53 protein-coding genes, 3 tRNA genes and 2 riboswitches (1 of these 58 running past the window's edge) are annotated in these 57,671 nt (G+C 46.9%); of the genes, 35 read left to right on the top strand and 21 right to left on the bottom strand.

Going from position 1 to position 57,671, the window contains the following annotated elements:
* Positions 1-222 carry the 3' portion of an esterase/lipase family protein gene (locus B0681_RS04495; RefSeq protein WP_078317564.1) on the top strand. It extends 435 nt beyond the left edge of the window, so the window shows 222 of its 657 coding nt (coding positions 436-657); the start codon falls outside the window, past its left edge; it ends in the stop codon at positions 220-222.
* Positions 223-344: 122 nt separating this feature from the next.
* Here B0681_RS04495 and B0681_RS04490 read toward each other — a convergent pair whose 3' ends face one another.
* The gene (locus B0681_RS04490) at positions 345-1,361 is read right to left on the bottom strand and encodes a porin (RefSeq protein WP_078317563.1); all 1,017 of its coding nucleotides are present in this window, start codon (positions 1,359-1,361) and stop codon (positions 345-347) included.
* Between the two features lie 668 nt (positions 1,362-2,029).
* Here B0681_RS04490 and miaE point away from each other — a divergent pair.
* Entirely contained in the window at positions 2,030-2,731 is a 702-nt protein-coding gene (miaE, locus tag B0681_RS04480; RefSeq protein WP_078317561.1) for a tRNA-(ms[2]io[6]A)-hydroxylase, read from the top strand.
* 32 nt (positions 2,732-2,763) lie between these two features.
* The gene (locus tag B0681_RS04475) at positions 2,764-4,215 is read left to right on the top strand and encodes an NAD(P)H-hydrate dehydratase (protein ID WP_228143859.1); all 1,452 of its coding nucleotides are present in this window, start codon (positions 2,764-2,766) and stop codon (positions 4,213-4,215) included.
* Positions 4,216-4,321: 106 nt separating this feature from the next.
* Here B0681_RS04475 and metH read toward each other — a convergent pair whose 3' ends face one another.
* Positions 4,322-8,083: a methionine synthase gene (metH, locus tag B0681_RS04470; protein WP_078317559.1), complete on the bottom strand. Its 3,762-nt coding sequence runs from the start codon at positions 8,081-8,083 to the stop codon at positions 4,322-4,324.
* A 164-nt stretch (positions 8,084-8,247) separates the two neighbouring features.
* Between metH and B0681_RS04465 the strand changes: the two genes are divergently transcribed.
* The 4 genes from B0681_RS04465 to B0681_RS04450 are packed head-to-tail and all read left to right on the top strand — an operon-like array spanning position 8,248 to position 11,537.
* Entirely contained in the window at positions 8,248-9,318 is a 1,071-nt protein-coding gene (locus B0681_RS04465; protein ID WP_228143858.1) for a tetratricopeptide repeat protein, read from the top strand.
* 16 nt (positions 9,319-9,334) lie between these two features.
* Positions 9,335-9,901, top strand: a complete 567-nt coding sequence (locus B0681_RS04460; protein WP_078317558.1) for a DUF1543 domain-containing protein — start codon at positions 9,335-9,337, stop codon at positions 9,899-9,901.
* A 36-nt stretch (positions 9,902-9,937) separates the two neighbouring features.
* Positions 9,938-11,020: a tRNA pseudouridine(13) synthase TruD gene (gene truD / locus B0681_RS04455; protein WP_228143857.1), complete on the top strand. Its 1,083-nt coding sequence runs from the start codon at positions 9,938-9,940 to the stop codon at positions 11,018-11,020.
* Positions 11,021-11,057: 37 nt separating this feature from the next.
* Entirely contained in the window at positions 11,058-11,537 is a 480-nt protein-coding gene (locus tag B0681_RS04450; protein ID WP_078317556.1) for a low molecular weight protein-tyrosine-phosphatase, read from the top strand.
* Positions 11,538-11,613: 76 nt separating this feature from the next.
* On the opposite strand, the gene B0681_RS04445 is transcribed toward B0681_RS04450, so the two are convergent.
* The 3 genes from B0681_RS04445 to dcd all read right to left on the bottom strand — a co-directional run bounded on the left by B0681_RS04445 (position 11,614) and on the right by dcd (position 13,254).
* Positions 11,614-12,183 carry a DUF4126 domain-containing protein gene (locus B0681_RS04445; protein WP_078317555.1) on the bottom strand — a complete coding sequence of 190 codons (570 nt, stop codon included), beginning with the start codon at positions 12,181-12,183 and terminating at the stop codon, positions 11,614-11,616.
* Positions 12,184-12,210: 27 nt separating this feature from the next.
* On the bottom strand, positions 12,211-12,501 hold the full coding sequence (locus B0681_RS04440) for a polyhydroxyalkanoic acid system family protein (protein WP_078317554.1): 291 nt from the start codon (positions 12,499-12,501) through the stop codon (positions 12,211-12,213).
* A gap of 177 nt (positions 12,502-12,678) precedes the next feature.
* Positions 12,679-13,254 (bottom strand): dCTP deaminase, encoded by a 576-nt coding sequence (gene dcd / locus B0681_RS04435; protein WP_078317553.1) that lies wholly within the window; start codon positions 13,252-13,254, stop codon positions 12,679-12,681.
* 198 nt (positions 13,255-13,452) lie between these two features.
* Between dcd and B0681_RS04430 the strand changes: the two genes are divergently transcribed.
* On the top strand, positions 13,453-15,267 hold the full coding sequence (locus tag B0681_RS04430; RefSeq protein WP_078317552.1) for a DUF294 nucleotidyltransferase-like domain-containing protein: 1,815 nt from the start codon (positions 13,453-13,455) through the stop codon (positions 15,265-15,267).
* A 9-nt stretch (positions 15,268-15,276) separates the two neighbouring features.
* Positions 15,277-15,885 (top strand): 3'-5' exonuclease, encoded by a 609-nt coding sequence (locus B0681_RS04425; RefSeq protein WP_078317551.1) that lies wholly within the window; start codon positions 15,277-15,279, stop codon positions 15,883-15,885.
* 20 nt (positions 15,886-15,905) lie between these two features.
* Here the strand turns inward: B0681_RS04425 and B0681_RS04420 are convergent, their stop codons facing one another.
* The 4 genes from B0681_RS04420 to B0681_RS04405 all read right to left on the bottom strand — a co-directional run bounded on the left by B0681_RS04420 (position 15,906) and on the right by B0681_RS04405 (position 20,007).
* Positions 15,906-17,471, bottom strand: a complete 1,566-nt coding sequence (locus B0681_RS04420) for a Na/Pi cotransporter family protein (RefSeq protein WP_078317550.1) — start codon at positions 17,469-17,471, stop codon at positions 15,906-15,908.
* Positions 17,472-17,614: 143 nt separating this feature from the next.
* Positions 17,615-18,337, bottom strand: a complete 723-nt coding sequence (locus tag B0681_RS04415) for an LrgB family protein (protein ID WP_228143856.1) — start codon at positions 18,335-18,337, stop codon at positions 17,615-17,617.
* Entirely contained in the window at positions 18,334-18,711 is a 378-nt protein-coding gene (locus B0681_RS04410) for a CidA/LrgA family protein (protein ID WP_078317549.1), read from the bottom strand. Before B0681_RS04410 ends, B0681_RS04415 begins: the two co-directional genes overlap by 4 nt.
* A 42-nt stretch (positions 18,712-18,753) precedes the next feature.
* A complete protein-coding gene (locus B0681_RS04405; RefSeq protein ID WP_078317548.1) occupies positions 18,754-20,007 on the bottom strand; it encodes an FAD-dependent monooxygenase in 1,254 nt (417 codons plus the stop codon).
* Between the two features lie 266 nt (positions 20,008-20,273).
* Between B0681_RS04405 and B0681_RS04395 the strand changes: the two genes are divergently transcribed.
* Complete coding sequence (locus B0681_RS04395; protein ID WP_078317546.1) at positions 20,274-21,437, top strand: MFS transporter; 1,164 nt, start codon at positions 20,274-20,276, stop codon at positions 21,435-21,437.
* A 63-nt stretch (positions 21,438-21,500) separates the two neighbouring features.
* On the opposite strand, the gene B0681_RS04390 is transcribed toward B0681_RS04395, so the two are convergent.
* Positions 21,501-23,543 (bottom strand): UvrD-helicase domain-containing protein, encoded by a 2,043-nt coding sequence (locus B0681_RS04390; protein WP_078317545.1) that lies wholly within the window; start codon positions 23,541-23,543, stop codon positions 21,501-21,503.
* 280 nt (positions 23,544-23,823) lie between these two features.
* Here B0681_RS04390 and rsgA point away from each other — a divergent pair, with 280 nt between their 5' ends.
* From rsgA to argB, 6 genes are all read left to right on the top strand, one after another.
* Entirely contained in the window at positions 23,824-24,906 is a 1,083-nt protein-coding gene (rsgA, locus tag B0681_RS04385) for a ribosome small subunit-dependent GTPase A (RefSeq protein WP_078317544.1), read from the top strand.
* Between the two features lie 84 nt (positions 24,907-24,990).
* Entirely contained in the window at positions 24,991-25,404 is a 414-nt protein-coding gene (locus tag B0681_RS04380) for a rhodanese-like domain-containing protein (protein ID WP_078317543.1), read from the top strand.
* Positions 25,405-25,471: 67 nt separating this feature from the next.
* Positions 25,472-25,729 carry a glutaredoxin 3 gene (gene grxC, locus B0681_RS04375; protein WP_078317542.1) on the top strand — a complete coding sequence of 86 codons (258 nt, stop codon included), beginning with the start codon at positions 25,472-25,474 and terminating at the stop codon, positions 25,727-25,729.
* 84 nt (positions 25,730-25,813) lie between these two features.
* Positions 25,814-26,263: a protein-export chaperone SecB gene (gene secB / locus B0681_RS04370; protein ID WP_078317541.1), complete on the top strand. Its 450-nt coding sequence runs from the start codon at positions 25,814-25,816 to the stop codon at positions 26,261-26,263.
* 136 nt (positions 26,264-26,399) lie between these two features.
* Complete coding sequence (gene dut, locus B0681_RS04365; RefSeq protein WP_078317540.1) at positions 26,400-26,864, top strand: dUTP diphosphatase; 465 nt, start codon at positions 26,400-26,402, stop codon at positions 26,862-26,864.
* Between the two features lie 39 nt (positions 26,865-26,903).
* Entirely contained in the window at positions 26,904-27,800 is an 897-nt protein-coding gene (argB, locus tag B0681_RS04360; RefSeq protein WP_078317539.1) for an acetylglutamate kinase, read from the top strand.
* Positions 27,801-27,879: 79 nt separating this feature from the next.
* Here the strand turns inward: argB and B0681_RS04355 are convergent, their stop codons facing one another.
* From B0681_RS04355 to B0681_RS04315, 9 genes are all read right to left on the bottom strand, one after another.
* Positions 27,880-28,590, bottom strand: a complete 711-nt coding sequence (locus B0681_RS04355) for a rhomboid family intramembrane serine protease (RefSeq protein WP_078317538.1) — start codon at positions 28,588-28,590, stop codon at positions 27,880-27,882.
* Between the two features lie 72 nt (positions 28,591-28,662).
* On the bottom strand, positions 28,663-29,490 hold the full coding sequence (locus B0681_RS04350; RefSeq protein ID WP_078317537.1) for an ion transporter: 828 nt from the start codon (positions 29,488-29,490) through the stop codon (positions 28,663-28,665).
* 142 nt (positions 29,491-29,632) lie between these two features.
* A complete protein-coding gene (locus tag B0681_RS04345; protein ID WP_078317536.1) occupies positions 29,633-30,178 on the bottom strand; it encodes an NADPH-dependent FMN reductase in 546 nt (181 codons plus the stop codon).
* 357 nt (positions 30,179-30,535) lie between these two features.
* Positions 30,536-31,471: a DUF4377 domain-containing protein gene (locus tag B0681_RS04340; protein ID WP_078317535.1), complete on the bottom strand. Its 936-nt coding sequence runs from the start codon at positions 31,469-31,471 to the stop codon at positions 30,536-30,538.
* Positions 31,472-31,879: 408 nt separating this feature from the next.
* Complete coding sequence (gene rplI / locus B0681_RS04335) at positions 31,880-32,356, bottom strand: 50S ribosomal protein L9 (protein WP_078317534.1); 477 nt, start codon at positions 32,354-32,356, stop codon at positions 31,880-31,882.
* A gap of 16 nt (positions 32,357-32,372) precedes the next feature.
* Positions 32,373-32,600, bottom strand: coding sequence for a 30S ribosomal protein S18 (gene rpsR / locus B0681_RS04330; protein WP_078317533.1), 228 nt, complete (start codon positions 32,598-32,600; stop codon positions 32,373-32,375).
* A gap of 16 nt (positions 32,601-32,616) precedes the next feature.
* Complete coding sequence (gene rpsF, locus B0681_RS04325) at positions 32,617-33,018, bottom strand: 30S ribosomal protein S6 (RefSeq protein WP_078317532.1); 402 nt, start codon at positions 33,016-33,018, stop codon at positions 32,617-32,619.
* A gap of 165 nt (positions 33,019-33,183) precedes the next feature.
* The gene (locus B0681_RS04320) at positions 33,184-33,702 is read right to left on the bottom strand and encodes a hypothetical protein (protein WP_078317531.1); all 519 of its coding nucleotides are present in this window, start codon (positions 33,700-33,702) and stop codon (positions 33,184-33,186) included.
* A 134-nt stretch (positions 33,703-33,836) separates the two neighbouring features.
* Positions 33,837-34,157: a YcgL domain-containing protein gene (locus tag B0681_RS04315; protein WP_078317728.1), complete on the bottom strand. Its 321-nt coding sequence runs from the start codon at positions 34,155-34,157 to the stop codon at positions 33,837-33,839.
* A 129-nt stretch (positions 34,158-34,286) separates the two neighbouring features.
* Positions 34,287-34,440, top strand: a riboswitch (glycine riboswitch).
* A 22-nt stretch (positions 34,441-34,462) separates the two neighbouring features.
* Positions 34,463-34,586, top strand: a riboswitch (glycine riboswitch).
* A 93-nt stretch (positions 34,587-34,679) separates the two neighbouring features.
* Here B0681_RS04315 and gcvT point away from each other — a divergent pair.
* The 8 genes from gcvT (at position 34,680) to B0681_RS04275 (ending at position 44,698) form a co-directional block, all read left to right on the top strand.
* A complete protein-coding gene (gcvT, locus tag B0681_RS04310; protein ID WP_078317530.1) occupies positions 34,680-35,783 on the top strand; it encodes a glycine cleavage system aminomethyltransferase GcvT in 1,104 nt (367 codons plus the stop codon).
* A gap of 64 nt (positions 35,784-35,847) precedes the next feature.
* Complete coding sequence (locus tag B0681_RS04305; protein WP_143821220.1) at positions 35,848-36,309, top strand: hypothetical protein; 462 nt, start codon at positions 35,848-35,850, stop codon at positions 36,307-36,309.
* Between the two features lie 105 nt (positions 36,310-36,414).
* Entirely contained in the window at positions 36,415-36,795 is a 381-nt protein-coding gene (gene gcvH, locus B0681_RS04300) for a glycine cleavage system protein GcvH (protein WP_078317528.1), read from the top strand.
* 174 nt (positions 36,796-36,969) lie between these two features.
* The gene (gene gcvP, locus B0681_RS04295) at positions 36,970-39,825 is read left to right on the top strand and encodes an aminomethyl-transferring glycine dehydrogenase (RefSeq protein ID WP_078317527.1); all 2,856 of its coding nucleotides are present in this window, start codon (positions 36,970-36,972) and stop codon (positions 39,823-39,825) included.
* A 256-nt stretch (positions 39,826-40,081) separates the two neighbouring features.
* Entirely contained in the window at positions 40,082-41,689 is a 1,608-nt protein-coding gene (locus B0681_RS04290) for a carbon starvation CstA family protein (protein WP_078317526.1), read from the top strand.
* A gap of 326 nt (positions 41,690-42,015) precedes the next feature.
* Positions 42,016-42,282 (top strand): DUF4212 domain-containing protein, encoded by a 267-nt coding sequence (locus B0681_RS04285; RefSeq protein WP_078317525.1) that lies wholly within the window; start codon positions 42,016-42,018, stop codon positions 42,280-42,282.
* Between the two features lie 3 nt (positions 42,283-42,285).
* Positions 42,286-44,058: a sodium:solute symporter family protein gene (locus B0681_RS04280; protein ID WP_078317524.1), complete on the top strand. Its 1,773-nt coding sequence runs from the start codon at positions 42,286-42,288 to the stop codon at positions 44,056-44,058.
* 178 nt (positions 44,059-44,236) lie between these two features.
* Positions 44,237-44,698, top strand: coding sequence for a hypothetical protein (locus B0681_RS04275; protein WP_078317523.1), 462 nt, complete (start codon positions 44,237-44,239; stop codon positions 44,696-44,698).
* An 80-nt stretch (positions 44,699-44,778) separates the two neighbouring features.
* On the opposite strand, the gene B0681_RS04270 is transcribed toward B0681_RS04275, so the two are convergent.
* Complete coding sequence (locus B0681_RS04270) at positions 44,779-46,005, bottom strand: Mrp/NBP35 family ATP-binding protein (RefSeq protein ID WP_078317522.1); 1,227 nt, start codon at positions 46,003-46,005, stop codon at positions 44,779-44,781.
* A 175-nt stretch (positions 46,006-46,180) separates the two neighbouring features.
* Between B0681_RS04270 and queA the strand changes: the two genes are divergently transcribed.
* Together queA and tgt are read left to right on the top strand one after the other, a co-directional pair.
* Entirely contained in the window at positions 46,181-47,254 is a 1,074-nt protein-coding gene (queA, locus tag B0681_RS04265; protein WP_078317521.1) for a tRNA preQ1(34) S-adenosylmethionine ribosyltransferase-isomerase QueA, read from the top strand.
* 89 nt (positions 47,255-47,343) lie between these two features.
* Complete coding sequence (gene tgt, locus B0681_RS04260) at positions 47,344-48,507, top strand: tRNA guanosine(34) transglycosylase Tgt (protein ID WP_078317520.1); 1,164 nt, start codon at positions 47,344-47,346, stop codon at positions 48,505-48,507.
* Between the two features lie 57 nt (positions 48,508-48,564).
* On the opposite strand, the gene B0681_RS04255 is transcribed toward tgt, so the two are convergent.
* Positions 48,565-48,942 (bottom strand): ArsC/Spx/MgsR family protein, encoded by a 378-nt coding sequence (locus tag B0681_RS04255; protein ID WP_078317519.1) that lies wholly within the window; start codon positions 48,940-48,942, stop codon positions 48,565-48,567.
* A 120-nt stretch (positions 48,943-49,062) separates the two neighbouring features.
* Here B0681_RS04255 and leuS point away from each other — a divergent pair, with 120 nt between their 5' ends.
* The 9 genes from leuS (at position 49,063) to B0681_RS04210 (ending at position 57,627) form a co-directional block, all read left to right on the top strand.
* On the top strand, positions 49,063-51,693 hold the full coding sequence (gene leuS / locus B0681_RS04250; protein ID WP_078317518.1) for a leucine--tRNA ligase: 2,631 nt from the start codon (positions 49,063-49,065) through the stop codon (positions 51,691-51,693).
* A complete protein-coding gene (locus B0681_RS04245; protein WP_078317517.1) occupies positions 51,693-52,196 on the top strand; it encodes an LPS-assembly lipoprotein LptE in 504 nt (167 codons plus the stop codon). Before leuS ends, B0681_RS04245 begins: the two co-directional genes overlap by 1 nt.
* Entirely contained in the window at positions 52,196-53,227 is a 1,032-nt protein-coding gene (holA, locus tag B0681_RS04240) for a DNA polymerase III subunit delta (protein ID WP_078317516.1), read from the top strand. Before B0681_RS04245 ends, holA begins: the two co-directional genes overlap by 1 nt.
* Entirely contained in the window at positions 53,224-53,667 is a 444-nt protein-coding gene (locus B0681_RS04235) for a hypothetical protein (protein ID WP_078317515.1), read from the top strand. Before holA ends, B0681_RS04235 begins: the two co-directional genes overlap by 4 nt.
* A gap of 160 nt (positions 53,668-53,827) precedes the next feature.
* Positions 53,828-55,159 carry an efflux RND transporter periplasmic adaptor subunit gene (locus tag B0681_RS04230; protein WP_078317514.1) on the top strand — a complete coding sequence of 444 codons (1,332 nt, stop codon included), beginning with the start codon at positions 53,828-53,830 and terminating at the stop codon, positions 55,157-55,159.
* A 10-nt stretch (positions 55,160-55,169) separates the two neighbouring features.
* Positions 55,170-57,167 (top strand): MacB family efflux pump subunit, encoded by a 1,998-nt coding sequence (locus B0681_RS04225; protein WP_169835677.1) that lies wholly within the window; start codon positions 55,170-55,172, stop codon positions 57,165-57,167.
* A gap of 208 nt (positions 57,168-57,375) precedes the next feature.
* A tRNA-Lys gene (locus tag B0681_RS04220) sits at positions 57,376-57,451 on the top strand.
* Between the two features lie 20 nt (positions 57,452-57,471).
* Positions 57,472-57,547, top strand: a tRNA-Lys gene (locus B0681_RS04215).
* A gap of 4 nt (positions 57,548-57,551) precedes the next feature.
* A tRNA-Asn gene (locus tag B0681_RS04210) sits at positions 57,552-57,627 on the top strand.
* The last annotated feature ends 44 nt before the right edge of the window (positions 57,628-57,671 follow it).

Genomic DNA, 57,671 nt, shown 5'->3' with positions numbered 1-57,671 from the left:
CCGATCGGTTTGGGACTGCCATTTTTGGCGCTGCACAGCCATCGGCATAAGCTGGATACTGACGCGCGTCAGCATGATGGCACTGTCTATCTATCCGAGGCCCTGTTGCCTGAGGCGGAGGATTATCTGATATTGCCAGTTAGTCATACTGGGCTTTTGACCGATCAGACAGTGGCGGCACAGACGCTGCATTTTTTGCAGCATGGTTGTTTTTTGCATTGATATAGCGTCTAGAATCACAGCAGCTGATGTGGTTTTGGTTTATATGACAGCTACATACATTAATTTGATGCACAAAAAAAGCCCATCATACGATGAGCTTTTTTTGACTGAGTCAGCTAGGATTAGAATTTGTATTCTAGACCTGCACCAAGACCGAAGCCAGAAGTTTCAGTTACAGTTGTAGTAGTTGCAGTTCTTACAGTATCTTCACCGTTCAAATAAGCACCATAGATGTGACCAGTGGTTGCACGGTTAAATGCATATTGACCGCCAACTACCAAACGCTGAGTTTCTGCATCAGCACGGCCACCGCGATTGTCAACTAGGTCAACTTGACCGTATGCAGTCCATGGGGTTTGTGCTACTTTATGAGAAGCACTTAGAGTGAATGCATTTTCGTTGTCGCTTGAATCATAATCAGTGTTTTGATATAGCGCACCAATGGTGGTTGCTGGGCTTAGATCATAAGCACCAGAGATACGAGCAGCTTTAAAATCACCTGCTTGGATATAAGAGACACCTGCACGATATGGTGCATTTGGCTCATATTGAGCAGCTAGACCGAATGCATCACGACCTAGGCTGTCAGATGAGTTGTTCTCATCCAACACATACATAGCTGATACAGTTACATCGTTATAAGTCGGTGCAACATAAGCAAGAGCATTGTTAGCGCGTGGGCTGTCGAATGATGCTAGAACATTGTCACCGCCTAGTACGCCACCTTGAGCAACATTGGCATAGTCAACACGACCATCGATCGCAGATAGACGGCCTGCTAGCAGCGTACCGTATTGCTTGTTAGATAGACCTAGGTAAGTGTCACGAGATTCGAAGTTACGGCCATCTTTAGCATCAACATCTACGCGGTATTCAAGTTGATAAACCACATCAGTATTGTCAGTTAGCGGCTCAGAACCACGAAGACCGATACGAGAAGCGTTAGAATTAAGTTGGCTACGAGAGTTCCAATCTTCAGAAACTGTAGGAGCAGTAACATTACCGCGCGTTACGGTAACATCAGTATCACCCTCATTTAGATCAAGAGTAAGGAATGCCTTACCGTAAACGGTAGGTGCAGCTTGAGCGGCTGTTACCGATAGAGCAGCGACTGCGGTAGCTAGAACTAGTTTTTTCATGGGTTTTCTCCACTTTAAAAATCGGACATCGTTGCCCGGTACAAGATTACTTGCTTATTAAGATACACTGGCGAGGTGCTGATGTATCAATTTATGATGGCTTAGCATCGCAGCAAAGAGTAACATAAAATTACACACTGTAGCAATACAGGCAGCCAATCTTCATACTGTGACTATAGAATACCAAGTTTGAAATATTTTGCAATACCTTTGGCATGAAAAAATTTGTAACATTTACATATTATTTTATAAATCTTTGAAATTTATCATTTTTTTAAAGTTATTTATTTGGATTATTTTTCATTTTTATGATAAAAACGATCAGTTTATGGCCAAAATAAGGCGAATTTTTGGCAAAAAAATGCGTGCGTATTTCAAATTTTGTTACAAATATTCGTCTGATAAATCAGATCAAATCTTGACATTTAAAACATTTGTACGCTGAAATTTGGATGTGTAGCATATTAATGTTACGACACTGTGACAAATGTTGTTTGGCTTAAATTTTGTTGTATTTATGGCTGATTACGCTGCTGTATGTTTGATCAAACTCGCCAAGTCAGTCTCACCTTGATGGCTGGCAATATGCTATAATAAAGGCATCATACAGGCATCATAGCTGTCATTGATGGTTTTGGCAGCAGATACACCCACCCATAAGGACTATCATGACACACCCAAACAGCAGCCATGACGATGATCTGGCCATCATCACCACCCGCGCCCGCGCACAGATGGACATCAGCCATATTTATGAATTCTTGGGCTGTCGCACTTCTGATAACTGGCTTAAGCTTGCCAAAGACAATCTACCCCTACTACTCCAAGACCATGCCAACTGCGAGAAAAAAGCAGCAGGCACGGCGATGAACCTGATTTTTCGCTATGAATTTCACCGTGAACTCCAAGAGCGTCTAGCACAGCTGGTGCGTGAAGAGATGCTACACTATGAGCAGGTGCTGTCCTTGATGAAAGATCGTGGTATCGAGTGGCATTATCTGCCTGCAGGTCGCTACGCCAAAGGGCTACTCAAACACAAACGGACGCATGAGCCTGCGGCGATGGTGGATGTACTGATTATTGGGTCGTTTATTGAAGCGCGTTCGTGTGAGCGATTCTCGGCACTCGCTGATGCCATCGATGATGAGAAATTGGCTCGTTATTATAAATATCTACTCAAATCCGAATCACGACATTATGAAGATTATCTGAATCTGGCGCGCTCCATCACGGATGAGAGTATCGATGAGCGCGTGGCATTCTTTCGTGATGTTGAGCGTGAGCTGATCGACTCGCCTGATGATCAGTTGCGTTTTCATAGTGGCGTGCCAAGTGGTGAGTTGATGGCACAGAGTCAAGCGAACGCATAAGCCATTCATTCGTCATTGATAAGGATAAGATGATGACCCTCCCCATCCCTGTATATACCGCACAAGCCGTCAAAGATTGGGAAAATCGCTGGTTCGCCGCTGGCAACTCAAGCTATGGACTGATGCAGCAAGCGGCACTGATGATGGCAAATCATTTGCTAGGGCAATTAGCACCATCACGAGTGTGCATCTGGTGCGGTAGTGGCAATAATGGTGGCGACGGCTATCTGCTCGCCGTCTATCTATCACGCCATCATACAGTGCATATCTATCAAATCGCACCACCTGCCAGTGCTGATGCTCAGCGCGCCTGCCAAGCCGCCATCGATGCAGGTATCAGTATCACGGATGCGCCTGTGGTGGCAGATGTGCATATCGATGCAGTCTTTGGCAATGGTCTGGATCGTCCGCTGACAGATGAGATGCTTGCCATCGTCGATGACTATAATGCACACACAGGCTATAAAATCGCCATCGATATCCCCACAGGGCTACATCCGAACACAGGGATGCCACTGCCTGCGTGCATGCGTGCTGATATGGCGCTGTGCCTGATGGGCTATAAGGTTGGCCTGCTCACCGGCTGTGCCAAAAGCCATGTCGGCAAGCTGGTCTGCCTACCACTCATCCCTGCCGATGATGCACTGATCACAACTGCTCATATCGATAATACCCTACCTACCCTACCCGCTCGTGATGGCTCACGCAGTCATCAGCATAAAGGTGACTACGGCTCGGTCATGGTCATCGGTGGCCATCCCACGATGGGTGGTGCAGTCATCATGAGTGGCGAGGCAGCCATCAGTGTCGGTGCAGGTCGTGTCACCATCGCCACACACCCCAATCATCATCCTGCTATCATCACCCGCAAGCCAAATCTGATGGTGCATGACATCGATCAGATGGATAAAGATAAGCTAGAGCATATGACAGCTATTTGTATTGGCATAGGGCTTGGGCGTGATGCATGGTCAGCACAAGTTTTTGAGCGGTATCTACCAATAATGGCAGGGATGAGTATCCCCGTTGTCATGGATGCAGACGCACTGTGGCACTTGGCAGCTCATTCAGACACACGCCTGCCAGCCAATGCCATCGCCACGCCACATCACGCCGAAGCTGCTCGCTTGCTAGGTATCAGCGCCAATGAAGTCGAAGCTGATCGTATCCATGCCATCAGATCACTACAGGCACGCTACGGTGGGCAATGGGTACTAAAAGGTGCAAACACACTCACCATCGATATGCATGGTGAGATTCGCATCTGTACGCTCGGTAATGCAGCAATGGCGACTGCTGGCATGGGTGATGTACTCTCTGGCATGATGGCAGGGATACTCGCCCAAGCACCAACGACGCCAATTCATCAAATCGTCGCTCTACACGCTCACTGCGGTGATGTGCTCAGTGCTGATGGCATCGTCGTCGATGTCAATCAGATGGGACAGATGGCAAGCCAAACACTAAAAGCCATCGCCAAATAACTCCAGCATTAATTGTCCTTCAGCCACCCCAAGCGACCAAACCTAAAAAAACCGCTTTGAGATTCATCAAAGCGGTTTTGTTGTCCAAACTTAATTTAGCACAAGTTTAGAGATTTGGATTTAGCCACTTTTCAGCAGTCTTAATATCCCAACCCTTACGGCGTGCGTAGTCTTCTAGCTGGTCGGTGCTGATTTTACCGACATTAAAATAAGTGCTATCAGGATGGCTATAATAAAAGCCTGATACACTAGACGGTGGCCACATGGCATAGCTTTCGGTCAAGTATGTACCGATAGCATTGGTGGTATCCAGCCAGTCAAACAGCTTGCCTTTTTCGGTATGTTCAGGGCAGGCAGGATAACCCGGTGCAGGACGGATGCCGACATATTGCTCTTTTATCAGCTCTTCGTTGCTTAGGTTTTCATCAGCTTGATAGCCCCAGTAGTCTTTGCGAACGAGCTCATGCAAATGCTCGGCAAAGCTTTCGGCTAGGCGGTCGCACACTGCCTGCACCATGATGGCGTTGTAGTCGTCGCCTTTTGCCTTATACTCATTGACAAGCTCTTCAGCGCCAAAGATAGATACGGTAAAGCCGCCCAAATAGTCATTACCATTGGGTGAGATAAAGTCAGCTAGGCTGTAGTTTGGCTTACCAGTTACTTTATCGCTTTGCTGGCGTAAATGCTCAAAGTGCTGCACCACTTGACAGTTTTCATCATAGACGGCGACGGTGTCAGGGGCGATACGCTTGGCTTTTTCTAAACGAATGACAGCTTTGGCAGTCACAAGCTTATCCGCCATCAGCTTATCAATCATCGCCATCGCATTGGCGTACAAATCACGGGCTTCAGCACCAACCACTTCATCATCAAAGATTTTTGGATATTTGCCGACCAATCCCCACGAGATAAAAAACGGCGTCCAGTCAATATACGGTAGCAAATTCTCAAGCGGATAATCATCTAGCACCACTTGACCTAGTTTATTTGGTACGGGTGGCGTGTAATTATCCCAGTCGTATTGGAAACCTTCGGCGATGGACTGCTCATAGGTCAGCTTCGCCCCTTTTGGCTTACGATTGGCTAGGCGTTCACGCACTTCGCTATATTCGGCGCGGATTTCATCAATGAACTCGCCACGCTTATCCTTAGACAATAAAGTCGTCGCCACACCCACCGCACGGCTAGCGTCCGCCACATAGACGACGATGTCGTTTTGGTAATTAGGTTCAATCTTGACCGCCGTATGTGCCTTGGATGTCGTCGCACCGCCGATGAGTAGCGGTAAGTTAAAGCCCTGCTCTTGCATTTGCTTGGCGACATAGACCATCTCATCTAGGCTTGGGGTGATGAGTCCTGACAGCCCAATGATATCGACATTTTCACGCTTGGCGGTCTCAAGGATAGTTTCGCACGGCACCATCACGCCTAAGTCAATGATTTCATAGCCATTACAGCCGAGCACCACGCCGACGATATTTTTGCCGATGTCGTGCACATCGCCTTTGACGGTTGCCATAAGAATTTTACCCTTAGACTCGCCTGCGACTTTTTCGGCTTCGATATAAGGATTTAGCCATGCGACGGCTTGTTTCATCACACGAGCCGATTTGACCACCTGTGGCAAAAACATCTTACCTGCACCGAACAAATCCCCCACCACATTCATGCCGTCCATCAAAGGCCCTTCGATGACATCGAGCGGTCGTGGGTATTTTTGGCGAGCTTCTTCGGTGTCCTCATCAATATAAGTAGTGATGCCTTTGACTAGGGCGTATTCAATGCGTTTTTCTACCGTGTCTTCACGCCATGCTAGGTCAGCACCGCCTGATTTGGCTTTGTCGCCTGAATGGTAATTTTCGGCAACTTCAAGCAGCTTTTCGGTCGCTTCGTTATTGTCGTTATTGCGGTTTAAAATCACATCTTCGATGGCATCACGGGCAGATGGCTCAATCTCATCATACAGCTCAAGCATCGCAGGATTGACAATCCCCATCGTCATGCCGTTATTGATGGCGTGGTACAAGAACACCGCATGAATCGCTTCACGAATCGGATTACCACGGAAACTAAACGACACATTGGACACACCGCCCGACACCATCGCATTGGGCAGATTGTCAGTAATCCATTTGGTCGCTTTGATAAAGTCCACGCCGTAGTTATTATGCTCTTCGATACCTGTGGCGACCGCAAAGATGTTCGGGTCAAAGATGATGTCTTCGGATGGGAAACCCACTTCATCGACCAAAATGTCATAACTGCGTTTACAAATCTCAATCTTGCGTGCTTCGGTGTCCGCTTGCCCGACTTCATCAAATGCCATGACAATCACCGCCGCCCCGTATCGCATACATAGGCAAGCCTTGGCGACAAATTCATCATAGCCTTCTTTGAGCGAGATAGAATTGACAATCGCCTTGCCTTGCGTGCATTTGAGACCTGCTTCGATGATGTCCCATTTTGATGAGTCAATCATCAGTGGCACTCGGCTGATGTCAGGCTCGGACGCAATCAAATTGACAAAATGAATCATCGCCTGCTTACTATCAAGCATGGCTTCGTCCATGTTGATGTCCACAACCTGAGCACCACCTTCTACTTGGTCTCGGGCGACATCAAGGGCTTCTGCGTATTCTTCGTTTTTGATCAGTCGTAAGAATTTTTTGGAGCCTGTGACATTGGTACGCTCACCGACATTGACAAATAAGCTATCACGAGTGATGTTAAAGGCTTCTAATCCTGACAAACGGCAAGCAGGCTTGTACTCAGGAATAGCTCGTGGTGCGTGCGGTGATACCATCTCGACAATCGTGCGGATATGTTCAGGTGTCGTGCCACAGCAGCCGCCGACGATATTGACAATCCCTGCTTTGGCAAAGCCCTGCACCATCGTGGCGGTCTCGGTGGCTGTCTCGTCATATTCGCCAAATTCGTTCGGCAAGCCTGCATTGGGGTGTGCTGACACAAAGGTCTCACAGACATCAGATAAGCTTTGGATATGTGGCTTGAGCGCGTCCGCCCCCAAAGCACAGTTAAAGCCGATTGAGATAGGCTTAGCATGACGTACCGAATTATAAAACGCTTCTGCCGTCTGCCCTGACAGCGTCCGCCCTGATGCATCGGTAATCGTACCACTGATCATAATCGGCAGCTCAAAGCCAATCATCTCAAATACGCCCGTCACCGCAAAAATCGCCGCCTTGGCGTTTAGGGTGTCAAACACCGTCTCAATCAAAATAATGTCCGCCCCACCGTCAATCAATGCCAGCGTACTTTCGGTGTAGTTGTCCACGAGCTCATCAAAGGTCACATTGCGAAACGCAGGGTCATTGACATCAGGCGAAATGGAACAAGTACGAGAAGTCGGGCCGATGACACCCGCCACAAAGCGTGGCTTATCAGGCGTTTTGGCGTTATATTCATCACAAGCTAGGCGGGCTAGGCGAGCGGCTTCACGGTTGATCTCATAGGTCAGATGCTCCATGTGATAATCCGCCATAGAAATCTGCGTGCCATTAAAGCTGTTGGTCTCGATGATGTCCGCCCCAGCTTCCAGATAGCTTTTGTGAATCGCACTGATGATGTCAGGCTGTGTCAGGACTAGTAGGTCATTATTACCCTTGACATCGTTAGGTATATCAGCAAAACGAGCGCCCCGATAGTCACTTTCGGTGAGTTTATAATTTTGAATCTCTGTGCCCATCGCCCCATCAAGGAACAAAATCCGCTGTTTGAGTAACTCTGTCAAGCGTGCTTTATTGGTGCTTTGGGTATCTCGATAAGCAAATTCGCCCTGTGGCGTGCGGATAAAATTATCAGGATTATGCGGTTTGTGAGTGGTGTTGTTATTGGCTGATATGCTCATGATTTTTCCAAAATTTGGCAAATAAAATGTGGCTATTATAGCAGTTTTATGGCGTGATGATGGCTAAGTTTTTGTAATTTTTGTCGATGTGGTTTCGTTGGCAAATGGTGGGGAAATTGCTATACTAGATAAATAATAATCAGTCTTTTGATGGAGTGTAAAAGATGAAAAAGCTAGCTACTTTGGCAATGGGACTTCTGCTGTCAATGTCAGTGATGGCGAATACCGCCTATGAGCAGGGCTTGTATTATTACAATCTTGGCACTGATGATGGTTATCGCCAAGCGTTTAGTTATTTTCATCAAGCGGCGGAACAAGGGGATGACAAAGCTCAACTTGTGCTAGGTGCAATGTATGATGAAGGTGTGGGCATACAACAAAATTATCATCAAGCAGTACACTGGTATAAAAAAGCTGCCAATCAAGGTCTTGCTGAGGCTCAATACAATCTTGGGCTGATGTATGAAAAAGGTTATGGCGTGCATCAAGATTATCACCAAGCCTTTAACTGGTTTGCCAAAGCCGCCAATCAAGGATATGCAAGTGCTCAACATAATCTTGGGCTGATGTATGAAAAAGGTTATGGCGTGCGTCAAGATTATCAAAAAGCGGTAGAATGGTACACCAAAGCTGCCAATCAAGGGCTTGCTGAGGCTCAAACCAATCTTGGGCTGATGTATGAAAAAGGTCACGGCGTACGCCAAGATTATCAAAAAGCGGTAGAATGGTACGCCAAAGCCGCCAATCAAGGGCTTGCTGAGGCTCAGGTAAATTTAGGATATATGTACGGTCATGGCTATGGTGTCCGCCAAGATTATAAACAAGCCTTTAACTGGTTTGCCAAAGCCGCTGCCCAAAACAATGCCGTGGCTCAATACAATCTTGGCGTGATGTATCGCCAAGGTCAAGGCGTACGCCAAGATTATCATCAAGCAGTACAATGGTACACCAAAGCCGCCAATCAAGGGCATGCAGGCGCTCAGGTAAATTTAGGCAATATGTACAGACACGGCTATGGTGTCCGTCAAGATTATAAACAAGCCTTTAACTGGTATGCCAAAGCCACCGCCCAAAACAATGCCATGGCTCAATACAATATAGCCACCCTTTATTATAATGGCTGGGGTGTCCGCCAAAGCTACTCACTCGCCAAACAATGGCTTGGTAAAGCCTGCGATAACGGCTATCAAGACGGCTGTGATGCATATCGTGAGCTAAACCAACAAGGTTATTAAAATATAAAGGCAAATCATGTATCTGTATATGCTAAAAATCGGTGCTACGCCAAAGGGTCGGCTGATCGAACAGCATGATATTTTCTTTGGCATCGCCGATGATGTGCGTGAGCTGATACCGCATTTTGAATCGGCTTGGCCAGAAATCAAAGATATTTGGCATCTGGACGCCTATCGCAAAATTACTGCTGTTGATGGCTATCTTATTGAGATTATCAATAAAGACGATCATCCCAATAACCCACCCAACGTCAAACATTTATATTTTGTCAATCTTGGTGGCTACAAGCCCAATCATTTTGAAGAATATCATCACAAATTATTGATTATCGCTGATGATATCCATCAAGCGACCGCCATCGCCAAACAGAGTGAGTTTTATCAAGCATTTGACATCGCAGGTACTCGAGCGACATCGCATATCGATGATAAGTATGGCGTGGATATTGATGAGATTCACAATGTCAGTGATGTGCTGCCCCAAGCGTTCAAAGACCGCTACCGTCTGCGTATCACTGCAGATAGCACGGCTACCCCTGATGAGATGGTGATTGGCTATCTGCCGAAGAAGATGTTTGTGTGATACAATGGTGGCAAAGATATTTTAATGAGCGACGCCATGACCCGCCCTATTCGCCACGCTATTTATAAAGCCACGCCTGCTGACTTTATCGTCACCGAACAGCTTGCCATCGAGCACACCCACGATGGCGAACATCTGTGGTTATACATCACCAAAATCAATCTGAACACCGCCTATGTCGCACGGCTACTGGCTGACTGGGCAGGTGTGCCTACAGCAGATGTCGGCTATTCGGGGCTAAAAGACCGCCATGCCATCACCCATCAGTGGTTCAGTATTCGCCTGCCGACCAAGGCGGTGCCGAGTGTGTCATTTACCGACTTTATCAAGCCGCATCTGCACGATGACGAGTCCGTCCACATCAGCGAGCAAGTGTGGCACGGTCGCAAGCTAGGTCGTGGTACGCACAAATCCAATCACTTCACCATCACCCTACACGCCATCACAGGCGATCAAACCACCATCGATGATAGGCTAAATCAAATCAAAACCAATGGCGTGCCAAACTATTTTGGCGAACAGCGGTTTGGCAATGACCAAGGCAATATCCAGAAGGCTCAGGGATTTTTTGAAAAAATCCTAGCCATGCCCAAGCCCTACCGCTCTAATAAAAAAACCGCTCATCGTAACAGCCTACTGATCTCGACCGCTCGCAGTGTGCTGTTTAATGCCATGCTGGATGCTCGTGTGGCAGATGACAGCTGGCAGACGGCGATCGATGGTGATGTATTTAATCTAGATGGCACAGGCTCAATTTTTGTCGCTGATATCGATGATGACATCCGCACTCGCCTGAGGACTTGTGATATCCACCCAACCGCTCCACTGTTTGGCACAGGTACGCCCAAGCATACCGCTGATGCAGCCGCACTGTATGATGGCGTGCTTGGTCGGGATGAATTTACGGTATTTTGCCAAGGACTACTGAAGATTGATGCCAAAATGAGCTATCGCCCCTTACGCCTATTGGTGCGGGCATTGACTTGGCACTGGGCAGATGATGTGTCATTGGTGCTGAATTTTGAACTACCTAAGGGGGCATTTGCCACAGTGGTACTATCGGCTTTGGTGGATGAGCTGGTAATGGGATCATCATCACCAGACACATCAGATGCGTAACAAGCACAAGATTTCACATTGATGATTGAGAAGATTTATGACTTATCCTAGCAGTATTTTATTTGTTTGTCTTGGCAATATCTGCCGATCGCCTGCTGCCGAAGCGGTGATGGCGACCAAAATTGCCAATGCTCACCTACCCATTCGCCTAGACTCAGCAGGCACCGCCAATTATCACACAGGCAATCCGCCTGACGCTCGCAGTATCAAAGTTGGTCGGTCTCTAGGCTATGATTTATCAAGCTTAAGAGCCAGACAGATCAGCGTGACAGACTTTTATGAATTTGAGCTCATCTTTGCGATGGATGAGAGCAATTTGGCAAATTTAAGCAAACTACGCACCCAAGCCGAACAGCTTGCAGATGCTCGCACGGTGGCACGCTTGCAGTTATTTGATCCAACTGGCAAAGCCGTTGCCGATCCTTATTATGGGGATGAGTCTGATTTTGTGGCGATGTATGCGCATTTAGAATCGGTGGCTGATCAGCACTTGATCGCATGGCAAGCGGATCAATAAAATCGTGATTATCCATACACCAAAGCTCGGCATATACCGAGCTTTTGATTGCTTTATCATTTAAGGATGTTTGAGATCATTTGGCAAATTGACGCTTTAGACGCACCGCAAGCCAAATCAGCACCACGATGCCGATGACAGCAATGAACATCCCAACCACAGGAAACAGAATCGACACTGCCGACAGCCCGATCGCCGCGCCCGTTTCTGCCATGCCGATGGCAGGATTGGCTGTGCCTGCTGTGGTCACTGTCGATACCGCCCTTGTCGCTGCCGATGTGGTCTTGATGGTCGCAGCTGCCCCACCACCTGCGACGATGGCAAGCGCCCAAGTCATCGCAGGACTCATGTCTGTCAAGGTACTCGCCATCACGAGCGTCCCTGCCACGCCTGCCAATGGCACAGCGATGGTGTCTAGTAGGTTATCCACCACAGGCACCAGATAGCTGATCGATTCAACCACACTGGCAACACCTAAGATAATCAAGGCTGACAAGCTACCCACCCACGCCCAAGTGTCATTGAGCGGTATGATGCCAAAATACGATGCCAATGACAATCCAAATAATGGCACAAATACCCGAAAGCCTGTACTTGCTGCCAGACCAATCCCCAAACAAATGCTAATAATCATCTCAACAGTCATAACTCCACCCTTTATCCTAAGCCAAAATCATACTTCAAAATACTTCTGCAAACCCTCATTAATCCCATCATGAATCATCCCTTTTAATGGCTTGGCGAAAAATCCAAGCGATGCTTCAAAGGTGATTTTTTGGGCATCAAGCACTGCTTTGGCATCCACGCCTGCCTTGCTGATACTGGCAGTATCCATCGACTCGTCTTCGGCATAACTGGCTTTTAATCCAAACTGCTGCTCTGCCTCACCCAGCCACTGTTTGGCTCTATCTCGCGCGGTGGCAAAATCAAAATTGTGTGTTTTTTCGATACGAATATCGCTCATTGCTATGCTCGTTTTGTAAAGTCTGGCTTATTTTATACCACCATCACCCAAAATTCCGTGCTATTTTGTAACTATGATGGATGGCACAGCTTATCCACACAAATCAATCAAACAAAAACCCCTAAGTCATGCTTAAGGGTCTATTTGTGCAGTGGTGGCAGTCTTAGGTCTTTGGCCTTAAGTTTTAGGCAAGGTTACGCCCGTCTGACCTTGATATTTACCGCCACGGTCTTTGTACGAAGTTTCGCAGACATCATCAGCATCTGATTGGAAAAATAGCATCTGCGCCACACCTTCACCAGCATAGATGCGCGCTGGCAGATTGGTGGTGTTACTAAACTCAAGCGTCACATGACCTTCCCATTCAGGCTCAAGTGGCGTGACATTGACGATGATGCCACAGCGTGCATAAGTCGATTTGCCAAGGCAAATGGTCAATACATCACGGGGAATTTTGAAATATTCGACCGTACGAGCCAGTGCAAATGAGTTCGGCGGAATGATACACTCATCACCGACGATATCAATAAAGCTACGCTCGTCGAAATTCTTAGGATCGACGATGGCTGAGTGTACATTGGTAAAGACCTTAAATTCATTGGCACAGCGGACATCATAGCCGTAGCTTGATGTGCCATAGCTGACCAATTTTTCGCCTTGTTCATTATAACGCACTTGACCCGGCTCAAATGGCGAGATCATCTCATGCTCTTCGGCCATTTTGCGGATCCAGCGATCGGATTTGATAGACATTTTGTACTCGTAACTGATGATGATTGGCACTCATTATAAAATATTTGCCAAAAATTTAGTAGCTAATTTTTATTTTTTGGCGAAGTTTATTTATCTATACCACTTGTCAAATTTTTGTCATCTGCTAATATATCAAACAGGATTTACTGTAAAAATTCCCCTACTGTTTGTGTTAATATTTCATGAAAAGGATTGCTCATGAATCGCTTTGACTTTAGCACCGCCCCTTATAATAGCCTGACTAGTCTGCAGCGTCAGACGCTCGAAAAAGCCACCGACATTGTATTTTTTGATGATCAAGCGACCGTCATCCAAGCCAATGACAGCATTGATACACTCTATATTGTCATCAAAGGCATGATCCAAGAGGTTGATGCCGATGGTGAAGTACTTGCTTTATATCATCCATCTGACAGCTTTGATACACGGGCTTTGTTTGAGCAGACTTATCGCCACAGTTTCGTCGCTGTCGATCAAAGCTTGCTATACGCCATCCCAAAAAGCATCATTCGAGAACTGATCGAAAAAAACAGCGAATTTGGCGCGTATTTTTTTGCCAATATCGCGGATAAACTACAATCCCAGACAGGCAATAAGCGGGATAATGAGTTGGCAGGACTATTCACCGCCAAAGTCAAAGATGCCTACCGCCCTTATGATGAGCTATATAGTGGTAGCATCAGCCTACTCGAAGCTGGCAAGGCGATGCAAAAAGCCAAATCCAAATCCCTGCTTATCCACCATGATGGACGCATCGGTCTGGTCACCGAGTCGCTATTTCGTGATGTCATCACCCAAAGCGACGGCATCGTCAATGCCCATGAAGCCGTGCATCATCTGGCGCGCTTTGATCTGATTAGCGTGGATATTGACGATTTTATGTTCACTGCACTACTTAAGATGATGAACCATCGCATTCAGCGTGTCGTGGTCAATAAAAATAATGATCCGATCGGTATTCTTGAGCAAGTGGATATCTTGGCATTTTTATCCAACCACAGCCATCTGATCGCCGAAAAACTTGAAGTCGCGACCACGCTCGATGAGCTCACCGCTGTCGCATCACAGATGACGAGTACCATCTCAGCACTGTTTGCCAATGGTATGCAGGCCAGACAACTGGCACAGCTGATGCAAGTGCTCAATGCCAGATTGTTTGAAAAAGCATGGCAACTCATCGCACCTGCTGATATCGTGGCGAACTCATGCTTGATCGTCATGGGATCTGAAGGTCGTGGCGAGCAAGTGCTCAAGACCGACCAAGATAACGCACTCATCGTCAAAGATGGCATCGACATTGCTACCGTCATGCCTTATGCAGAGCAGTTTTCACAAGTGCTAACTGGCTTTGGCTATCCACCTTGCCAAGGCAAAATCATGGTCAATAATCCGACTTGGTGCCAAAATTTCAGCGATTTTCGCGACATGGTCATCACATGGTGTCGCAGCGCTAGTGGTGAGAATATGATGAATTTGGCGATTTTTATTGATGCCAAAGCGGTCGCTGGCGATGTCAGTTTATTGCACGATGTCCAATCAAGCCTGATGCATCATATCAGCGATGATGTTGGGATGCTGATGGGCTTTGCGCGTGCCATCAATCAATTTAACGAAGATGGGCAAGGGTTTTTTGCGCAATTCTTGGGTCAAAAACAGCACAAAATGGACATCAAAAAAATGGGGACTTTCCCAGTGGTGCATGGCGTGCGTGCTTTGAGCCTACAAGCCAAACTCACCGAGACGAATACCTTTGAGCGTATCGCAAAGCTTGCATCGATGGGCATTATCGAAAAACAACTCAGCCAAGATGTGTCAGAAGCGTTGGCATATCTGATGCACACGCGCCTAAAAAATGGCCTAAATGCCATCAAACACGGTCAAGAAGTGCAGCCCAACCAAATCGCCACCGAACGCCTATCCACACTTGAGCGAGATTTGCTCAAGGATGCCTTGCAAGTGGTGAAACGCTTCAAAAGCTATGTCAGCAATCATTTCAACCTACAATATTCATAGGGGAAAATGATGTTTAATAAACTCATGCACCAGTATTATCGCAGTAAATTGCGTGATAAACGCTATGAATTTTTGTACGACACGCATCCTGATGAGCTGGTCAGCTTTGACTGCGAGACCACCAGTCTTAATGTCAGCGAGGCACAGATCATCTCTATCGGTGCGGTCAAAATCCGCGGCAATAAAATCTTGACAAGCGAAACCTTTGAAATACTCATCAAACCTGAAGGCATGATGGAGGCGACCAATGTCACCATCCATGGACTTCGCCCCAAGGACTTGACACATGGCACGACGGTTGAAGATGCCATTGAACAGTTTTTGCACTTCGTGGGTGGTCGCCCTTTGGTGGGTTATTTCTTAGAATATGATGTAGCGATGGTGAATAAATTTCTAAAGCCCATGCTCGGCATCAAGCTGCCCCAGCCGCAAATCGAGGTCTCGCGCCTATTTCACGCCCAAGAAACCAAGCACAAATACTATGATGCCGAGATCGATTTGACGATGGCAAATATGGTAAAAACGCTTGGCATTCCTGATTTGCCTCGCCATGATGCACTCAATGACGCCATCAATGTGGCCATGATGTATTTGGCACTCAAGCACCGCCGCGTGTGAGTTTGATCACTTGATAGCCATCATTTGCCCAACAAAATCACCATCTTGGCGGTGTGCTTGACCAGTCGATCCAGCCAGCGGCGAGCGACGATGAGGTTGAGCGCATCGGAAGCGCTGTGCTGGGTGTGTGCGCTGTGTTCGATGATCGATAAGCGCACATCGATTTTTTGGGCTTTCATATCATCACCAAACGCCACAAACTGAGTGACAAATTCTGGCGGCAGTCGCTTGGGCATGGCGTTCAGATAAGCAGTCAAAGCCTCAAACTGTACCATCGCCGCTGCCAGATTCTCATCAAAATCCCCGCGCAGCACATCGATAAAAGCACTGTTCGCCAGATCTTCTCGGATCACTCGGATATATACCACCAGCTGCAAAAGCGCCATCAGTCTTTCTTGATCTGTCTGCGACTGCGGCACGGGCATTTTTTGTAAATAATCATCCACCTTGATCAAGCAGTCATCAAGCGGCAGCGTATCGATCTGCTGACCTGCCATCTCACCGCGACAGGCTTTGGTAAATTGATGAAATGTATCAGCTGCGGTACGGCACAAAGCTTCTTTTGCCGCACCGATGGCCACCGCTGGCATCGAAAATAAGCTTTCATCCAGATAGTGCGTATTCGACGCATCGATGCGCTCAGGGATCAGCCGCTCAAGCAGCGCCTGAAAACGACGGGTAAACGGCATAAATATCATCGCACCCATCATACTAAATGCCGTATGAAACAAAGCAATGATCAGCACATTATCCCAGTCTGCCAGCACACCATCACGCACCTGCCAGATCGTCACAGGCATCAGCACAAAAAACGCCGCCACTGCTGTTACGACATTGAACACCACATGCACCGCCGCTGTCCGCTTGGCACTCACCGTCGCACCGATCGCTGCCAGTACCGCGGTGGCGACCGTACCGATATTCTGCCCGATCACCAGTGCCAATGCTTGTGGCAAATCAATCGCCCCGCCTGCCAGTGCTGCCAAAGTCGCCGTGATCGCCGCACTCGATGACTGCAAAAGAATGGTCATCACAATACCTATCAGCACCAAGATCAGTCGTGTCATCAAGCCATCATTTGACCACTGCGCCAGATCCACCTGCTCGGCAAAGCCTGCCATCGCCGATTGCAGAAAATCAATACCAATGAATAACAGCCCAAATCCCGCCAAGCAAAGCCCCAATAAAGCCATGCGATCTTGACCAAGCAGCTTCATCATCGCACCGATACCCACCATCGGCAGAGCGATCATCGATACCGAGAACTTCAGCCCCAGCAGTGCGACCATCCAGCCAGTGCTGGTCGTACCGATATTGGCACCGATGATGACACCGATGGCTTGGGTGAAGCTTAGCACCCCTGCACTAACAAAACCGATGGTCGCCAATGTCGTCGCTGTCGATGACTGCACGACCAGCGTAAAGCCAATGCCTGACATCATCGCCTTAAATGGCGAGCCTGTAAAACGCCCAAGCCACTGCCGCAGACTCTCGCCTGCCATCGCCTTGAGACTGTCGGTCATCAGACTCATACCGAGCAAAAACAGTCCGATGCCACCTGATAGCTGAATGATGATTTGTTGCACGCTAAGCCTTGTTAATTGTTAGTCTAAAATTTTTGTCATTGTAAAATAAACTTCGCTGCCATACCGCCAATGATGCCAAGCGTTTTCATGTTTTTAATTGTCTTAATGCTCACTAATTTGAATAATAAGTTTAATTGATTAGCCTAAGGAATAAGCCACGGCACCAGCACAGGTGCCAAAAACGCCGTCAGTACACCATTTAAAATCAGCCCCAAAGTTGCATATGCCACATAGCGAGCGCCCAGCTGCATCGACCGCACTGTGCCAAGTGCGTGCGATGCACTGCCTAGCGACAGCCCCATGCCCATCGGCAGTCTAAGGCCACATCGATGCAATACCCACACGCCAATGATTTGCCCCACCACACCAGCAATCAGCACCGTCGCCGCTGCGATGCCGATGACACCGCCTAGCACCGTCGTCACTTCGATGGCGATCGGCATGGTCACTGACTTGGCAGCGGTGGCGACCATACTATCTGCGCTACCGCCGAGCAGTCGTACCAATCCCACACCTGTCACGATGCCCACCACGCTACCGATGATTTGGGAGATGATGATGGGTAGCCACTGTGCTCGGATTTTTTGCCATTGGATATACAAAGGCACTGCCAAGCACACCACCACAGGCTGTAGCCAAAAAGTGATGTAATTGCTTGCTTTTTCAAAGCTTGACCACTCAATATCGAGCATCATCAACACAGCAATCACCACCACAGTCGTGACCAATGTCGGGTTGATCAATGGCTGTCCTGTACGCTGACGCAGCCATACGGACAATTCAAATACCCCGATCAGTAGCATGAGTAATAAAAATGGACTTCTCAATAGCTCATCACCAAGGGATAACCACTGCTGCTGCATCATCGCACACGCTCCTGATGCTTGAGATGACGAGATTTTTGCACTCTACGTAGCCAAGTATATGAGCCTGCCGTACTAATCAGCACCAAAATCGTACTTATACTTACGCCAACAAGCAGCACCCACAAATCATCACGAATGATGTCCAGATACTGCATGATAGAGATACACGCAGGAATAACCAGTAGCACCAAATAATCCATCAGCACTTTGGCAAGTTTTTCGACAGTGGCAAGCTTGACCAAGCCTGATTGCAATGCAACAAACAGCACCACCAAACCAATCACGCTCGGCGGTAGTGGCAAATCAGTCAATGCGATGATGACCTGCCCGATGAACAAACAGCCAAATATCACCAAAAATGCCTTTAAAATCATGGCAAGCTCTTTTTATTAATCATTATAGGTATCATCAGCCAATTAAGATTTTAGCCCCATGGCATAAGTCGCCACCAATGGCTTAATCCCAGGGATTTTATCAAAACACACCAAGCCGACATTACGAGCAAATTTCATCACAGGATTAGGATGGGTAAAGCTGCCCACCACGGTATCACAGAATTTGATGACGCGTTTTTGGTCAGCTAGACGTGATTTTTCATAATGTGCTAGGCGGTCATATCGCCCAAAGTCCACTGCACCACCATCATCTGCTAGTGCTTGGGCAAGTAGATTGGCCAGTGCATACGCATCTCTTAGGCACAGATTGAAACCCTGACCTGCCACAGGATGCAGGGTGTGTGCTGCATTGCCCATGATTACAAATCTGCCTGCCACCTGACGATGTGCCAGCACCTTAGATAGCGGATAAGCACCTCGCTTCCCAGTCGCCACGAAGCGTCCAGCATCCGCCCCAAACACTGCCTGTAGGGTCGATAGGTATTTATCATCATCTTCAAGATACTGCTGCTCTTCACCTTTTGGGCAGATAAACACCACCGAACGGCGATAGCCTGCGGTCTGATCTGTACCGCCATCACCCACACCATCAGTCAGTGGCAGCACCGCCAACGGCCCAGCTTCGCTAAATCGCTCAATCGCTTCATGGCGATGTGGCTTATCCGTCTGTACCACGCCCACGATGCCCACCTGCTGATAGTCATGTGTATCGACATCGATGTGTAGCAACTGTCTGACCTTTGAATACTGTCCATCACATGCCACGACCAGTGGTGCTGACAGTATCTGCACGCCATCATCACTTTTTACAGTAATGCTTGCCATCTGTTCATCTTGGGCGATGTCTGTCACGGTCGCACCATCAATCAGTGTAATCAACTCGTTTTGTTGTACTGCCACGAGTAGCTGCCTGCCCAGATAAGCATTTTCCATCACTTGCCCAAAGCTCTCAACACCTTCTGATTGCTTATCCAAGGTCGCTCGACCAAAGCTACCCAGCTCACTGATCAGCACCTTATCAATCCGACAAGCATGACTTTGCAAGCGATCCCATAGCCCGATTTCTTGATAAATCTGCACCGTACGACGTGACAAAGCCGTGTTACGCGCATCCAGATAATGCGTGCGTGCCGTGTCCGCTTCAGGCTCGATGACAGGATAGCGACTATGTTCAACCAGCGTGCTTTTGATGCCATGATGCGCCAAAAGCAGTGCAAATGACAGCCCGACATGACCACCGCCGACGATTAATACATTAGGATTGCTCAAATTCATGTGATTTTGCCAAACTTGATAAAAAATTGTCTGTTATTCTACACCTTTACGCCATAGATGACCAGTTTGCACAGGGACAAATTCGTTAATCTATCACAGGCCAAGCTAGTTTTATATGATTTGACTAATTTTTTAAAAACTTGTGATAGCTTTTGGCTATGATAAAGATAACCACAAGCAATTTCTCTGAGCGCCATCATCATGCTACAATGTCTCTTGTTTTTAATTGATTGCAATAAATCTACCAATGATAAGAAGCAAAGCTTATGACTCATCACGCACCAAGCTTATCCGAAAAATTTACCATCGCCATGATTGGCTTTTTTGCCTTTTTGCAAGTGTATTCTGTGCAGGCGATTTTGCCCGTGCTGATTGCCGATTTGAATGCCAATGAGATCGAAGCAGGGATGGCTGTCGGTGCGACTGTACTTGCCATTGCTGTGATTTCACCATTTATCGGGATGCTGTCAGATGGTATTGGGCGTAAGCCATTTATTGTCGGTGGATTATTGTTACTCGCCATTCCTACAGGTCTGATTGGCATCAGTAGTAGCATGAGTGAGATTACCGTGTGGCGATTCTTACAAGGGATTAGCGTGCCAGGGATTACGGTGGTGCTGATTGCTTATATTAGTGAAGAATACAGCGAACATCTCGCGACGATGATGGCTTTGTATGTGTCTGGCACGGTGCTTGGTGGCTTTAGTGGGCGGTTTTTTGCTGGGCATTTGGAGCATTTTATCGGCTGGCGATATGGCTATGGCGTGATGGCAATTTGTACACTGATTGGGGCGTTATGGGTGCTAAAAACCTTGCCAAAGTCCAAAAATTTTGTGGTCAGTGAATCATTCAAAGAAGCCTTTGAGACACTCACTTCTCACGCCAAAAATCCCCACGTCATCAGCAGTGGCATTTTAGGTGCGTGCGTATTGTTTACTTTGGTCGGCTGTTTTACTTTTGTCAATTTGCATTTATCCGACGCGCCTTATCAGCTGAGCACGGCAGATCTTGCCAATATTTTTAGCATCTATCTCATCGGCATGGTGATTACGCCACTGTCTGCCAAAATCACCACACGATTTGGTATGACGACCACCATCATGCTGGCGGTGCTGACATCTGCCATTGGCATTGGCATGACTTTATTGACGCCATTATGGGTGGTGATCGTCGGGCTGACTTTGATGTCATCAGGCGTATTTGTCACTCAATCGGCGACGATTAGCTATCTAACCAGTCATGTCAAGCAAGGTCGCTCATTGGCATCAGGGCTGTATTATATGTCGTATTATGGTGGCGGCTTTATTGGTGCGTGGATTTGTGCGATTGCTTATGCACAGGGTCAATGGCTGTGGACGGTTGGGCTGATTTTGATGATGCAAATCATCGCACTGACGGTTGTGATCGGTTTTATGCGTGGGCGTGGATAACAAGCCAGCCATGTTAAAATCAAACAAAAAGCCTGAAATAAATTCAGGCTTTTATGTTGGAATTTATCCCTTTTTCTTCGCCGCCAGCATCGCTTGGATATTAGCCAGATAATTTTCGGCGATTTTCTTAGGATCTTCTTTTTTGGCACCGCCGCCTTTGTGAAATGGATAATTAATATGCTCAGCAGGCAACTCATCCAAAAACCGCGATGGCTCCACCGCCTTAAAATCGCTGCCAGAACGCCTTTGTTTGCTTAATAACAAAGTCAGCTCACTTTTGGCGCGCGTGATGCCAACATACATCAGTCTGCGCTCTTCTTCGATGTTGTCGGTTAAGATAGAGTTGTGGTGCGGCAGCAGATTTTCCTCACAGCCGATGATATACACAAAATCAAACTCAAGCCCCTTGGCCGCGTGCAGAGTCATTAAGTTGACCTTATTGGTATTTTCTTCTTCTTGTTGCTGCTCAAGCATATCGAGTAGCACAAGCTTTCGGATCACCGCCTCGATGGTCTTATCTTCCTCATCTTCAGCGCGATTAATGAGTGCGCTGATGCTTGAATACAGCGCCTCAATGTTATCAAGACGCCCTTTTTCTTGCTGAGGATTTTTTGAGTCTTCTTTGATGTAATCGATATAGCCAGTCTCTTCGATCATCTGACGCACCAATGGCATCGGATCACTGTTGTCATATAAAAGCTGGGTATAGCGCTCAATAAACTCACCAAAGTCCATCAGCGTATGGCCAGCTTTCGTGCCGACCGCCTCTTTGATGCCTGTGCGCGTACATGCTGAGAGTAGCGAAATGCCACAATACTGCGCGAATAATCCCAATTTTTCAAGCGTCGCCGAACCTACGCCGCGCTTAGGCGTATTAATCACTCGCAAAAAAGCCGCATCGTCATCAGGATTGATGATGATACGCAGATAGCTCATCACATCTTTGATCTCAGTACGCGCAAAAAACGAGGTGCCGCCTGACAGCTTATAAGGAATCTCAAGCTGTCTTAGCTGCGCTTCCAATGCCCGCGCCTGAAAGTTACTGCGATACAGTACCGCATAGCGATCCCAAGTATTGCCGTGACGCATGCGATGCGTCAAAATCTCTTTGGCCACGCGCTCAGATTCATCAAAATCATTGGCGCAAGTGATCACGCGGATCAGCTCGCCATGCCCCTTATCCGACCACAATGCTTTATCAAAAATATGTGCATTATTGGCGATGACAGCATTGGCCGCGCTTAAGATGCGATTGGTTGAGCGGTAATTTTGCTCAAGCTTGACCACGCTCAATGTCGGAAAATCCTGCTTAAGCAGCGCCATATTTTCAGGCTTAGCACCCCGCCAAGTATAAATCGATTGATCATCATCACCCACGACCGTAAAGCGCGCCATCACCCCGACAATCAATTTGATCAGCTCATACTGTGCGGTGTTGGTGTCTTGATACTCGTCAACAAGCAAATAACGCACCCGGTTTTGCCATTTATCGCGCACCTCTTTGTTATGGCGCAAAATATGCACTGGCATCACGATCAAATCATCAAAATCCACCGCATTATAAGCGCGCAAATGCCGCTCATACAGTCCGTACAGATGCGCGAACATCATGTCCTCAGGATCTTCAAGCGTCTGGGCAGCATCGGGTGGCGCTACCAGATCATTTTTCCAATCCGAGATCATCTTGATGGCTTTGCCGACCAGTTCACGGCTCTCAGCCCCGCTCATGTTATCGCGCACCATTAGCTCCATCAAAAGACGCTTGCAGTCATCAGCATCTAAGATGGAAAAATTTGATTTTAGCTCAGTATTTTTAAGCTCATAACGCAAAAACTGCAGCCCAAATTGGTGAAAAGTCGAGACCGTCAAACCGCGCGTTTTTTCGCTCGATAGCAGTTTTTGGACACGCGCTTTCATTTCTCTGGCTGCTTTATTGGTAAAAGTCATCGCCGTAATGCGATCGGCAGGAATCTGACAGTTTTGAATCAAATGCGCGATTTTTTGGGTGATGACCGAGGTCTTACCTGAGCCTGCGCCTGCCAGTACCAATAGCGGCCCTTGGGTGTGATTTAAAGCGTCTTGTTGGCGTGGATTGAGGTTACTCATGGATACCTTAATTGTATATTAATTATTATTAAAATTAAAAGCTGATTTTAATGCCCATTATAAAATATTTTGGTCAATTTCCCAAATTTAATTGATCAAGCCATCATCACCGCACTGCGCAATAGCCATCGCCATCATAGCTTTGTCAAAGCGGCTTAAGATCTGTGGTTCATGATCGGCTTTATCCAAATAATGATGGCCAAAACACCCCAATTTTAATGGCACACATTGCCCAGATGCCGCTTTTATGCTACAGTGGTTTTATTTTTAACAAGTCTTTATGTCGCTCATTCGCAAACGCAAACTGACCAAACGCCAAACTCGGCAAATTGAACAAAACCAAACCACCCAAATCGACGATGGCACGCTGGCTACTGGTGTCATTATCTCGCATTTTGGCAAACAGCTTGATGTGCAAATCACTGCCTTGCCAGCGATTTTACCTGAATATCACGACCAAGATACGGACAAATCCGCCGTCGCACTGGGTGCAATTTGGCGATGCCACACCCGCACCAATCTACCGATGCTTGCCACGGGCGATACGGTGAAATTCAGCCTAGACACCACCGCCAATCTTGGGCGTATCGAGCAGCTACTTGACCGCAAAACGCTCATCACTCGCCCTGATCGCTATCATAAGGTCAAACCTGTGGCGGCCAATGTCGATGTCTTGGCGATCGTCTTTGCCCCCTTACCCAAGCCTGCGGTGAATCTGATTGACCGCTATCTGCTCATCGCACGGCTCAATGACATCACGCCACTACTGGTGCTCAATAAATCCGACCTACTGCCTGAGCATCCCGAAGTCGCACAAATCATCCAAGAATATCAAGCGCTTGGTGATCAATACGGCTTTAGCGTCATCAGCACATCGAGTATCGCCAAAGATGGTCTAGATACCCTGCATCAGCATATCGATGGCAAGCTGTCTATCTTTGCTGGGCAATCAGGTGTCGGCAAATCAAGCTTGATTAATGAGCTACTGCCTGATGCTCGCCAAGCCACCAACATCATCTCGGTGAACTCACAGCTGGGTCAGCACACCACCACAACCAGTCGCCTGCTTGCTTATGATGGCCAAAATCTATCTGCAGGCGGCATCATTGACACCCCTGGGATTCGTGAATATGGCATTTGGCATCTGTCCGCCGATGATATTTTGACTGGCTTTGATGAACTGAATGAGCTGTCAGGCACTTGCCAATTTCGAGATTGCAACCATCAGAGTAATGCCAAAGGCTGTGCATTTTGGGCGGCGGCTGCCCAAGGCGCAGTATTGCCACGACGCATTGAGAGCTTGACATCACTGATTGATGAAGCCAAAAACGGACAATCTGCCGTTAAGCCACAGGGCAAATAGCACAGCTTACCCTGATAAATCATGTGCATTTACCGTCATTTAACGCTATAATAAGCGTTTGACTAAATTTTTATGGAGTATCCCTTGGAACGCTGGTTTGAATTTGTGGGCAATCACCCATTTTTGTTCGGCTTACTAATCGTCCTTGCGATTGCTTTTTTTGCCATCGAAGGCAAACGCAGTGGTCGCAAAGTACCGCCTAGCGAAGTCGGTTTATTGGTCAATAACCAAAACGCACGCATCATCGATATCCGCCCTGCCAATAAGTTTGCCCAAGGGCACATCACAGGCAGTGAGAACATTCCATTCACCGAACTCAAAAATCGCCTACCTGAACTGCAAGGCATCGAAGTACCTGTCATCATCGTCTGCGATGTTGGCCTACAAGCTGGTGCAGCGGTACAGCTGATTGCACGCCCAAATTTCATGCGATTAGAAGGCGGTATCCAAGGCTACCAAGTAGCAGGTTTGCCACTCGTTGGTGCTAAGAAAAAATAAATCCTGCTTGAAATCAGGCGAACCAAGCCCCATGTAGGATTTATCTTTAAAAAAATGAGTAACCCTTATGAGCCAAGTAACCATCTACACTACCCCAGTTTGTCCATACTGCACCAATGCCAAACAGCTACTGACCAACAAAGGCGTCGAGTACAGTGAAATCAGTATGTACGATTTGACCACCGAAGAGCGTCAAGCCCTATCTGCCAAGACCAACGGCTATCGCACTGTACCACAGATTTTTATCGGTGAGACTTTTGTTGGCGGTTTTGATCAGCTCAATAAGCTCAACCAAGAAGGCAAACTGGATGCGATGCTGGCATAATTGACCGCATCGGTGCGATGACAATATCGCAAACGATAAATCAACAAATTCACACATTGATAGATTTGACACAAGGAGTACACCATGTCAGACGAACAAAACCAACCACAGCTCGGTCTTGAGCGTATTTATACCAAAGACATCTCATTTGAAGTGCCAAATACCGAGGTATTCACCAAGCAATGGCAACCAGAAACGGATGTCAGCATTGGCACCAGCGTCAATGATTTGGATGAAGATTATAAAGAAATCATCCTAACTGTCAGTGTGACAGCAAAACTAAATGACAGCGTCGCTTTCATCGCTGAAGTGCAACAAGCAGGTATTTTCCTACTAAAAAATATCCCTGAAGCTGATCTGCCACATCTACTCCAAGCCTATTGCCCAAATATTCTATTCCCATATGCGCGCGAGGTCATCAGCGACATCGTGACTCGTGGTAGCTTCCCGCAGTTGCTGCTTGCGCCAGTGAACTTTGAGCAAGCATTTTTGCAAGCCCAAGCTGAAGCTGCTAGCACTGAAGGCAACGCCTAATTTTTAACTCCAAAAAAAAGCTCGAAAATATTTCGGGCTTTTTTATTGGCAAATTCAGATAAAGCACCAAACATATTGCAAATATCAGCCAATTTTGATACCTTTAGATAATTTTAATCACAAAAAAGGCAAAGCCATGAACAGCGTACAAGTCAAAATCCTAAACCCAAAAATCGGACAAGACCCAAATTTCCCCCTACCCACTCGTGCGACCGATGGTTCAGCAGGGGTTGATTTGCGTGCGTGTATCGATGAGCCCATCACCATCAAAGCCGGTGAAACCAAGCTGATCGGTACAGGTCTATCCATCTATATCGCCGACCCAAACTACGCAGGCATCATCTTGCCACGCTCAGGACTTGGGCATAAGCATGGTATCGTACTGGGCAATCTGGTCGGTCTCATCGATGCTGACTATCAAGGCGAGCTGATGGTTAGTGTGTGGAATCGCAGCACCACTGATTTTGTGCTTGAACCTGCCGAGCGTATGGCGCAGTATATGGTTGTGCCTGTGGTGCGTCCTAGCTTTGAGATTGTTGATGAATTTAGTGATGTCAGCGAGCGTGGCGCAGGTGGCTTTGGCTCGTCAGGTCGTCAATAAGTTCAGATTTATATCATGTTGAATAAGAAGGATTTTTTTATGTCATTAAGCTTAGAAGATGCCAAGCTCACCGCTGAAGTCATCACCATCGCCCTACCCTATATCCAAAAATACAAAGATAAGCTCATCGTCGTCAAATATGGTGGCAATGCCATGACGGATCCGGTGCTTGAGAGTTCTTTTGCTCGTGATATCGTACTACTCAAGACCGTCGGTATCCACCCTGTCGTCGTGCATGGTGGCGGCCCACAGGTGGACAGCCTGTTATCAGAGCTCGGTCGTGAGTCTGAGCGTATCGATGGGATGCGTGTCACTGACAAAGCCACGATGGATGTCGTCGAAATGGTACTTGGCGGTCAGGTCAATAAATCCATCGTCAGCCTAATCAATAAACATGGTGGTAAAGCCATCGGTATGACAGGCAAAGATGCCAATCTCATCCGTGCCAAAAAACTCTATATGCAAAAAATCGATGATGAAGGTCGTCCACAAGCGGTGGATCTGGGCTTCGTCGGTGAAGTCGAATCCGTCAATAAAGATGTCATCGATATGCTGATCGCCAGTGACTTCATCCCCGTCATCGCACCGCTTGGCGTCGATGCCAATGGCAATACTTATAACATCAATGCTGATCTGGTCGCCAGCCGCGTCGCTGAATTTCTCGGTGCTGAACGCCTACTACTACTGACCAATATCAAAGGCGTACTGGATAAACAAGGCAATGTCCTAACCCATCTATCCGCCGATGATGTCGATGCACTCATCGCCGATGGTACCATCTCAGGTGGTATGATTCCAAAAATCGCTGGTGCGCTCGATGCTGTCAAATCAGGTCTGCGTAGTGCCACCATCGTCGATGGTCGTGTACCGCACGCTTGCTTGCTTGAGATCTTTACCGAAGAGGGTGTGGGTACGCAGATTTTAAGAGATAAATAACATTCAAATTCATCGGCGTGATAATAATAAAAGTCTGCATCAGTGGTGCAGACTTTTATGATGGCGCGACTTTGGCCAACTATATCAACAAAAGCACGCGGCTATGCAGCCAATACCACATAAGCCCAAAGCCGATGCTCAATAACACCACCACCCAAATCATGTGAGCATCTGTGCGTCTTGGGCGCAAATAGGCATAGCACAGACTCAGTACCATGCCCGTCACCGCGCCACCGATGTGACCAGCATTATCAATACCATCGATGGCAAAACCCATCAAAAGATTGATGGCCATGATCATCGCCAAGCTGCGCGTATTCAACTGGATGCCGATGGGCGTCTTAAGCGCAGCCAGCACCAATAAAAACGCGCCCAAACCCATGATCCCACCTGACGCACCTGCACTGACAGGAGGCATAGCGCCGCTCAGGACACCTTGCCATGCAGTATAATTACCCAACAGATTGCCGCCCACCACTGACAACAAAAATATCAACAAGAACAATTTGGAACCAGTGACAAGCTCCACCACTTGCCCAAAATAATACAGCGCAAAGCCATTAAACAGCAGATGCAGCACGCCAATATGCACAAAACCGCTGCTGATCAGTCGCCATGGCTCATCGATCATCGACAGCGGCAAAAAATCCGCGCCGAATCGCAGCAAATCGCGTGTGCTTGGTGCATCGATCTGTACGCCAGCGAGCCATTGATAAGCACTCATCAGCACAAAACTTGTAATCAGCAGCAAAGTCACGGGCGCGATTTTTAATAATCGAGAGATATTCATCGTTCTCTTAGCTTAAGTAAAATAATGGGCGGTCAAATATTCATTCTAAGTAAACTTGGGCAGAGATGGCAATTACAGATGCAAATCATGGCCACAGCGATCACAAAATTTGGCATTGGTTGCGTGGCCAAATTTGCCGCAGTTAGAACAAGAGACAGGTTGCAGCTGTGGACGCATGGTGCGCGTCAGCTCCGCGGTAAAAATCCCCGTCGGTACCGCAATGATGGCATAACCTGTGATCATCACCATGCTTGCAATGGCTTGGCCGATCGGTGTTTTTGGGGAAATGTCGCCATAGCCAACGGTCGTCAGCGTCACCACCGCCCAATAAATCGACAGCGGAATGCTGGTAAAGCCATTTTCAGGGCCTTCGACCACATACAGCACCGAGCCAAAGATGGTTACTAATAGCAATAAAGATAAGAAAAAGACCGTGATCTTATGCTGACTGGTTTTAAAGGCTGCCGCCAAAAACCCTGCTTGCTGCATATAAGACTTGAGCCGAAAAACCCGAAAAATGCGTAAAATCCGCAAAATTCGCACCACGAGCAGATAATGTGTTCCCACAAAAAATAAGCTCAAATAAGTCGGTAGTAACGCCAACAGATCCACCACCCCAAAAAAACTCGTCGCGTAACGACGACGATTGGGCGCAGAATACAATCTTAGGGCATACTCCACCGTAAATAGCAGCGTAAAAAACCACTCAGCGATAAAGAACAGTCGCCCATATTGCAACCGCAAATACAGGACACTGTCAAGCATGACCACCAGTACACTTGTGATGATGGCCATCAAAATCAGGACATCAAACAGCTTGCCTGCAGGCGTATCAGTGCCTTCGATGATGATATGAATTTTGTCTTTTAGGGAGTGTTTAGGGGAGTGGATGAGCGGCATGAGTCATCATACTAAAAAAAGATGCTCTATTTTAGCCCAAAATCATCCTTATGCCTAGCACCGCTTTGTAATCATTAAACAAAAATGACCACCCAGTCGGATGGTCATCGCAGTGCTGTGAATCATGTCAGCATTTTTTGGCTTAGAATTTATCAATAAACTGATCAAATGCTGTGATGAAATTTTGAATCGTGGCTTTGGCAGGCTCAGAAACCAACTCACCTTGTTCATTAAAAGCGCCTGCAAAAATACCTCCAAAATACGCTGCAAATGGCATGGTTGGCATATTAAGCGCAGGGCCAGTCGCGATGGTACGCAGCTGATCAGTCACACGCGGACTACCGCTGGCATTGACACTCATCAGTGCCAAAGGTTTACCGGTCCAGACACTTTGGCCTGCTGGACGAGAAGCGACATCGATGGCGTTTTTTAGCATCGCTGATGGCGCACCATTATGCTCTGGGCTGATCCACAGCACAGCGTCGGCCGCCTTGATGGCATCGCGCAGGCGTGTATAAGCAGGCACATCTTGTTCGTCCAGATCGCGATCGTACACTGGCAAATCAGCGATCTGCACCACCTCAAGCTCTAGTGATGCTGGTGCGACAGATTTTAGATAATTAAAAGCCAGTTGGTTGAATGAAGTCTTGCTGGCGCTGCCGATCAATACTGCTACTTTTTTAGTCATGGTTATTTTCCTTACTAGTTGGCCTTGGGCCACATGATCTACATCGCCACAGTCGTTATGAAATGCCGATGGCGATAATTTAATTTAGCGAATATTCGATGCATGCATCTGACGACGCGATCATCAAAATATCTTTGTTGTGCATATTATGCCGTGAAATCGACTGCTGTACAAGCTTGGTTTTTACAAGATTATTTTGCATTTGTGCAAAGATAAATCAGTTTTAAATTTCATTATTTTTATTGTGCCATTTAAGGATGCTTTTAAAATGATCTGTTAAAGCCATAAACGCCCAATAAAAACGCCACCCATCGGCAGCGTCATTGCATTGATAGTTAATCCTTGCTGATAAACGAATCACAGACCGCCTTGATCAACTGCATGCGTCTCGATCGCCATGTCATACACATAATAAGGATTCTCATCACCATCAGGATTATTATAGGCATTTAGGCGGATGATCTGGCGACGATTTGGACGGTGTTCATAGCCATGAATTTTGCCATAAAATGTTCGCCAAGCCCCTGATCCAAGCTTAATGCCGCGTTCATCATAGCTGACATGACGCACTTTTAGGCATTGCTGATCTCGGCCTGCTTCATCGATGCAGTTGATGGTTTGTGGATCAATTTCCCAAAATAATCGAACTGGCTCACCAAAGCGCACATCATTTTTCATTTGACCTTGCCAAGTTAGCACCTCAGCGCCCTTAATTTGTTTTAAGGTGGCAGAATGCTCTTGAGGATTAACTTGGATCAGCAGCTTTGCACCATTGAGATCATTGGCAAGTTTTGATTCTACTTGATTTAGGTTTGGCGAGCTGCCATCAGTGATTGTGCAGCCCATCATGGTTGAGGTGCGACTGCCTGTGAGGGTCAGCACACCTTCTTGAAACTGGTAATTTTGTAAATTTTGGTTGCAGCCAACATTAAAATAGAGATTTTGATTAAAAAACTCAAGCTTACCCTCTTGGTGCTGAATCGTCCATTCATAGCTGTGAATCGGCGCACCCTGCACTTCAGCTGAGATCAATTGCCAGTTGTAATTTTTAAGCTCGTCGATACTGGCGATTTGATGATCATCAAGGCCATGACTGTCACTGGACTTAGGCAGATTGGCAAAAGATTGTGGCGTTTTGATGGCATCTTCGCCCTTTACTGATGCATCATGGACGGCGCCATTGACCATATCGCCAACATTATAACATGCCGAAAAGCTGACAGCAGCGAAGAGCGAGCTGAGCATCAATAGGGCTGTCGTACTAGACTTTTTTAAAGAAGGTGGCAGTTTCATAATTTTCACTTGGGCTGCGACTGCACTCAACACCAAAGCATGAACAAATTAACAATATATCAATACCAATGTAAATGATTAGGCAAGACAAACAAATATTCAAGGATTGGCCAAGGTCAGTTGTAAATACGATTTCACATATTGGCGATCATTGTATCATTGATCGGGAGATTAATTCCGTAATTTTTGTAATGGTTTTTATTTGAAGTTGTAGCGTTTTGTAAATTTAGTGTACATATATTCACTTATTCATTTGGCGAAGCCAGAACTTTTCAGCCGTTGACATAAATTTGGGGGGAGTTTAAAAAAAAACCTAATATCACACCGCCTCTAAAAAACCTTAACCATAAATCAAAACCCCCAAAGTTATTCACTTCAGGGGTTTGTAAGACTGGATAATCTTAAAGATTATTCATCATCTTCATCAGCGACTGGTGCATCTTCTGACAAGATGGTCACAAGAATGTCCGCTGAGATGTCGTGATGTAGTTGGATGGTAACTTTGTACTCACCCACTTGACGGAATGCGCCTTCTGGCATCTTCACTTCAGAGCGATCTACTTCTAGGCCAGACTTGGTCAAGGCATCAGCGATATCACGAGCGCCGATAGAACCGAACAACTTACCTTCATCGCCAGACTTGGCACGCATGATGACATTGACATCAGTCAATGCTTCAGCACGCTTGTTCGCAGCAGCCAACTCTTCAGCTTCTAGCGCTTCTAGCTCAGCACGGCGAGCTTCGAATTTAGCGATGTTCGCTTCGGTTGCAGGCAGTGCTTTGCCTTGTGGGATTAGGTAGTTACGACCGTAACCAGCTTTTACATCAACCGTTTCGCCAAGTTTGCCAAGATTAACGACACGCTGTAATAGGATAACTTGCATGATTTATCTCCGTTAATTACTTGTGGTTGTCGGTATATGGCAATAGAGCCAAGTAACGAGCTTGTTTGATCGCTACAGCCAGCTGGCGTTGATACTTAGTAGAAGTACCAGTGATGCGGCTAGGAACGATTTTGCCATTTTCGCTGATGTATTGCTTTAGTAGTTCTACATCTTTGTAATCGATGTGTGAGATGCCTTCAGCGGTAAAGCGGCAGAACTTACGACGACGATAAAAACGTGCCATGATACTATCTCCTTAATTAGTTATCGCTGTCAGCGTCGCTCTCACCTTGTTCGGTGCGAACGTCGTTACGACGGTTAGCTTTACGAGTGCGCTTGTCTTCTGCTTCTTTCGCTAGTGGCGATTGTTCAGTGATAGCAGCTTCGCGGCGGATAACTAGGCTACGGATGATGGCATCGTTGTACTTGAACAGTTCTTCTAGCTGAGCTAGGGTCTCTTCGTTACATTCGATGTTCAGTAGCACATAGTGTGCTTTGTGGATTTTGTTGATTGGGTAAGCTAATTGGCGACGACCCCAATCTTCTAGACGATGGTTTGCACCGCCATTTTCTTCTACGATGGAACGGTACTTAGTTACCATATCGGCAACTTGGTTGCTTTGGTCTGGATGAACCAGTAGCACCACTTCATAATGTCTCATAAGGACTCCCTACGGATTAAAACAGCCACCCTCAGAATCTCTGACAGCAGCAAGGAGATTGAAAAACAAGGCTTGGCAAGCCAAACCTATTTAACAAAGCGCATATTATACGCACATCGAACGATAAAAGCAATGTATTTTTTAGTGATGATAAAAAGCAGCGGCTCAGCGCGGATGGCCAGTGCGATCGCTGTGATTTTTTGTTAGCTCATGGCTTGCCAAATAGCGGCGACGCTCTTCTTGGATGCGCAGCGCTTCGGCTTCTTTTTCGGCATTGCCTGCGATCACGCCTTTTGCCATCTGCCAGACAGCACCAACGACCAATAACGCAGCCATCACCGCAAAGATCGGCACAGACGCAGAAAATGCAGCGCCAAAATCTTTCATCAAAATCCCATGAAATACACCAAGCATCGCTGGTGCAATCTCACCTGTACCACCTGCTGCCTGACCCGGTGCGAACATCACTGCCGCCAAAGCCACCCAGCTGATGCCCTTAAATGGACGCGGAATGACACGCATAACGACAAGCCACAACAGCAGCACCAAACCACAGCAGATGACATAAACAATCAAAGGCAACTGGCCTGCAGGAACGCCTTCAGTGATGCGACCCCAAAAGCTAAAAAAACCTGACAGGGCATCGCTGATTTGTTCAAGCGGTAAATTTTTTAACCAATTCATTCATTTTACCAAACAATAAGATCCCATCCATTTTAACATGCTTTTTAAAAAATATCGCAGCAAAAAGTTGTTAAAATTAAGAACCGATTGATTTTTATGGATTTTTAGTGAGTTAATCCCAGAGCTTTGTTGGATCAATCGTATTTTTTATCCTGCGCGTCTTTGGCTTTGGCAAGCGCCTGTGCCATCAGCACATCACTTGGCGGTGCTTGTATATAATAGCCCTGCTCGGCAAGCTTGGCTTTGACCTGATGAATGTCCGCTTGCGCCAATTTTTCACGCTCGGATAAATCTAGATGCATCACAAACTGTCCCATGCCAAGCTTGGCACGCATCGCTGATGGCAATACGCCAAGCCAATCGGTCAAGGTCTCAGTGTCATTAGGATAGTTAGGACGGGCAATATAAGCATACCAGCCTTCGTTTTTGGGAAATTTATAAACATCACAATGCATAAGGATACCTACTGATGCTAAAGCGTAAATTTGCTTGATGGCACGAACAAATGCCATCAATGAGCTTATTTTATCAAAAATCAAAAATTTTACTTGTAAATTGTAGCATTATTTTTCATAATAAAGATGTTTTGATTTTCAGGAGAGTGTGTTTTTTGCTATTTTTTGATAGGAAGGATAAAACAGCAAAACCATGCATCAGCATGGCAAAACACCACCGAAGGCGCAAACTGTGCTTGCACAATCCCCATAATCGCTCAGGTAAATGGACTGGAAATCGCGATAAATTATGAATTCATGATTTATCAACACAATCTGGAGAGTGGTAGCTTGTACCAACCAAACCAAACGCAAGCTTACCCACCGAAGGGAAGAAGATCGCGCTGCTGTGTGATTGAAAATCTCAGGTCAAAGGACAGATGGGGTGCTTATTTTATTAGGCTTAGCCTAATGATTTGTCATATTTATGTAATATCATTAATCAATAAATATTTGCACCAACATCTTTAGAAGGATATGACCATGACCGCACCACAACGTACTCCCCTATATGATTCTCATGTCGCTTTCAATGGTAAATTGATTGACTTTGGTGGCTGGGAATTACCTGTCAATTATGGCTCACAAATCGTCGAACACGAAGCCGTGCGTACTGACGCAGGGATGTTTGATGTTTCACATATGCTAGTCACTGATGTTACAGGTGACAATGCCAAAGCATTTTTCCGTAAACTCATCGCCAATGATGTCAATAAGCTTAGCTTTGTCGGCAAGGCACTGTATTCTGCCATGCTCAACGACAACGGCGGCGTCATCGATGACTTGATCGTCTATCGCACCAATGAAGCCGAAACCGCTTACCGCATCGTCTCAAACGGTGCAACTCGTGAAAAAGACTCTGCTCAATTTGCCAAAGTTGGTAGCGAGTTTGGTGTTTCCCTAACTCCACGCTACGATGTGGCGATGATCGCCGTTCAAGGCCCAAAAGCCATCGAAAAACTACTCACTGTCAAGCCTGAGTGGGCAGATAAAGTTAATGCACTGAAGCCATTTGTGGGTGTAGATCTCGGTCAAGACTTTTTTGTGGCTCGTACAGGTTATACTGGCGAAGATGGCGTGGAAGTGATTTTGCCTGCTAGCCAAGCTGCTGATTTTTTCAAAGCCCTAGCAGATGCTGGCGTACAGCCATGCGGTCTGGGCGCTCGTGATACCTTGCGTATGGAAGCGGGCATGAACCTATACGGCAACGATATGGACGATGATGTCAGCCCACTAGAAGCAGGCATGGCGTGGACGGTGGATCTCAAAGACGAAGCCCGTGACTTTGTCGGTAAAGATAAACTTGTCGCCCTAAAAACCGCTGGTGTCAAAGCCAAGCAAGTCGGTCTATTACTGACTGGCAAAGGTGGCGTGTTGCGTGATCATATGGAAGTTGTCACCGATGCAGGTAATGGCATCACTACCAGTGGTGTGTTTAGCCCAAGCCTAAAACAATCGATCGCCATTGCTCGTGTACCTGCGAACTTTACAGGTGATACCGCCAAAGTCATCATGCGTGGCAAAGAAGTCGATGTACGCGTGCTAAAACTGCCATTTGTGCGTAATGGTCAAAAGCAGTTTGATTAATGATAATACCCAAAAGCATTGCTATGGTGAGTGCTTTTGGGCAGATTTTAATAAGGTTATGGTTATGAAAAAACTGGCAATGGGTTTATTATTCAGCACGGTATCTGTATCGGCTTTTGCTGACACACCAACTTTTAAAACTTTGGCAACCGAACAGGATACTTTTGAGCTGTGTCAAGATATGGCAACTGCCCTAAACAGCAATAATATGAACCCAAAGCATATGACTGCAATCATGGAACCTTATTGGTCTTGGAGTGATTTACAACCTGAAAAATCATTGGCAGTAGTTGAAAATCAAGTTATTGAGCTTGCCCATAAAGGTGTTCCAATTTGGGGAAGTCCCATTGATGTCATTCCTTACAACACCACAAAATTTGGCAAAGACAACTATGTCCGTCATGAGTTTATGCTTCGTCGTGAAAACTTGGGCTTATGGTATCAATGCACCTTTTACAAAAGCAAAAATGATTGGAAATTATTGTCATTCACCTTTAATGATAATGTTCATAACTTTTTGGATTAGCCAATTTTATAAAGGTGATAATAATTAACATTTTATTAATTTTAGATAAAATTATTATTACCAAAACTTTTTATCAACCCAAACCCCACTCAAAGGAGAAAACCCATGAGCAATATCCCAGCTGACCTAAAATATGTCGCCAGCCACGAATGGCTACGCCTAGAAGCAGACGGCACCATCACTGTCGGCATTACTGACCACGCCCAAGATGCACTTGGCGATGTGGTGTTCGTTGAGCTACCAGAAGTTGGCAGCACTGTTGAAGCCGACCAAGAAATCGCTGTCGTTGAGTCTGTCAAAGCTGCATCTGACGTCTATGCACCAATCAGCGGTGAAATCGTTGAGATCAACGAAGAATTGGTGGACAACCCAGAACTTGCTAACGAAGACCCATACGGCAAAGCATGGTTCTTTAAAGTTAAGCCTGCCAATCCTGCGGACTATGACAGCTTGATGAGTGCTGATGAGTACGAAAACAGCCTATAATAAACCACATCATAGTGTAGAGCGTCTGCACTATGATTTGTTTTGGCGAGTTGTTGGGCTGTTCAATGCCAGCCCAACATATTTAAGTTTAAAAATTAGATTTTATTAAAAATCATACCCAGTGGTAGTATTTTTAATACAATTTTCGCACCAACCCAACTTAAGGATTTTCTGATGTCATTAAATAATTTTTCTGAATTGTTTTATGAAAATGCTTTTGTCCATCGCCATCTTGGCAAGGACGCAAGCGAACAACAAGCCCTGCTAAAAGCTGTTGGCTTTGATGATATGGACAGCTTTATCGATGCTGTCGTCCCAAAAGCCGTCCGCTTGGGTAAAGAGCTTGATTTGCCAGTAGCGATGAGCGAACACAACGCCCTAGCCAAGCTGCGTAAAATGGCGGACAAAATCACCGTCTCAAAAAGCTACATCGGTCAAGGCTATGCACCAACTCGCCTGCCTGCAGTCATCCAGCGCAATGTACTAGAAAATCCAGGCTGGTACACCGCCTACACTCCATACCAAGCCGAAATCGCCCAAGGTCGCCTAGAAGCTTTGCTAAACTTCCAACAAGTCTGCATTGACTTGACTGGCATGGACTTGGCAGGTGCATCACTGCTTGATGAAGCGACTGCTGCTGCCGAAGCAATGGCAATGGCAAACCGTGTCAGCAAATCAAAATCTAACGCATTTTTTGTAGATAGCCGCACCTATCCACAAACCCTTGATGTGATTCGCACTCGTGCCAAATATTTTGGCTGGGATGTGGTTGTTGGTGATTTTGACACTGCCAAAAATGGCGATTTCTTCGGTGCATATTTCCAATATGTCGGTAAAGAAGGCGATGTGGTTGATTTGACTGACATCATTTCAGCGGTCAAAGAAAAAGGTGCTTATGCCATCGTCGCCAGTGACATCCTAAGCCTAGTCCTGCTTAAATCCCCTGCCAGCATGGGTGCCGATATTGCTCTAGGCAGCACACAACGCTTTGGTATTCCGATGGGCTTTGGCGGTCCACACGCGGCATATTTTGCATTCAAAGATAAAGATAAGCGTTCTGCCCCTGGCCGCATCATCGGTGTATCTATCGATGCGCAAGGCAATACTGCTCTACGCATGGCACTACAGACTCGTGAACAGCATATCCGCCGTGAAAAAGCCAACTCAAACATCTGTACTTCTCAAGTACTACTTGCCAACCTAGCAGGTATGTATGCCGTCTATCATGGCCCAGTGGGTCTAAAGCGCATTGCCACTCGCATTCATGCACTGGCGGTGGCGTTTAGTGACGCCGTCAAAGCCAAATTCACTGTTGTACATGGTACATTCTTTGATACCGTGCTTGTGGATGTGGCGGACAAAGCAGCTGCCGATGGCATCATGCAAGCTGCCAAAGCGGCAGGCTATAGCCTATGGCGTGATGGCGATACTCGCATTTCGGTAGCGTTTAACGAATTGACTGACGAAGAAGAATTTAACGCCCTTTGTGGTTTCTTCGGTGTTACTGGTAGTCTAAGTGAAGTCAAATCAGTGCTTGGCTCACAAGTGCGTACTGATGACATTTTGACCCATCCTGTGTTCAACAGCCACCACACTGAGCATCAGATGCTACGCTATCTAAAATCGCTAGAAGACAAAGATTTGGCGATGAACCGCTCAATGATTTCGCTTGGCTCGTGCACCATGAAGCTAAACGCGACGAGCGAAATGCTACCAATCACTTGGAATGAATTTGCTAATGTACATCCATTCGCACCACGCGACGAAGTGGTCGGCTACATTGAGATGATTGACAGCCTACAAGACCAGCTAAAAGCCATCACTGGCTTTGATGAAATCTCTATGCAGCCAAACTCTGGTGCATCTGGTGAATATGCTGGCCTACTTGCTATTCGCCGCTATCACGAAAGCCTAGGTCAAACCGACCGCAATGTCTGCCTAATCCCACGCTCAGCACACGGTACCAACCCTGCTACCGCTCAGATGATGGGTATGAAAGTTGTCGTCGTAGCGACCGACGAACAAGGCAACGTAGATCTTGATGACCTAAAAGCCAAGTGTGAAGAGCATTCAGCCAACCTAGGTGCCTTGATGATTACTTATCCATCAACGCATGGTGTGTTTGAAGAGGGCATCCGTGATATCTGTGATCTAATCCATGCTCATGGCGGTCAAGTCTATATGGACGGCGCTAACATGAACGCCCAAGTCGCCATCATGCAGCCTGCTGATGTCGGTGCGGACGTGCTACACATGAACCTACACAAAACCTTCTGTATCCCACACGGCGGCGGTGGTCCTGGCATGGGTCCGATTGGTCTGAAAAAACACCTAGCGCCATTCATCGCAAGCCACAGCGTCGCCCCTGTACATAATGCTGTCGAAGGTCAATCTGCTGTCTCAGCAGCACCGTACGGCTCTGCAAGCATCCTGCCAATCTCATGGATGTACATCACTATGATGGGTCGTGATGGTCTATTGGCAGCGACCAAGCAAGCGCTACTGAACGCCAACTATGTGGCAAGCCAGCTATCTGCTGATTATCCAGTGCTATACACAGGTAAAAATGGTCGTGTGGCACACGAATGTATCATCGACATTCGCCCACTCAAAGCAGAAACTGGCATCACCGAGACTGACATCGCCAAGCGTCTGATGGACTATGGTTTCCACGCGCCGACCATGTCATTCCCTGTGGCAGGCACCTTGATGATTGAGCCGACTGAGTCTGAGAGCAAAGATGAGCTTGACCGCTTTATCTCAGCATTGAAGCAAATCAAACAAGAAGCCCTAAAAGTACAAGCAGGCACCGACGGCTGGACAGCGGACAATAACCCACTGGTGAACGCACCGCACACCCAAGCAGTCATCACTGGTGAATGGGATCGCCCATATAGCCGCACTGAAGCTGCTTTCCCACTAGACTACATCAAAGCACACAAATTCTGGCCATCAGTCGGTCGTGTGGATGATGTCTATGGCGACAAGAATTTGATCTGCTCTTGCCCAAGTATCGATAATTATGAATAAATCATAAATTGATACTGACAATCGCCCATTGGTAGCCATCAATGGGTGATTTTTATGCTCGCTAAAACGTAAACTCACCACGCTTTAGTCACAATTGAAAAATATGCATACAAACAGATAAAAAACACATAATTTACTTTACAATGCCTATAAATTTCGCTATGTTATGTAAATTTGAAGTTTTATCGTGAATTGCCTGTGGAAGCTGGCGACTTTTATCATTGGGCGAGCGCCCATCTTTTTGGATGATTAATTCATGTTATGGTTCTTTTTTTGTATCGCCGTGCTGCTTGTCGGCTATTTTATTTACGGCAAAGTGGTTGAGAAAATCTTTGTCATCAACCCCAACAAAAACACCCCTGCCTATACCATGGCTGATGGCGTGGACTATGTTCCCATGTCAAAAACCAAAATCTGGCTAATCCAGCTGCTGAACATCGCTGGCACAGGGCCGATTTTTGGTCCGATTTTGGGTGCGTTATACGGTCCTGTGGCGATGCTATGGATCGTTTTGGGCTGTATTTTTGCCGGTGCGGTACATGATTATATGTGCGGCATGCTTTCGGTGCGTAACGGCGGTGCGTCGATGCCTTATTTGACGGGTAAATATTTGGGCGCACCGATTAAGGCATTTATCAATGTCTTGGCGGTGGTGCTACTGGTTTTGGTCGGCGTGGTGTTCGTGGCAAGCCCTGCTCAGCTGATGAGTACCATTACCATGGATGTCTTTGGCACTGCAGCCAATGGCACGATCTCGGTCAATAACGCTGAAGAGATTTCCGCTGCTGCCGCTGCGACAACTGTAGATGGTGCGACAGCATTTGGCATGACCAAAGAGACGATTTTGGTTGTTTGGACAGCGATCATCTTTATCTATTACATCATCGCGACTTTGCTGCCGATCGATAAGATCATCGGCCGCATTTATCCATTCTTTGGCGGTCTGCTACTATTTATGTCACTTGGCATGATGTATGGCCTAGTCAGCAATCATTTAGGATCTGGCACTGTGTCTTTCTTTGGTTCGATTGACGGCTTGTCTGTTGAAAAATTCATGTCAAATCTACAACCAAAAGGCGATTTGCCGATTTGGCCACTGCTATTTTTAACCATCACCTGTGGTGCGCTGTCAGGCTTTCACGCCACTCAGACACCTTTGATGGCGCGCTGTGCGATGAACGAGTCTGAAGGTCGATTCATCTTCTATGGCGCGATGATCGCTGAAGGTATCATTGCACTGATTTGGTGTGCTGTTGGCATGTCATTTTATCCTGATTTGGTTTCACTTCAAGAAGCCATCGCGGCTGGCTCACCATCAAAAGTGGTCTATGACAGCTCGATCTATTTCTTGGGTGCCATCGGTGGTATCTTTGCTGTGCTTGGTGTCGTGGTGCTGCCAATTACCTCGGGCGATACGGCATTTCGTGCTGCACGCCTTATCATCGCTGAGTTCTTTAATATGGAGCAGCGCACTTTGCTTAAGCGCTTATGGATTGCCATTCCGCTGTTTGTCATTGGCTTTATCGTCTCAAAAGTGGACTTTCAGATCCTATGGCGCTACTTTAGCTGGGCGAACCAAACGGTCGCTGTGGTCATGCTATGGACAGCAGCAGGCTATCTGTATCGCTATCGCAAATTCCACTGGATTTGCACCATTCCAGCGATCTTTATGAGCGCAGCTTGTTACACATTCTTGGCTTATAACCAAATTGGCTTTGGCCTTGAGTATCAGCTGTCTGTGTACATCGGCATTGGCTTGACCCTGTTAACCACCATCGCTTTCTTCTTGTTTGTCAAGCGTGAGCGCGTCGCAGGCGACCCTGATGCTTTGGTTGTTGAACCTAAGATTGAACTTAGCAGATAAGCGTGTGAGCTCTAGAGCCTTTGAGTAATCAAGGGCTCTTTTTTTTGATGTGAATTTGCAATGGGTAAGTCTATCAATAATACAACTGTCCACTCATTAATCCATAAAAATAATCGATACATGGCAGAAACTTTTTGAAAAAAAATCATACATACATATTGCAATTCAAAACAGTTGTGCTATCCTATGACTGTCTGAATTGTCTAGCTAAATCCAATGAATTCTAAATTGGCGGCGATCAGATTATAAAAAGGATTAACACAAGCAGGGATAGCGGCAGAAGATCATATCACACTCTCTCCCTGCTCCTTTATAAGGAGTGATGTATGTCACAACACGAACACCATGATCTAAAAGGCTATTGGGCTGCCAATATCCGCATTATCACGATTTGCCTAGCAATTTGGGCTTTGGTTTCTCATGGCTTTGCGATTTGGCTACGCCCACTACTTGCCAACATTCAATTTGGCGGTTCTGATTTGGGCTTTTGGTTCGGTCAGCAAGGTTCTATTTTGTGCTTTATCGTATTGATTTTCTTCTACTCATGGCAAATGAGCAAGCTTGAAGAACGCTTCGGGGTCAAGGAGGACTAGCCCATGAGTCAGTTTTGGATTAACATTATCTTTGTAGGCCTGTCATTCGCGCTATACTTCGGTATTGCGATTTGGGCGCGCGCTGGCTCAACCAAAGAATTCTATGTCGCCGGCGGCGGTGTTCACCCTGTCGTCAATGGCATGGCAACCGCTGCTGACTGGATGAGTGCAGCGTCATTCATCTCCATGGCTGGTATGTTGGCGATGGGTGGTTATGCAGCTTCTGCTTATCTGATGGGTTGGACAGGCGGTTTCGTACTGCTTGCACTGCTTCTTGCTCCATATCTGCGTAAGTTTGGTAAATTTACCGTACCTGACTTTATCGGTGATCGTTTCTACTCCAAGACCGCTCGTTTGGTCGCTGTCGTGTGCTTGATTTTGGCATGTACCACTTATGTGATCGGTCAGATGACTGGTGCTGGTGTGGCGTTCTCGCGTTTCTTGGAAGTCGATAGCACGACTGGTCTAATCATCGCCGCTGTTGTTGTTTTGTTCTATGCGGTACTTGGCGGCATGAAAGGCATCACCTACACTCAGGTGGCACAGTATGTGGTCTTGATGATTGCTTATATCGTACCTGCCATCTTCATCTCGCTGCAGCTGACTGGCAATCCAGTTCCGCAGCTGGGCATGTTCGGTACTGATGTTGCCAGCGGCACCCCTATCCTTCAAAAATTGGATATGTTGGTGACTGATCTGGGCTTTGAACAATATACTGCCGATGTGCCAAATAAGCTAAACATGTTCTTATTGACCATGTCATTGATGATCGGTACAGCGGGTCTGCCTCATGTTATCATCCGTTTCTTCACTGTACCTAAAGTCTCTGATGCGCGTACCTCAGCTGGCTGGACTTTGATCTTCATCGCATTGCTATACACCACTGCACCTGCTGTAGGTTCGATGGCTCGTATGAATATCATCAACACCGTCTATCCAGAAGGTCGTGATGCACCTGCACTGGTTCATGCTGAGCGTCCTGAATGGATGGTTAACTGGGAAAATACTGGCCTACTAAAATTCGAAGATAAGAATAACGATGGTCGTATCCAGTACTACAATGACAAGAACGAAGAGTTCAATGCGACTGTCGCTGCCGAAAAAGGCTGGGCTGGTAATGAGCTAACCGTAAATAACGACATCTTGGTACTAGCAAACCCTGAAATCGCGAACCTACCAAGCTGGGTTATTGGTTTGATTGCTGCTGGTGGCTTGGCTGCTGCGCTATCTACCGCCGCTGGCCTACTACTTGCGATTTCATCTGCGATCTCACATGATTTGATCAAGAAAACCATCAAGCCTGACATCACCGACAAAGGTGAGCTGATGGCTGCTCGTATCTCGATGACTGTTGCGATTGTAGTGGCAACTTACCTAGGTATTAATCCTCCAGGTTTTGCAGCGCAGGTTGTTGCTGTTGCGTTTGGTATCGCTGCATCGACGCTATTCCCAGCATTGATGATGGGTATTTTCTCAAAACGCATCAACTCAGCAGGCGCTACAGCAGGTATGATCGCTGGTGGTGTTGCAACTTGTATCTATGTCTTCTTGTACATGGGCTGGTTCTTCATTCCAGGCACAAACACCTTTGAGAATGTTGAAGCCAACTGGATCATGGGCATCTCACCACTATCATTTGGTACCATCGGTGCATTGATCAACTTCGCGGTAGCATTCATCGTGTCATCAATGACACCGCCACCGCCAAAAGAAGTTCAAGACTTGGTAGAAAGTGTCCGTTATCCAAAAGGTGCAGGTGCTGCGGTCGATCATTGATCCTCACCCTACCCGAAAAAATCACTCAGCCAGCTGGGTGATTTTTTTATTTAAGCTGTATCACTTATTAAAAAAAATAGTGTGGTATTCAATTCAAAACTTGTCTATAATAGTGTCAAGAATAAATTACATTTTTTATACATTTTAACGACTAACTCTACAAAAGGATACAATAAAGATGATGTTCTGGGAAATTTTGGCAACGGTTTTTTGTGGTTTTTTATTGGCAGGATTGGTGATGCCGATACGCCTATTTTATAAAGGCACACCCAAATGGCTGGTGCCAGTCGCAGCTGGCATTGGCATGATTGGCTTTCAAGTATACAGCGAATATAGCTGGGCGAACAACACCATCGCCAAGCTGCCAGATGACAGCGTGGTGGTCGCCACAGTGCCTAAAAAGACTTGGTTTCGGCCATGGTCATATGTCAAGCCACAAGTGTTTCAGTTCGTGGTACTCGATAAACGCAGCATCCAAGCCAGCGCTGATAATCCCGCCCTTAAAAAAGCAACTCTGTATTTTTTTGAGCGCCGCGCTGCCGCACATCCGCTGGGCATCAGCATTGACTGCAACAAGCCTGCTTTAGGCTTTGATGATCAGACCAATCAAGCCATCACCAAAATCTTGTGCGGCCAGTAGTCCAAAAACAAAACCCAAAGCTCTAAAGATCAGCTTTGGGTTTTGGTTTAGTCATGCAAATAGTGGATTCAATAATCGCATTAAAAAAATCTGTCCGTCGCTGGCTTGGCAAATTTACCCACCCGATCCATCACCGCATGAGCAATATCCAAATAATGCTGACCCAAGTGAGCATCGTGCAGACGCTTAGGCAGCCCCTCATCCATCGATGCACGAATGCTGGCATCCAGTGGCAACTGTCCAAGCAGTGGCACGCCATAGCTTTGTGCCATCTCATCACCACCACCGTGACCAAAGATGGCTTCGGTATGGCCACATTGGCTACAGGTATGCAATGCCATATTTTCTACGATACCCAGTACTGGAATATTGGTCTTGTTAAACATCTCAATGCCTTTTTTGGCATCAAGCAGTGCAATGTGCTGCGGTGTAGTGACGATCACCGCCCCTGTCACAGGGATACGCTGTGCCAAAGTCAGCTGGATATCCCCCGTCCCTGGTGGCATATCGATGAGTAGATAATCAAGTGTCGGCCAGTTGGTCTGATTGTACAGTTGCATCAGCGCGCCAGTCGCCTTGATACCACGCCATGCCACAGGCGTCTCATCTGAGTCAATCAGATTGCCAATCGACAGTACCGCCAGTCCATCGGCGTTGATCGGTACAAACTGATCATGCTCCACCTGTGGCTTGACACCTGATACGCCAAGCATCGCAGGAATCGATGGCCCATAGATGTCTGCATCTAACACACCCACCTTTTTGCCCAGCTTTTGCAGTGCCAGTGCCAAATTGACCGTCGTCGTGGATTTGCCCACACCGCCCTTGCCTGATGCGACCACCACGATGTGTCTGATGCGTGGATGGGCGACAAGCTCACTTTGCTTTGGTGCAGCTTTGGCAGGCTGATTCTCTGCTTGATGGGTCGGGATGGTATCCGTCTGCGACTGAGTCTGCGGCTGATAAGACTGCACTACCGATTGTGAGCTTGGTGATGGATTTGTGGATTTTGGTGGTGTCTTGGGTGCATCTTTGGCATTGGCGATACTTTGCTCAGCAATCGATACATTGATATTCACTTCGGTCACACCCATCGGATACAGTGTCTGCTGTAGAGCATGATATTCTCGCTCAAGCTCGGCAGTATCATCACTCATGCCAATACGCATATTCATCGTCAAGACATCGCCATCAAGCGTCTGATCCACCACAAAATTCATAAATGGCTGACCGTACAGCGTTTTGGCATCTAGCACAGCTTGTACTTGTTCATCTAGGGGTTTTTTCTTTTTAAATAAATTAAACATAATCACCTGATTACTCGGATAATTCCGAGAAAATTACTCAAGATTTGAAATTACTGCCAATTTTAGCATAAATCACAACAAAAATGATGAATTTTGGCACTTGTACAAGCAAACTATCCCTAGAGTAAACGGCTTATTTTTGGTACAATAATCATTTTTATTTATGAATACCCCCATGAGCCACACCGACCAACCTGTACTCATCAGCGATTATGACTATGACTTGCCCGAAGCACTGATCGCACGCCATCCGCTTGACCAGCGTAGCAGTTCACGCCTTTTATATGTGGCAGATGGCGTCATCAGTGATCGGCAGTTTACCGATTTGTCAGAGCTATTAAAAGATGGCGATTTGTTGGTGCTCAATGATACCAAAGTCATGAAAGCACGCCTGCATGGTCAAAAAGCAACCGGCGGTGTGGTTGAAGTACTGGTCGAACGCCTACTGCCTGATGAAGATGGTCATCCGCCCCATCGTGCACTGTGCCATGTACGCTCAAGTCGCTCGCCCAAGACCGGTCAGACACTAAGCCTAGCTAATAACAAAATGCACGCCACCGTGCTTGGTCGTGAAGAAAATCTATTTATCCTAGCCTTTGACGCACCCATTTTGCCTGACTTGGATCGCTATGGTCAGATGCCGATTCCGCCTTATTTTGAGCGGGATGCTGATGAGATGGATGATGAACGCTATCAAACAGTGTTTCACGATCCTGCCAAAACAGGCAGTGTAGCCGCACCCACAGCCAGTCTGCATTTTGATGATGATTTATTAGACAAGCTAAAACAAAAAGGCGTCAAAACTGCCTTTGTCACGCTCAATGTCGGTGCAGGAACTTTTGCCCCAGTCAAAGCAGACGATGTGCGTGATCATGTGATGCATTCAGAATATGCACACCTGCCCAAAGAAACTGCCGAGCTCATCAACCAAACCAAAGCCAATGGCGGTCGCATCATCGCTGTCGGCACGACGGTCACTCGCACGCTTGAGACAGCGTATTTACATCACAAAGATAGCAAGCTTGTCGAATATGCGGGCGATACCAATATCTTTATTTATCCGCCGTATCGCTTTGGCGTGGTGGATTGCTTGGTGACCAATTTTCACTTGCCAAAATCAACGCTACTGATGCTGGTTTCTGCCTTTGCAGGTATTGATCCTATTAAGCAAGCCTATCAGCACGCCATTGATCACAACTATCGCTTTTTTAGCTATGGCGATGCAATGTTTTTGGAAAAATCGATTTAGGCTTTTCGCTTATTTATAATTTATAAATTTTGCATCAGCCAAGCAAGTGTGCATGATGCTTTAATCCAATTAATTAGTTAGAGAAACTTATGAAATTTACCCTACACAATACCGATGGCGGTAACAATCACGCACGCCGTGGCACAGTACATCTGGCACATGGCGATGTACAGACCCCTGCTTTTATGCCAGTAGGCACTTATGGCACAGTCAAAGGGATGTTACCACGTGACATTCATGGCATCGGTGCCGATATCATCCTTGGCAATACCTTTCATCTATGGCTACGCCCTGGCATGGATGTCATTCGTGAATTTGGCGGTTTGCATAAGTTTATCAATTGGGATAAGCCAATTTTGACCGATTCGGGTGGCTTTCAGGTATTTAGCCTAGGTGCAATGCGTAAAATCAGTGAAGAAGGCGTGGCGTTTCGCTCACCTGTTGATGGCGCTAAGGTGTTTTTAAGCCCTGAAACTTCGATGCAAATCCAACATGATCTCAATTCTGACATCGTCATGCAGTTCGATGAATGCACGCCCTATCCTGCAACACACATTGATGCCCAAAAATCGCTTGAGCTGTCACTGCGTTGGGGGCAACGCTGCATCGATGAACATCAGCGTCTGGGCAACAAAAACGCCCTATTTGGCATCATCCAAGGCAGTATGTACAAGGATCTACGTGCACAATCGCTCAAAGGTCTTTTAGATATGCCATTTGACGGCTATGCCATCGGTGGTCTGTCGGTAGGTGAACCAAAAGATGAAATGATCGGTGTACTCAACTACCTGCCGAAAGCCATGCCAAGCGACAAGCCACGCTACTTGATGGGCGTCGGTAAGCCAGCTGACATCGTCGAAGCAGTACGCCGTGGTGTAGATATGTTTGACTGCGTCATGCCGACACGTAACGCACGCAATGGGCATTATTTTGTCACAGGTAATAGCGAAAACAAAGGCATCGTCCGCATCAAAAACAGCCAATATCGCACCGATTTGGCACCACTTGATGAGCACTGCGACTGCTATACCTGCCAAAACTTTAGCCGTGCATATCTGTATCATCTGCACAAGTGCAAAGAGATGCTCTCAGCACAGCTTGCCACCATCCACAACCTACGCTACTATCAGCGTCTGATGGCGGATATCCGCAAAGCCATCGAAGAAAACCGCTTTGATGAGTTTGTGGCTGAGTTTTATGCCAACTGGGGCATGGCAGTACCTGAGTATGATAAGGATGCGCATCAGCTTTGATGCCAAAAAAAGCGCCGTCACACTGATGGCGCTTTTTTTGGGTGGGCTTAGGTAGGCTTAGCCAAACACCGCTTGATATTCACCATCATCAAAGCCAATCACAGCCACCTGCTCACCTTGATGCTCACCGATGATGATAGGACGCTTTAGCATACTTTGTTGATTTTTGACAATTTCATACACCGCTTGAAGCTGATCGCCATCTGCCACACCGCCAAGCACTGCCTTGGTGTCATCATCAAGCTTACGGTAAGTTGTGCCTTGCTTGTTGATCACTTTGTCGCCAAAAATACGGACAAATTCGCCAAATTCATCCCTGCTTAGCACCTGCTTTTTATAATCAAAAAAGTCATAGTTCACGCCAAGTTCGTTCAGTTTATCAAAGGCTTTTTTCATGGTATTGCAATTTTTGATGCCATAAACTGTGATTGTCATCATATCCCCCAAAGTTTTTTGGTTAAATTTGGCAAATTATAGCAAATTCTTGGCATTTTTCGGTATAATACGATGTTATTTTTCACAATTTAATTTTAATTTGCTATTTTGGATAAAGACATGAAAATTTCTTTAGAAAATTATGATTTTGCCAGCATCGAAAGCCAGTTGCAAGCCCAATGGGATAATGACAAACGCTATCACACCACCAACGAACCAAGCGATAAACCGACTCGCTACATGCTGTCAATGTTTCCCTATCCAAGTGGCAAACTGCATATGGGTCATGTGCGTAACTATGCCATCACCGATGTGCTAAGTCGTTATTATCGCCAAAAAGGCTATGATGTCATGCAGCCGATGGGCTGGGATGCGTTCGGTCTGCCTGCCGAAAACGCCGCCATCGCCAATGCGGTCGCCCCTGCCAAGTGGACCTTCCAAAACATCGACAATATGCGTGAGCAGCTCAAGGCGTTGGGTCTGTCGATTGACTGGTCTCGTGAATTTGCCACCTGTACGCCTGAATACTACCGCTGGGAGCAGTGGCTGTTTTTACAACTCTACAAAAAAGGCTTGGTGTACAAAAAACTTGCCACCGTAAACTGGGATCCTGTGGATAATACCGTCCTTGCCAATGAGCAAGTGGTGGATGGTCGTGGCTGGCGTTCAGGTGCGATTGTCGAAAAACGCGACATCCCGATGTACTATTTTAAAATCACTGACTATGCTGATGAGCTGCTTGACGACCTAAAAACCCTAGAAGGTCATTGGCCAAAACAAGTACTATCAATGCAGCACAACTGGATCGGCAAAAGCCGCGGTATGGAGCTGGATTTCACTTACAGCATCGATGGCAATGACGATGTGCTGCGCGTCTTCACCACTCGCCCTGACACCGTGATGGGCGTCAGCTATTTAGCAGTGGCTGCTGAGCATCCTTTGGCACAATACGCCGCCAAGCAAAACGAAGCGATTGCACAGTTTTGTGCCGAATGCAAACAAGGCTCGGTGGCAGAAGCCGACCTTGCCAAAGCCGAAAAAGTCGGCATGGATACCGGCCTATTTGCCACCCACCCAATCACTGGCGAAAATGTTCCTGTCTGGGTCGCCAACTATGTCTTGATGAGCTACGGCTCAGGCGCAGTAATGGGCGTTCCTGCACATGATGAGCGTGATTTTGAATTTGCCAATAAATACAACTTACCAATCACCCAAGTCATTGACTTCAAAGACAAACAAGGTCAATACGACAGCCGTGAGTGGCAAGAATGGTACGGCGACAAAGACACAGGCTTCTGCATCAACTCAGGCGTACTTGACGGTCTATCATCAGCTGATGCCACCGCCAAAGTCGAAGAAATCGTCAGCGTCAAAAATCTTGGCAAAGCCACCATTCAATACCGCCTGCGTGACTGGGGCGTGAGCCGTCAGCGTTATTGGGGCTGCCCAATTCCGATGGTGAACTGCGAATACTGCGGTACCATCCCTGTCGATGAAGCAGATTTGCCAGTGGTGCTACCAACTGATGTCATCCCTGATGGTCGTGGCAATCCACTCAAAAATATGCCAGAATTCATCAACTGCACCTGCCCAAAATGCGGTCAGCCTGCCGAGCGTGAGACAGATACTTTTGATACTTTTGTGGAGTCTAGCTGGTATGCACAGCGTTTTGCCAGCCCACATGACGACACACAAATGATTGACCGTGCTGCAGCTGACAAATGGCTGCCTGTGGATCAGTATGTTGGTGGTGTTGAGCACGCTGTCCTACATTTGCTATACGCACGCTTCTTCCACAAGGTGATGCGTGATGAAGGCCTGGTGAGCGGTGATGAGCCATTTGCCAATCTACTTGCCCAAGGCATGGTACTGGCTGGCACGTATTATCGTGAAAATGCCGATGGCTCAAAGTCATACTATTTCCCACATGAGATCGACCTTGTGATGAATGGCACTGAAGTCAGTGGCGCGACACTCAAAGCTGATGGCGAACCTGTCATCATCGGCAAAATCGAAAAAATGAGCAAATCAAAAAATAACGGTGTCGATCCCCAAGAGATCATCGAGCAATACGGTGCGGACACGGTGCGTCTATACACACTATTCACCGCCCCTGCCGATCAGACTCTCGAATGGTCAGATTCAGCACTCAAAGGCCCGCATAACTTTGTCAAAAAAGTATGGCGTACCGTTGGCGAACATATTGATGCCATCAGCAATAAAACCATTGGCGATATCGATAAGGCCAATTTATCAAAAGCTGCCAAAGACCTACGCCGTAAGACACACGAAACCATCGTCAAAATCGATGTCAGCCTAGGTGAGCATTTGGCACTAAATACACCAGTCTCTAGTCTGATGGAGCTGTGCAATGAGATTGCAAGCTTTGAAGTAGCAAATGATAATGAGCTGGCAGTACGTCACGAAGCCATCCATGCTTTGCTTGCCATGCTGTCGCTATACGCACCGCATGTCGGTGAGTATCTATTGAATGAGCTTGGTGTGGACGCTCGCACAGTCACTTATCCAGCTCTGGATGAATCAGCACTGGTGAATGACACCATCACAATGGTCGTACAGGTCAATGGTAAAGTACGCGGCAAGATGGAGGTCGCTGTTGGCACCGATAATGACACGCTAATCCGTGAAGCCAAAGCACTAGAAGGTGTTGCCAAGTTCATCACCGGCGACATCAAAAAAGAAATCGTCGTGCCAAACAAACTAATCAGCTTCGTTGTCGCAGGTAGCTAATGAAAATCAATCATCTAATCAAAGCAAGCTTAGTTGCGGTGAGTGTCATGACACTGACCGCCTGTGGCTTTGGTCTGCGCGGCGTCGGCAATACTGGCGTGCAACTGGCACCACATCATACCCAAGTAGCACTGATCACTGACAATGACGCGGTGGCCTTTGCACTCAAGCCCAAGCTTAGCACACAACTGGCTCAGCTTGGCATCGCAACTGATGACACCGCCAGCCAACACATCAAAATCAGCAGCCTGCGCTATCGTGAGTACAAGCTGCTTGGGGTGCTGACCGAGATTCGTTTGGTGCTGACCGCCGATGTCAGCTATCAGCTGACTGACCAGACACACACCCATACCGTGCAAGTCGAACGCAGCTATCAGTACAACGAAGCAAGTGTCGCCACCAGTGATCAACAAGGCGAGCAAGCCAAAATCTGGCTGCAAAACAGCCTAGCTCATCGTATCGCTGAACAATACTACACACTTGGCAGAGTACAGAATCCCTGATGCAGCAGCGATTTTTGGCACTTGCCCAAAGCCTATCCCAAGCACCAAAACAGCTGTGCGGATTGTGGCTTGTGCATTCGGATGAGCCATTGGTGCTACAATGGCTCATCGATGCTTGTCGCCCAAGCTGGCAAGCACACAGCCAATTCATCAAACGCATTGAACTCAATAGCCCCAAGCAGTGGCAAGAAGCCATCAATGAGCTGTCTGCCCTATCGCTATTTGCCGAATCCAGCGCCATCATCGTGACAGGCAAGCATAAGCCCGATAATGATGCGATGGATGCATTATCTCGCTTTGCTGATGATGTCAAAGCAGGCAATAGCAGCAATCATCTGATTTGGCTACTACCCAAGCAAGATAAAAAATCCCAAGCCACCAAAGCATTTCGGCTGTTTGATACCCATGGCACCATCATCGATGGCAATGTCTATAACGAAAAGCAGCGTCAAGAACTCTTACACTACTGGGCAACACGCCTAAATATGACGCTTGATACCGATGCTTGGCGGATATTGATGAGCCATACCGAGCATGATTTGCTCACCGCCTATCAGACCCTGTGGCGATTATCATTCAACCACACCGCACCCACTCAAAGTACGCCAACGAATATTGATGGTGACACTTTGATGACGCTATTGACCGAAGGTGGTAGCTTTAGCGTCTTTGATTTGTCTGATGCACTCATCGCCCAAAATGCCATTCAGTCACTCAAAATCCTGCATCATCTTAAGCAAACCGACACCGCACCCAGCATTATCCTTTGGGCGATTAATAAGGATTTACAAGCCATTGCAGGCCTACAAGCAGGTAAAGATGCCCAAAGCCTTGGCATTTGGCGAAATAAAGAAAACAGCTATTATCGCCTATCCAATCGCCTAAGCCCACAGAGCATCAACCATGCCATCAGCGATGTGTATGAGATTGATAAAAGCATCAAAGGACTTAGCGATGCGGATGTCTGGCGTCAGCTTGAGCGGTTGATTTTGGGGATTTGTGGCGTGGATGTGCTACAGGTAAGTGTATGAACACACACCCCTTTGCCTTTATAGTGCCAGTGATTGTCTTTGTGATCAGTATCGCACACTTTGTGATCAGTGGTGAACGCCCTTATGGCCGTGACAAACCCTATGCCAATCGCACAAAGATTTTCCAAGAATTTCAACAAGAAATGCCTAAGCTTACCAAAGGCCTTGGCGAACCAACACGCATTTTTCATGCTCACAAACAAGGTGCGGATTTTGTTGGCATCAGCCATTCATATCCCAAGAGCGAAACGCTGACTCAGCTTGTACACACCAATGCCACCGAACACAATTGGCAAATCACCACCAGTTCTGATGCGACTACGACACTGTACTGCCGCAACCAACAAGAATTACGCATCGAACCCTCATCACTACATCCAAATGTTGTCGTCATCAGCTTGTATTTTTATACCAATCCCAAAGACCGCAGCTGTCCATAACGCCCATTTATAAAAATTACAAAATTATAACAATTCTCTACATAATTTGCATCTGGTCAAATTCTTCTATAAATAAAAATTGTTATCATTTCGCCCAAATTTCAGTTACACTATGTCTGTTTGTACATCATCATTTTGTAAATCATAATTAGGATAACTCATGTCCGCCACCAAACCCACCGCAAAACCGCTCAAATCCGTGAAATTCAGCCGTTATTTGAAGTGGATTATCCTTGCATTTGTGCTTGCCATTATAGCTTTTTTTGTTTATAAAAAATTCAATCCCACCCAAACCGCACCCGAGTATCTGACAACCACTGTCGAGACAGGCGATATCGAAAACACCGTACTGGCATCAGGTAAAATCAAAGCCATCCAAACTGTCGAAGTCGGCGCACAGGTCTCAGGCGAGATCACCAGGCTGTATGTCGAGATCGGTGATCAGGTCAAAAAAGGGGATTTGATTGCCCAAATCAGCCAAGTCGAACAAAAAAACAGCGTCTCAAACGCCCAAGCATCACTATCTCAAGCCGAAGCCAGTCTCAATCAAGCGCGTGGTGATTTGGCAAGCAAACAAGGTGATGTCGCAAGCGCCCAAGCCACCATCGACACTCGCCAAGCTGAGCTCAAAAAAGCCGAGCAAAGCTTTAATCGCCTAGCAGGTCTCATCGACATCAACGCCATCAGCCGCGAAGAGTATGACACCGCCAGATCAAATCTAGAAGTCGCCAAAGCCGCCCTTGCCACCGCCAAAGCCAATTATCAAAATGCACTCACCGCGGTGAATAACGCCAAGCTTGCCATCGATAGCCAACAAGCTGCCATCACCAAAGCCCAAAATGATGTCATCACCGCCCAAGAAGACCTAAGCTACACCACCATTCGTGCGCCGATGGATGGGACGGTCGTCGCCATCAACCAAAAACAAGGCACCACGGTCAATGCCAATCAATCAGCACCGACCATCGTCACGCTTGCCGATCTAAGCCGTGTGCGTATCAACGCCCAAATCTCAGAAGCGGATGTGGTGAATATCACCCCAAATATGCCAGCCCGATTTAATATCATTGGCAATCCTGATCAGCAGTTTGATGCCATCTTAAACGGTGTCGAGCCTGCGCCTGAGACCATCAGCGACACCAGTAGCACCGACTCAGCGGTGTATTATATCGGCTACTTAGATGTGGATAATAGCGAGGGTAAATTTCGTATCGATATGACTGCTCAAGTCAATATCATCATCAATGCTGTGCGTGGCGTACTTGTTGTGCCATCATCTGCCATCGAGACCAAAGATGGCAAAAGCACCGTTCGTATCATTGGCGAAGATGGTTTTGCCAAGCCTGTCGAAGTTGAAGTCGGTATCGATAACCGTGTCAATGCCGAGATCAAATCCGGACTAAGCAAAGGGGATGTCATCGTCATTGGCGAACAAAGTCAAGGACAATCATCCAACCAAAGCCGTAGCAATAACCGTCCACCGATGATGTAAGGCGATGATGATGCAAACACTCAATCCCCATCAAGGCAAGACACCTTTGATCGAAGTGCGTGATTTGGTGCGAGATTTTCCAGCTGGCGATAGCCAAATCCGCATCTTACACGGCATCAATCTCACACTGTATCAAGGCGAGATGGTTGCCATCATCGGTCAGTCAGGTTCAGGCAAATCCACTTTGATGAATATCTTGGGCTGCCTTGATAAAGCCAGCGGCGGGCACTATACCATCTTTGGTCGTTCAGTCGATGAAATGGATACCGAAGAGTTGGCACAATTACGCCGTGAGCATTTTGGCTTTATTTTTCAGCGATATCATCTGCTTGGTGATATCAATGCACTGGATAATGTCACCGTCCCTGCCATCTATGCTGGTATGGATACCGCCAAGCGTCGTGCTCGTGCAGAACAGCTATTGGCTTCCCTTGGCTTGGGGGATAAAACCCAAAACCGCCCAAATCAGCTCTCAGGCGGTCAGCAGCAACGCGTCTCCATCGCTCGTGCTTTGATGAATGGTGGTGACATCATCCTAGCTGATGAACCGACAGGCGCACTTGATAGCCACTCAGGCATCGAAGTGATGAAAATCCTGCACGAACTCAAGGACAAAGGCCATACCATCATCATGGTCACGCACGATCCTAAGCTTGCTGCCGAAGCTAAACGCGTGATTGAGCTCAAAGATGGTCAAGTCATCGCTGACTACTACACCGAGCACGCCACCCATCGCACCAGCATCAGCCACAGCGACCATTCACGCCAAAAATCAGATACAAAAAATGCCTTATTTGGCTTTTTTGATCGGCTAAAAGAAGCGTTCAAAATGTCGCTGTACGCCATGAAAGCCCACAAGATGCGAACGCTTTTGACCATGCTTGGCATCATCATCGGCATCGCATCGGTGGTCTCTGTGGTGGGTCTGGGTCAAGGCTCACAACAAAAAATTCTCGCCGACATCAATCAGCTGGGCACCAATACCATCACGGTCATCGATGGTTATCCTTTTGGTGATCCACGCCGCAGGTTCGGTCATGACAATCTCACCACTGCCGATGCTGAAGCTGTCGCCGCTCAGCCTTATGCCAAAAGCGTCAGCCCGCAAGTTGATAGCAGCGTCACCGCTCGCTACAAAAATGTCGAAGCATCCGCCAGTGTCAATGGTGTGGGTAAAGATTATCTGGCGGTCACTGGTGAGAAGCTAGTCATGGGACAAGGCTTCACTGCCGATAGCGTCAATAAGCTCACCCAAGATATTATCTTGGATAATAATGCTTATAAGACCTTCTTTAATGGTGAAGGCAATCCAATCGGTGAAATTATCCTAGTCGGCAAAGTTCCTGGTCAAGTAGTTGGCGTCTTATCCAGCAAAAGCACCAGTTTTGGCCGCCAAAACAACACGCCACAGCTTTATATGCCTTACACCACCGTGATGCATCGAATGCTTGGCACAAGCTACCTAGACCGCTTTGTGGTGCTGATTGATGATGCGACACCATCGAGCGTCGCCGAGACCGCCATCAGTGATCTGATCAAATCTCGCCACGGCACCGATGATTTTAATATCATGAATACCGATTCCATCCGTCAAACGGTCGAATCCACCACAGCCACGATGACCTTGCTTGTATCGTCCATCGCCATCATCTCACTCATCGTCGGTGGTATCGGCGTGATGAATATCATGCTCGTCTCAGTCACCGAACGCACCAGCGAAATCGGTGTGCGTATGGCAGTTGGCGCTCGCCAAAGTGATATCATGCAGCAGTTTTTGATTGAAGCGGTGCTTGTGTGTATTCTTGGCGGCGTGTTGGGCGTGGCGTTTGCCTTTGCCATTGGTGAGCTGATTAATAAATTCGGCGGTGGAGATTTTAGCGTGGTGTATTCACCCTTATCCATCGTGGCTGCTTTTGTCTGCTCAACGCTAATTGGTGTGGTATTTGGCTTTTTGCCTGCCCGCTCAGCATCACAGCTAAATCCTGTGGATGCACTGAGTCGTAATTAATCGTACTGATGGCAGCGTAAATTTATGATGCGTGGTTAACACCCAAGCGCAGCAAATATCATCCAATAAAATCAAGGTCTAGTGTGCTTTTTGCTAAAATTTTGAAAATTTTTGGATTTTTTGCAAATTAATGCTTGCAATCATAAAAATTATGCGTATAATATGCACCACATTAGCGATACGGATTACCGTATCCGACTAGATAAATGGGTCGTTAGCTCAGTTGGTAGAGCAGTTGACTTTTAATCAATTGGTCGCAGGTTCGAATCCTGCACGACCCACCATTTATCCTAGTATCGCTAACGGGTCGTTAGCTCAGTTGGTAGAGCAGTTGACTTTTAATCAATTGGTCGCAGGTTCGAATCCTGCACGACCCACCATCATTCCCCAATAGCTCAGTCGGTAGAGCATCGGACTGTTAATCCGTGTGTCCCTGGTTCGAGCCCAGGTTGGGGAGCCATATTAAAAAAAGCCCTTGGTGATTGTGAACCGACCCCCAATTCT

The organism is Moraxella porci DSM 25326 (assembly GCF_002014855.1).
Classification (GTDB): domain Bacteria; phylum Pseudomonadota; class Gammaproteobacteria; order Pseudomonadales; family Moraxellaceae; genus Moraxella; species Moraxella porci.
This window is presented reverse-complemented; position numbering and strand designations above follow the sequence as displayed.

Bases quoted from the DNA above. Each gene is read 5' to 3' on its own strand.
- B0681_RS04490 (WP_078317563.1), bottom strand. From the start codon at position 1,361: ATGAAAAAACTAGTTCTAGCTACCGCAGTCGCTGCTCTATCGGTAACA.
- miaE (WP_078317561.1), top strand. From the start codon at position 2,030: ATGACACACCCAAACAGCAGCCATGACGATGATCTGGCCATCATCACC.
- B0681_RS04475 (WP_228143859.1), top strand. From the start codon at position 2,764: ATGACCCTCCCCATCCCTGTATATACCGCACAAGCCGTCAAAGATTGG.
- metH (WP_078317559.1), bottom strand. From the start codon at position 8,083: ATGAGCATATCAGCCAATAACAACACCACTCACAAACCGCATAATCCT.
- B0681_RS04465 (WP_228143858.1), top strand. From the start codon at position 8,248: ATGAAAAAGCTAGCTACTTTGGCAATGGGACTTCTGCTGTCAATGTCA.
- B0681_RS04460 (WP_078317558.1), top strand. From the start codon at position 9,335: ATGTATCTGTATATGCTAAAAATCGGTGCTACGCCAAAGGGTCGGCTG.
- truD (WP_228143857.1), top strand. From the start codon at position 9,938: ATGACCCGCCCTATTCGCCACGCTATTTATAAAGCCACGCCTGCTGAC.
- B0681_RS04450 (WP_078317556.1), top strand. From the start codon at position 11,058: ATGACTTATCCTAGCAGTATTTTATTTGTTTGTCTTGGCAATATCTGC.
- B0681_RS04445 (WP_078317555.1), bottom strand. From the start codon at position 12,183: ATGACTGTTGAGATGATTATTAGCATTTGTTTGGGGATTGGTCTGGCA.
- B0681_RS04440 (WP_078317554.1), bottom strand. From the start codon at position 12,501: ATGAGCGATATTCGTATCGAAAAAACACACAATTTTGATTTTGCCACC.
- dcd (WP_078317553.1), bottom strand. From the start codon at position 13,254: ATGTCTATCAAATCCGATCGCTGGATCCGCAAAATGGCCGAAGAGCAT.
- B0681_RS04430 (WP_078317552.1), top strand. From the start codon at position 13,453: ATGAATCGCTTTGACTTTAGCACCGCCCCTTATAATAGCCTGACTAGT.
- B0681_RS04425 (WP_078317551.1), top strand. From the start codon at position 15,277: ATGTTTAATAAACTCATGCACCAGTATTATCGCAGTAAATTGCGTGAT.
- B0681_RS04415 (WP_228143856.1), bottom strand. From the start codon at position 18,337: ATGATGCAGCAGCAGTGGTTATCCCTTGGTGATGAGCTATTGAGAAGT.
- B0681_RS04410 (WP_078317549.1), bottom strand. From the start codon at position 18,711: ATGATTTTAAAGGCATTTTTGGTGATATTTGGCTGTTTGTTCATCGGG.
- B0681_RS04405 (WP_078317548.1), bottom strand. From the start codon at position 20,007: ATGAATTTGAGCAATCCTAATGTATTAATCGTCGGCGGTGGTCATGTC.
- B0681_RS04395 (WP_078317546.1), top strand. From the start codon at position 20,274: ATGACTCATCACGCACCAAGCTTATCCGAAAAATTTACCATCGCCATG.
- B0681_RS04390 (WP_078317545.1), bottom strand. From the start codon at position 23,543: ATGAGTAACCTCAATCCACGCCAACAAGACGCTTTAAATCACACCCAA.
- rsgA (WP_078317544.1), top strand. From the start codon at position 23,824: ATGTCGCTCATTCGCAAACGCAAACTGACCAAACGCCAAACTCGGCAA.
- grxC (WP_078317542.1), top strand. From the start codon at position 25,472: ATGAGCCAAGTAACCATCTACACTACCCCAGTTTGTCCATACTGCACC.
- secB (WP_078317541.1), top strand. From the start codon at position 25,814: ATGTCAGACGAACAAAACCAACCACAGCTCGGTCTTGAGCGTATTTAT.
- dut (WP_078317540.1), top strand. From the start codon at position 26,400: ATGAACAGCGTACAAGTCAAAATCCTAAACCCAAAAATCGGACAAGAC.
- argB (WP_078317539.1), top strand. From the start codon at position 26,904: ATGTCATTAAGCTTAGAAGATGCCAAGCTCACCGCTGAAGTCATCACC.
- B0681_RS04355 (WP_078317538.1), bottom strand. From the start codon at position 28,590: ATGAATATCTCTCGATTATTAAAAATCGCGCCCGTGACTTTGCTGCTG.
- B0681_RS04350 (WP_078317537.1), bottom strand. From the start codon at position 29,490: ATGCCGCTCATCCACTCCCCTAAACACTCCCTAAAAGACAAAATTCAT.
- B0681_RS04345 (WP_078317536.1), bottom strand. From the start codon at position 30,178: ATGACTAAAAAAGTAGCAGTATTGATCGGCAGCGCCAGCAAGACTTCA.
- B0681_RS04340 (WP_078317535.1), bottom strand. From the start codon at position 31,471: ATGAAACTGCCACCTTCTTTAAAAAAGTCTAGTACGACAGCCCTATTG.
- rplI (WP_078317534.1), bottom strand. From the start codon at position 32,356: ATGCAAGTTATCCTATTACAGCGTGTCGTTAATCTTGGCAAACTTGGC.
- rpsR (WP_078317533.1), bottom strand. From the start codon at position 32,600: ATGGCACGTTTTTATCGTCGTCGTAAGTTCTGCCGCTTTACCGCTGAA.
- rpsF (WP_078317532.1), bottom strand. From the start codon at position 33,018: ATGAGACATTATGAAGTGGTGCTACTGGTTCATCCAGACCAAAGCAAC.
- B0681_RS04320 (WP_078317531.1), bottom strand. From the start codon at position 33,702: ATGAATTGGTTAAAAAATTTACCGCTTGAACAAATCAGCGATGCCCTG.
- B0681_RS04315 (WP_078317728.1), bottom strand. From the start codon at position 34,157: ATGCATTGTGATGTTTATAAATTTCCCAAAAACGAAGGCTGGTATGCT.
- gcvT (WP_078317530.1), top strand. From the start codon at position 34,680: ATGACCGCACCACAACGTACTCCCCTATATGATTCTCATGTCGCTTTC.
- B0681_RS04305 (WP_143821220.1), top strand. From the start codon at position 35,848: ATGAAAAAACTGGCAATGGGTTTATTATTCAGCACGGTATCTGTATCG.
- gcvH (WP_078317528.1), top strand. From the start codon at position 36,415: ATGAGCAATATCCCAGCTGACCTAAAATATGTCGCCAGCCACGAATGG.
- gcvP (WP_078317527.1), top strand. From the start codon at position 36,970: ATGTCATTAAATAATTTTTCTGAATTGTTTTATGAAAATGCTTTTGTC.
- B0681_RS04290 (WP_078317526.1), top strand. From the start codon at position 40,082: ATGTTATGGTTCTTTTTTTGTATCGCCGTGCTGCTTGTCGGCTATTTT.
- B0681_RS04285 (WP_078317525.1), top strand. From the start codon at position 42,016: ATGTCACAACACGAACACCATGATCTAAAAGGCTATTGGGCTGCCAAT.
- B0681_RS04280 (WP_078317524.1), top strand. From the start codon at position 42,286: ATGAGTCAGTTTTGGATTAACATTATCTTTGTAGGCCTGTCATTCGCG.
- B0681_RS04275 (WP_078317523.1), top strand. From the start codon at position 44,237: ATGATGTTCTGGGAAATTTTGGCAACGGTTTTTTGTGGTTTTTTATTG.
- B0681_RS04270 (WP_078317522.1), bottom strand. From the start codon at position 46,005: ATGTTTAATTTATTTAAAAAGAAAAAACCCCTAGATGAACAAGTACAA.
- queA (WP_078317521.1), top strand. From the start codon at position 46,181: ATGAGCCACACCGACCAACCTGTACTCATCAGCGATTATGACTATGAC.
- tgt (WP_078317520.1), top strand. From the start codon at position 47,344: ATGAAATTTACCCTACACAATACCGATGGCGGTAACAATCACGCACGC.
- B0681_RS04255 (WP_078317519.1), bottom strand. From the start codon at position 48,942: ATGACAATCACAGTTTATGGCATCAAAAATTGCAATACCATGAAAAAA.
- leuS (WP_078317518.1), top strand. From the start codon at position 49,063: ATGAAAATTTCTTTAGAAAATTATGATTTTGCCAGCATCGAAAGCCAG.
- B0681_RS04245 (WP_078317517.1), top strand. From the start codon at position 51,693: ATGAAAATCAATCATCTAATCAAAGCAAGCTTAGTTGCGGTGAGTGTC.
- holA (WP_078317516.1), top strand. From the start codon at position 52,196: ATGCAGCAGCGATTTTTGGCACTTGCCCAAAGCCTATCCCAAGCACCA.
- B0681_RS04235 (WP_078317515.1), top strand. From the start codon at position 53,224: ATGAACACACACCCCTTTGCCTTTATAGTGCCAGTGATTGTCTTTGTG.
- B0681_RS04230 (WP_078317514.1), top strand. From the start codon at position 53,828: ATGTCCGCCACCAAACCCACCGCAAAACCGCTCAAATCCGTGAAATTC.
- B0681_RS04225 (WP_169835677.1), top strand. From the start codon at position 55,170: ATGCAAACACTCAATCCCCATCAAGGCAAGACACCTTTGATCGAAGTG.